The sequence below is a fragment of the Micromonospora sp. NPDC047644 genome (assembly GCF_040704315.1).
In the GTDB taxonomy this organism is placed as follows: domain Bacteria; phylum Actinomycetota; class Actinomycetes; order Mycobacteriales; family Micromonosporaceae; genus Micromonospora.
Window position 1 is genome coordinate 1 of record NZ_JBEYSY010000012.1, and the last position, 57,671, is coordinate 57,671.

General features: G+C 71.7%; 47 protein-coding genes (1 of these 47 running past the window's edge). 14 read left to right on the top strand and 33 right to left on the bottom strand.

The genetic code is table 11. The features are described from left to right. Positions 1-125: 125 nt before the first annotated feature. From AB0877_RS20330 to AB0877_RS20365, 8 genes are all read right to left on the bottom strand, one after another. Positions 126-1,052, bottom strand: coding sequence for a hypothetical protein (locus AB0877_RS20330; protein WP_366610628.1), 927 nt, complete (start codon positions 1,050-1,052; stop codon positions 126-128). Between the two features lie 432 nt (positions 1,053-1,484). Further along, positions 1,485-3,608 carry a DEAD/DEAH box helicase gene (locus AB0877_RS20335; RefSeq protein WP_366610630.1) on the bottom strand — a complete coding sequence of 708 codons (2,124 nt, stop codon included), beginning with the start codon at positions 3,606-3,608 and terminating at the stop codon, positions 1,485-1,487. A gap of 97 nt (positions 3,609-3,705) precedes the next feature. Then, positions 3,706-4,809, bottom strand: coding sequence for a branched-chain amino acid ABC transporter permease (locus AB0877_RS20340; protein WP_366610632.1), 1,104 nt, complete (start codon positions 4,807-4,809; stop codon positions 3,706-3,708). Then, entirely contained in the window at positions 4,806-5,696 is an 891-nt protein-coding gene (locus AB0877_RS20345; protein WP_366610633.1) for a branched-chain amino acid ABC transporter permease, read from the bottom strand. Before AB0877_RS20345 ends, AB0877_RS20340 begins: the two co-directional genes overlap by 4 nt. Continuing rightward, positions 5,696-6,478, bottom strand: a complete 783-nt coding sequence (locus tag AB0877_RS20350) for an ABC transporter ATP-binding protein (RefSeq protein WP_366610969.1) — start codon at positions 6,476-6,478, stop codon at positions 5,696-5,698. The genes AB0877_RS20345 and AB0877_RS20350 overlap by 1 nt, the downstream gene beginning before the upstream one ends. Beyond that, entirely contained in the window at positions 6,478-7,221 is a 744-nt protein-coding gene (locus tag AB0877_RS20355) for an ABC transporter ATP-binding protein (RefSeq protein WP_366610635.1), read from the bottom strand. The genes AB0877_RS20350 and AB0877_RS20355 overlap by 1 nt, the downstream gene beginning before the upstream one ends. Before the next feature lie 2 nt (positions 7,222-7,223). Further along, positions 7,224-8,423, bottom strand: coding sequence for a substrate-binding domain-containing protein (locus tag AB0877_RS20360; protein WP_366610637.1), 1,200 nt, complete (start codon positions 8,421-8,423; stop codon positions 7,224-7,226). A gap of 930 nt (positions 8,424-9,353) precedes the next feature. Continuing rightward, entirely contained in the window at positions 9,354-10,466 is a 1,113-nt protein-coding gene (locus AB0877_RS20365; RefSeq protein ID WP_366610638.1) for a glycerophosphodiester phosphodiesterase, read from the bottom strand. A 139-nt stretch (positions 10,467-10,605) separates the two neighbouring features. On the opposite strand from AB0877_RS20365, the gene AB0877_RS20370 reads away from it, so the two are divergent. Both AB0877_RS20370 and AB0877_RS20375 read left to right on the top strand, forming a co-directional pair. Continuing rightward, on the top strand, positions 10,606-11,940 hold the full coding sequence (locus tag AB0877_RS20370) for a potassium transporter TrkG (RefSeq protein ID WP_366610639.1): 1,335 nt from the start codon (positions 10,606-10,608) through the stop codon (positions 11,938-11,940). 68 nt (positions 11,941-12,008) lie between these two features. Further along, positions 12,009-12,677 (top strand): TrkA family potassium uptake protein, encoded by a 669-nt coding sequence (locus AB0877_RS20375; RefSeq protein ID WP_366610641.1) that lies wholly within the window; start codon positions 12,009-12,011, stop codon positions 12,675-12,677. A gap of 61 nt (positions 12,678-12,738) precedes the next feature. Here the strand turns inward: AB0877_RS20375 and AB0877_RS20380 are convergent, their stop codons facing one another. From AB0877_RS20380 to AB0877_RS20410, 7 genes are all read right to left on the bottom strand, one after another. Next, positions 12,739-14,391, bottom strand: a complete 1,653-nt coding sequence (locus AB0877_RS20380) for a serine/threonine-protein kinase (protein ID WP_366610643.1) — start codon at positions 14,389-14,391, stop codon at positions 12,739-12,741. Between the two features lie 71 nt (positions 14,392-14,462). Continuing rightward, positions 14,463-16,025 (bottom strand): fused MFS/spermidine synthase, encoded by a 1,563-nt coding sequence (locus AB0877_RS20385; RefSeq protein WP_366610644.1) that lies wholly within the window; start codon positions 16,023-16,025, stop codon positions 14,463-14,465. Positions 16,026-16,061: 36 nt separating this feature from the next. Next, the gene (locus AB0877_RS20390) at positions 16,062-17,078 is read right to left on the bottom strand and encodes a hypothetical protein (protein WP_366610646.1); all 1,017 of its coding nucleotides are present in this window, start codon (positions 17,076-17,078) and stop codon (positions 16,062-16,064) included. 181 nt (positions 17,079-17,259) lie between these two features. Beyond that, positions 17,260-18,069, bottom strand: a complete 810-nt coding sequence (locus AB0877_RS20395; RefSeq protein WP_366610647.1) for an inositol monophosphatase — start codon at positions 18,067-18,069, stop codon at positions 17,260-17,262. Next, complete coding sequence (locus AB0877_RS20400; protein WP_366610649.1) at positions 18,062-18,514, bottom strand: response regulator; 453 nt, start codon at positions 18,512-18,514, stop codon at positions 18,062-18,064. The genes AB0877_RS20395 and AB0877_RS20400 overlap by 8 nt, the downstream gene beginning before the upstream one ends. After that, positions 18,511-20,235 carry an ATP-binding protein gene (locus AB0877_RS20405; protein WP_366610651.1) on the bottom strand — a complete coding sequence of 575 codons (1,725 nt, stop codon included), beginning with the start codon at positions 20,233-20,235 and terminating at the stop codon, positions 18,511-18,513. Before AB0877_RS20405 ends, AB0877_RS20400 begins: the two co-directional genes overlap by 4 nt. Continuing rightward, the gene (locus AB0877_RS20410; protein WP_366610653.1) at positions 20,232-21,431 is read right to left on the bottom strand and encodes a fused response regulator/phosphatase; all 1,200 of its coding nucleotides are present in this window, start codon (positions 21,429-21,431) and stop codon (positions 20,232-20,234) included. Before AB0877_RS20410 ends, AB0877_RS20405 begins: the two co-directional genes overlap by 4 nt. Positions 21,432-21,824: 393 nt before the next feature. Here AB0877_RS20410 and AB0877_RS20415 point away from each other — a divergent pair, with 393 nt between their 5' ends. Beyond that, positions 21,825-24,143: a M28 family peptidase gene (locus AB0877_RS20415; RefSeq protein WP_366610971.1), complete on the top strand. Its 2,319-nt coding sequence runs from the start codon at positions 21,825-21,827 to the stop codon at positions 24,141-24,143. 50 nt (positions 24,144-24,193) lie between these two features. On the opposite strand, the gene AB0877_RS20420 is transcribed toward AB0877_RS20415, so the two are convergent. Further along, the gene (locus tag AB0877_RS20420) at positions 24,194-24,682 is read right to left on the bottom strand and encodes a hypothetical protein (protein WP_366610654.1); all 489 of its coding nucleotides are present in this window, start codon (positions 24,680-24,682) and stop codon (positions 24,194-24,196) included. 280 nt (positions 24,683-24,962) lie between these two features. Between AB0877_RS20420 and AB0877_RS20425 the strand changes: the two genes are divergently transcribed. Further along, positions 24,963-27,113, top strand: a complete 2,151-nt coding sequence (locus AB0877_RS20425) for a tetratricopeptide repeat protein (protein WP_366610656.1) — start codon at positions 24,963-24,965, stop codon at positions 27,111-27,113. A gap of 58 nt (positions 27,114-27,171) precedes the next feature. On the opposite strand, the gene AB0877_RS20430 is transcribed toward AB0877_RS20425, so the two are convergent. Then, complete coding sequence (locus AB0877_RS20430; protein WP_366610657.1) at positions 27,172-28,113, bottom strand: threonine/serine dehydratase; 942 nt, start codon at positions 28,111-28,113, stop codon at positions 27,172-27,174. 16 nt (positions 28,114-28,129) lie between these two features. Then, positions 28,130-28,930: a proline hydroxylase gene (locus AB0877_RS20435; protein WP_366610659.1), complete on the bottom strand. Its 801-nt coding sequence runs from the start codon at positions 28,928-28,930 to the stop codon at positions 28,130-28,132. A 194-nt stretch (positions 28,931-29,124) separates the two neighbouring features. Here AB0877_RS20435 and AB0877_RS20440 point away from each other — a divergent pair, with 194 nt between their 5' ends. Beyond that, complete coding sequence (locus AB0877_RS20440; protein ID WP_366610660.1) at positions 29,125-29,373, top strand: hypothetical protein; 249 nt, start codon at positions 29,125-29,127, stop codon at positions 29,371-29,373. A gap of 24 nt (positions 29,374-29,397) precedes the next feature. Here AB0877_RS20440 and AB0877_RS20445 read toward each other — a convergent pair whose 3' ends face one another. The 3 genes from AB0877_RS20445 to AB0877_RS20455 form a co-directional block, all read right to left on the bottom strand. Continuing rightward, positions 29,398-29,880 carry an SRPBCC family protein gene (locus AB0877_RS20445; protein WP_366610662.1) on the bottom strand — a complete coding sequence of 161 codons (483 nt, stop codon included), beginning with the start codon at positions 29,878-29,880 and terminating at the stop codon, positions 29,398-29,400. Next, a complete protein-coding gene (locus AB0877_RS20450) occupies positions 29,877-30,197 on the bottom strand; it encodes a metalloregulator ArsR/SmtB family transcription factor (protein WP_366610663.1) in 321 nt (106 codons plus the stop codon). The genes AB0877_RS20445 and AB0877_RS20450 overlap by 4 nt, the downstream gene beginning before the upstream one ends. An 854-nt stretch (positions 30,198-31,051) precedes the next feature. Beyond that, entirely contained in the window at positions 31,052-31,225 is a 174-nt protein-coding gene (locus tag AB0877_RS20455; RefSeq protein WP_366610665.1) for a hypothetical protein, read from the bottom strand. Positions 31,226-31,932: 707 nt separating this feature from the next. On the opposite strand from AB0877_RS20455, the gene AB0877_RS20460 reads away from it, so the two are divergent. Further along, entirely contained in the window at positions 31,933-32,157 is a 225-nt protein-coding gene (locus tag AB0877_RS20460) for a winged helix-turn-helix domain-containing protein (RefSeq protein WP_366610667.1), read from the top strand. Between the two features lie 214 nt (positions 32,158-32,371). Here the strand turns inward: AB0877_RS20460 and AB0877_RS20465 are convergent, their stop codons facing one another. From AB0877_RS20465 to AB0877_RS20475, 3 genes are all read right to left on the bottom strand, one after another. Continuing rightward, complete coding sequence (locus AB0877_RS20465; protein WP_007465523.1) at positions 32,372-32,626, bottom strand: Smr/MutS family protein; 255 nt, start codon at positions 32,624-32,626, stop codon at positions 32,372-32,374. Positions 32,627-32,798: 172 nt separating this feature from the next. After that, the gene (locus tag AB0877_RS20470; RefSeq protein ID WP_355005736.1) at positions 32,799-33,167 is read right to left on the bottom strand and encodes a tetratricopeptide repeat protein; all 369 of its coding nucleotides are present in this window, start codon (positions 33,165-33,167) and stop codon (positions 32,799-32,801) included. Between the two features lie 130 nt (positions 33,168-33,297). Then, positions 33,298-34,068, bottom strand: a complete 771-nt coding sequence (locus AB0877_RS20475) for an ROK family protein (RefSeq protein ID WP_124860484.1) — start codon at positions 34,066-34,068, stop codon at positions 33,298-33,300. A 62-nt stretch (positions 34,069-34,130) separates the two neighbouring features. On the opposite strand from AB0877_RS20475, the gene AB0877_RS20480 reads away from it, so the two are divergent. The 3 genes from AB0877_RS20480 to AB0877_RS20490 all read left to right on the top strand — a co-directional run bounded on the left by AB0877_RS20480 (position 34,131) and on the right by AB0877_RS20490 (position 37,349). Next, positions 34,131-35,768 (top strand): ABC-F family ATP-binding cassette domain-containing protein, encoded by a 1,638-nt coding sequence (locus tag AB0877_RS20480; RefSeq protein ID WP_366610668.1) that lies wholly within the window; start codon positions 34,131-34,133, stop codon positions 35,766-35,768. Between the two features lie 38 nt (positions 35,769-35,806). Continuing rightward, entirely contained in the window at positions 35,807-36,115 is a 309-nt protein-coding gene (locus AB0877_RS20485) for a hypothetical protein (RefSeq protein WP_357196436.1), read from the top strand. A gap of 508 nt (positions 36,116-36,623) precedes the next feature. After that, positions 36,624-37,349: a methyltransferase domain-containing protein gene (locus tag AB0877_RS20490; protein WP_366610670.1), complete on the top strand. Its 726-nt coding sequence runs from the start codon at positions 36,624-36,626 to the stop codon at positions 37,347-37,349. Positions 37,350-37,422: 73 nt separating this feature from the next. Here AB0877_RS20490 and AB0877_RS20495 read toward each other — a convergent pair whose 3' ends face one another. After that, entirely contained in the window at positions 37,423-38,529 is a 1,107-nt protein-coding gene (locus tag AB0877_RS20495; RefSeq protein ID WP_366610672.1) for a LacI family DNA-binding transcriptional regulator, read from the bottom strand. A gap of 90 nt (positions 38,530-38,619) precedes the next feature. Then, entirely contained in the window at positions 38,620-40,116 is a 1,497-nt protein-coding gene (locus tag AB0877_RS20500) for an amino acid permease (RefSeq protein WP_366610674.1), read from the bottom strand. A 201-nt stretch (positions 40,117-40,317) separates the two neighbouring features. Here AB0877_RS20500 and AB0877_RS20505 point away from each other — a divergent pair, with 201 nt between their 5' ends. Both AB0877_RS20505 and AB0877_RS20510 read left to right on the top strand, forming a co-directional pair. Then, positions 40,318-41,973 (top strand): family 10 glycosylhydrolase, encoded by a 1,656-nt coding sequence (locus tag AB0877_RS20505; RefSeq protein ID WP_366610676.1) that lies wholly within the window; start codon positions 40,318-40,320, stop codon positions 41,971-41,973. A gap of 179 nt (positions 41,974-42,152) precedes the next feature. Then, on the top strand, positions 42,153-42,689 hold the full coding sequence (locus AB0877_RS20510; RefSeq protein WP_366610678.1) for a phospholipase: 537 nt from the start codon (positions 42,153-42,155) through the stop codon (positions 42,687-42,689). 294 nt (positions 42,690-42,983) lie between these two features. Here AB0877_RS20510 and AB0877_RS20515 read toward each other — a convergent pair whose 3' ends face one another. Beyond that, on the bottom strand, positions 42,984-45,824 hold the full coding sequence (locus tag AB0877_RS20515) for an NB-ARC domain-containing protein (protein ID WP_366610679.1): 2,841 nt from the start codon (positions 45,822-45,824) through the stop codon (positions 42,984-42,986). A gap of 152 nt (positions 45,825-45,976) precedes the next feature. Continuing rightward, on the bottom strand, positions 45,977-46,192 hold the full coding sequence (locus tag AB0877_RS20520; RefSeq protein ID WP_366610681.1) for a zinc ribbon domain-containing protein: 216 nt from the start codon (positions 46,190-46,192) through the stop codon (positions 45,977-45,979). Between the two features lie 37 nt (positions 46,193-46,229). Between AB0877_RS20520 and AB0877_RS20525 the strand changes: the two genes are divergently transcribed. From AB0877_RS20525 to AB0877_RS20535, 3 genes are all read left to right on the top strand, one after another. Then, entirely contained in the window at positions 46,230-47,759 is a 1,530-nt protein-coding gene (locus AB0877_RS20525) for a lytic murein transglycosylase (protein ID WP_366610682.1), read from the top strand. 72 nt (positions 47,760-47,831) lie between these two features. Then, positions 47,832-48,848: a GNAT family N-acetyltransferase gene (locus AB0877_RS20530; RefSeq protein ID WP_366610972.1), complete on the top strand. Its 1,017-nt coding sequence runs from the start codon at positions 47,832-47,834 to the stop codon at positions 48,846-48,848. A 92-nt stretch (positions 48,849-48,940) separates the two neighbouring features. Next, positions 48,941-52,219: a lamin tail domain-containing protein gene (locus AB0877_RS20535; RefSeq protein WP_366610684.1), complete on the top strand. Its 3,279-nt coding sequence runs from the start codon at positions 48,941-48,943 to the stop codon at positions 52,217-52,219. A 68-nt stretch (positions 52,220-52,287) separates the two neighbouring features. On the opposite strand, the gene AB0877_RS20540 is transcribed toward AB0877_RS20535, so the two are convergent. From AB0877_RS20540 to AB0877_RS20560, 5 genes are all read right to left on the bottom strand, one after another. Then, positions 52,288-52,869, bottom strand: coding sequence for a helix-turn-helix domain-containing protein (locus AB0877_RS20540; RefSeq protein WP_366610686.1), 582 nt, complete (start codon positions 52,867-52,869; stop codon positions 52,288-52,290). A gap of 466 nt (positions 52,870-53,335) precedes the next feature. Further along, positions 53,336-54,319 (bottom strand): porphobilinogen synthase, encoded by a 984-nt coding sequence (hemB, locus tag AB0877_RS20545; RefSeq protein WP_366610688.1) that lies wholly within the window; start codon positions 54,317-54,319, stop codon positions 53,336-53,338. A gap of 20 nt (positions 54,320-54,339) precedes the next feature. Then, positions 54,340-55,920 carry a uroporphyrinogen-III synthase gene (locus AB0877_RS20550; RefSeq protein WP_366610689.1) on the bottom strand — a complete coding sequence of 527 codons (1,581 nt, stop codon included), beginning with the start codon at positions 55,918-55,920 and terminating at the stop codon, positions 54,340-54,342. Continuing rightward, complete coding sequence (gene hemC / locus AB0877_RS20555; protein WP_366610690.1) at positions 55,917-56,885, bottom strand: hydroxymethylbilane synthase; 969 nt, start codon at positions 56,883-56,885, stop codon at positions 55,917-55,919. The genes AB0877_RS20550 and hemC overlap by 4 nt, the downstream gene beginning before the upstream one ends. Continuing rightward, positions 56,882-57,671, bottom strand: partial view of a glutamyl-tRNA reductase gene (locus AB0877_RS20560; RefSeq protein WP_366610691.1) — the 3' portion only. 608 nt of this gene lie beyond the right edge of the window; only the last 790 of its 1,398 coding nucleotides appear in the window; its start codon lies off the right edge, out of view; it ends in the stop codon at positions 56,882-56,884. The genes hemC and AB0877_RS20560 overlap by 4 nt, the downstream gene beginning before the upstream one ends.

Consider the following 57,671-nt stretch of genomic DNA (forward strand, 5'->3'; position numbering starts at 1 on the left):
AGCCGTTCACGAAACAAGGCAGGCGCGGGGCTGAAGATCGAGCGGGTGTGGACGACCGAGGGGGTCCACCCGTACGACGAGCTCTCCTGGGAGTGGGCCGGGGGGGTGGGCCCCGGGGGGCAGGGCTAGGGGACGGTCAGGGTGAACTCGGCCGTTCGGACTTCCGCGTCCACCTGGAAGTCGAGGTAGAGGCGGTAGCGACCCGGGCCCGGGGTGGTCAACCAGAACTTGATCTGACCGTCCACCAACTCGGTCTCCGGGTGCACGTGCAGATAGCCGAGGTCGCCCTCGCGCAACGCCACCAGGTGCCCGTACGCCCCGAGGTACCGCTCCAACTTCGCTGCGCCATCAGCGCCGTCCACCCGGAAGGTCAGCGGCACTGTCGCCCCGGCCTGCGCGGTGCCCTGGTAGCCGACGGTGAAGCCGTCCACGGTCGTCGAGGTGGCCGGCCCCGGCAGGGGACGGGGTCGGTAGTCGCCGGGGGCCACCAGGTCCGCGCCGAGGGTCACGGCGGTCTGCGCGCCGCTGTCCGCGACCACCGTGAAATCGGCGTACGCGCGCCAGAGGCCGGGCTGCGCGAGGGTCAACGGCACCGACCACGTGCCGTCCGCCGCCATGCTCGGGTGCAGGTGCTGGTAACCGGTCAGGTCCCGCCGGACGACGATCAGGTGCATCGGCTTGTCGTGCACGATGGCGAACCGGGTGATCGGCCGGCGCTGCGCGTCGCGCACCTGGAAGCGGAGCTGACCGGGGCGACCCGCCGCGAACTCGGTGGCCAGGGGCGCCAGGGTGAACCCGGCCGAGCTGACCGCGAGACCGCCCGGCTCGACGGCCGCGCCCTGATCGGCGGCGGTGGCACTGCCGTGGTTGTGCGGCGCGACGCCCGGTGGGTCGGTGTGCTCGGCGGCCAACGACGGGCTGCCGGTGGCGGCACCGTTGGCGTTCAGCCGGCCGAGGCCGAAGCCGAGCAGCACCGCCAGCACCAGCCCGCCGACCACCAACGCCAGCCGGAGGGTGCTCCGGTCCGGCTCGGCGGAGCCCTGGTCAGCCACGACCGACGCCCAGCGCCTGGCTGGCCTCGCCGCCAGCGGTCCTGCCCGCGACGGTGCGCGCACGGGTGAAGGGCTGCCGGTCGGTCATGCCGACCACGGTACCGCCGCGCCCCGCCGGGTCAGGCCGACGCCCGGACAGCGTGGCGACCGTCGCACTCGACACCGCCCGGGAACTTTCCCACCCCGAGCGGCGCGGATCGCGCCGCAGCGCCCGGCAACACCCCGACCACGGCACCGACCACGGCGCGGACCGCGCCACATCGCCCGGCAACGCCCCGAGCACGGCACCGACCACACCACAGCGCCCGGCAACGCCCCGAACAGGCACCGACCACGGCGCGGATCACGCCGCAGCGCCCGGCGGGCACGGACCACGGCGCAGACCGGACCATCGCCGAGGACTGGCCTCGCGACCGACGTGCGGGCTGCGGGTCAGCCGGCTACGGCGAGGGCGAGCGGGAGCACGTCGGTCGCGCCGGCGCGACGCAGGGCCCGGGCCACCAGCGTCATCGTCCAGCCCGAGTCGATCAGGTCGTCGACGAGCAGCACCGGGCCGTCCAGCCCGGCCAGGGCGTCGGACAGGTCGGCCGGCACGGTGAAGGCGTCGTGCAGCGCGCGTACCCGTTGGGCGCTGTTGCCGCGCGGCCCGGCGGGGCCGTCGGGACCGGCCGCGGTGACCTCACCGAGCAGCGGCAGCCGGCCCACTGTGGCGATCCGCTCGGCCAGCGAGCCGAGCAGCCGGGGCCGCCGCCGGGAACCGACCGCGACCACCGCCACCGGCCGGCGGGGCCACGGGTCGTCGCCGTGCGCCCACGCCTTCAGCACCTCCACGACCGCGCCGGCCACGTCGTCGGGCACCGGAGCATCCGGCGCGTCCGGGCCGACGAGGGCACGCAGCCGGCCACCCCAACCCAGGTCGGAGAGGCGCCCGACGGCCCGGCCCGGCAGCGCCTGCTCCGCGGGGGCGATGCGGCCCTTGAGGGGTACGCCCACCGCGTCGAGCCCGGTCGGCCAGAGCTTCTTCGGGGCGATCTCCACGCCGGGTCGACCCAGGAAGGTCTGCGCGGCGGCGAGCGCTGCCGTCGACACGTCCGCGGCGAAGAGTGGGTCGGCGCACCTGTCGCATCGGCCGCAGTCGACCGCCTCGGTGTCGTCCAGGCGTTCCCGTAGGTACCGCATCCGGCAGTCGGACGTCGTCGCGTACTCCCGCATGGCCTGTTGCTCGACGGTGCGCGCCTCGGCGACGCGGCGCAACCGGGCCTCGTCGTAGACCCACGGCTCGCCGGTGGCGAGCCAACCACCGCGCACCCGGCGGACCGCGCCGTCCACGTCGAGCACCTTGAGCATCAGCTCCAACCGGGCCCGGCGCAGGTCGACGAGGGGTTCGAGGGCCTGGGTGGAGAGCGGGCGGTCGGTGTGCAGGGCGGCCAGCACGGCCCGGACCTGCTGCTCCGGTGGGAACGCCAGCGAGGCGAAGTACCGCCAGATCGCGGCGTCCTCGACGCCGGGCAGCAGCAGCACCTCGGCATGCTCGACGGCGCGACCCGCGCGGCCGACCTGCTGGTAGTACGCGATCGGCGAGGGCGGCGCGCCGAGGTGGACGACGAAGCCCAGGTCGGGTTTGTCGAAGCCCATGCCGAGGGCGCTGGTGGCGACCAACGCCTTGATCTTGTTGTCGAGCAGGTCCTGTTCGGCGGCGCGCCGGTCGGCGTCGTCGGACTGCCCGCTGTACGAGGCGACCGGGTAGCCCCGGGAGCGCAGGAACTCGGCGGTCTCCCCCGCTGCCGCCACGGTCAGCGTGTAGACGATGCCCGAGCCGGGCAGCTGGTCCAGGTGGTCGGCGAGCCAGGCCAGCCGGTGCGCCGGGCTGGGCAGGTCGAGCACCCCGAGGCGCAGCGACTCGCGGTCCAGGGTGCCGCGCAGGATGAGGGCGTCGCCCAGCTGCTCGGCGACGTCCTGGGTGACCCGGGCGTTGGCGGTGGCGGTGGTCGCCAGCACGGGGGTGCGCTCGGGCAGCTCGGCGAGGAACGTCCGCAGCCGCCGGTAGTCCGGTCGGAAGTCGTGCCCCCAGTCGGAGACGCAGTGCGCCTCGTCGACGACCAGCAGGCCGGTGGTGGCGGCCAACTTCGGCAGCACGCCGTCGCGGAAATCCGGGTTGTTGAGCCGTTCCGGGCTGATCAGCAGCACGTCCACCGCGCCGGTCTGGATCTCGGCGGTGATCTCGTCCCACTCGTCGAGGTTCGCCGAGTTGATCGTGCGGGCCCGGATGCCGGCGCGCGCGGCGGCCTCGACCTGGTTGCGCATCAACGCCAGCAGCGGCGAGACGATGACCGTCGGGCCGTGCTCCCCCCGTTCCCGCAGCAGGGCGGTGGCCACGAAGTAGACAGCCGACTTGCCCCAACCGGTGCGCTGGACGCAGAGCACGCGCCGCCGGTCGACGACCAGCGCCTCGATCGCGCGCCACTGATCCTCGCGCAGCCGGGCGTGGTCACCGGCCAGCCGGCGCAGCACCGCCTCGGCCCGTTCACGTACCGCTGCCCGCTCTGCTGTCTCCACCCGGCATTTCTACCAGCGCCGCCCGTCACACCCCTGTTGATCAAGAGGTTTGCGTCACCATCCGGTCGGATTCTGACGCAAACCCCTTGATCAACGCTTAACGGCGGGGGCGGAGGGCTTTGGTCAGGTGGGAGAGGCGGGGGGCGAGGCTCGTTAGGCCGCCGGGGAAGAAGTAGACGGCCAGGATGAATACGGTGCCCAGGACGAACAGGGGCTGGCTCAGTGGGCGGCTGAGCACGGCCGGCAGGTTGTCTACCGCGTCGCTCGTGCCGAAGGCGGTGAGCCGGTGGTCCAGGTACATGTAGAGGACACCACCGAGCACCGGACCCCAGCGGGTGCCCGGCCCGCCGAGCACCACCATGACCAGCAGCGACAGGGTCAGCTCGGAGGACGTGATGTGCGGCGACGCGCCGCCGACGATCAGGACGTAGACCACCCCGCCCGCCGACGCCAACCCGCCGGCCAGGGTGAACGCCACCAGCTTGTAGCGGTACGGGTCCAGCCCGAGCACGCCGATCCGCCGCTCGTCGTCGCGCAGCCCGGCGAGCACCCGACCGGTCGGTGAGCCGCTCACCCGGTGCACCACGAAGACCACCAGCGTCAGGTACGCCAGCGCCAACCAGTACAGGTTGACCGTGTTCGTCACCCCGACCAGGCCGGCGGGCAGCCCGGACACGTCCAGCGGCAGGCCCTCCTCACCACCGGTGAGCCCGCCGAAGTCCCGGGCCACCAGGATCGCGCCCACCTGGGCGAAGGCCAACGTGACCATGGCGAACGCGATGCCCACGGTACGCAGCGCCACCGCGCCGAGCAGAGCGGCGAGGATGGTGCCGCCGGTGACGGTCAGCAGCGCCGCCTGCCACAGCGGCAGACCGGCCCGGGTGACCAGGATGTCGGTGCCGTAGACACCGGCGGCGAAGTACAGCGCGTGCCCGAAGGAGAGCATCCCGGTCCGGCCGAAGAGCAGGTCGTACCCGGCCGCCAGCCCACCGAAGATCAGGCAGATGGCGAGAATCTGCAGGGTGCCGGGTGAGTTGACCGGCCCCTCGAAGATCCCCGGCAGGGAGATCGTCGAGTACGGCAGGATCGCCAGCACGACAAGCGCCACCAGCGGCAGGAACGGGCGGACCCGGTGCCACCGCCCCCGCTGCGGGGTCAACTCGTCGGGCACCTGCGCGGGAGGAGCGTCGATCACCGTCATGCCGTTGCCACCTTTCCGGCGATGCCCTGCGGGCGCAGCAGCAGCACCACGGCCAGCAGCCCGACCACGCAGATGTCGCCCAGCCCGGATGTGCCGTAGTAGTTGACGAACTGCTGCACCAGCCCGACCACGACCGCCGCGTACGCGGAGCCGACGACCGAGCCCATTCCGCCGATCACCACCACGATGAACGCGAAGATCAGCAGCGAGCCGCCCTGCCCGGGCGAGACGGTGCCGAAGTAGACCCCGCCGAGCGCACCGGCGAGCGCCGCAGCCGCCCCACCGATCGCGAACACCAGCGTGAACGCCTTGCGGACGTCGATGCCCAGCGCGGTCACCATCTCCCGGTTCTCCACCCCGGCCCGGATCACCAGGCCGTACCGGGTCCACCGCAGGAACGCCAGGATCGCGCCGAGCACCAGCACCGCCGCGATGATCAGCAGCAGACCACCGTTGGGCACCTGCGCGCCGAGGATCCCGGTCACCTGCCGGGTCCAGTCCGGGCGCGGGAACGGCCGGGCATCCGCACCCCAGGTGGCCTGGAGCAACGCCACCCCGGCCAGCGACAACCCGACGGTGACCAGCACCTGCTCGATGGTGCGGGAGTACAGCGGGCGGATCAGCACCAGCTCGACCAGGATCGCGACCAGTGTGCCGGCGGCCACCCCGAAGGCGACAGCGACCACGAAGCCGAACCCGTCCGGGCCGGCGCCCGGCAGGTTGCCCGCCGCCCACCAGGTGCCGTACGCGCCCACGCCGAGGAACAGCCCGTGCGCGAAGTTGAGCACGTCGGCCAGACCGAAGACCAGGGACAGGCCGGAGGCGACCAGGAAGTACAGCGCCGCCAGGCCGAGCCCGGTCAACGCCAACAGGATCACGGTGCCCATCAGTGCTGGTCCTCCCTCGCGACTGCGGGGCTCGCAAGCTCACTCCTCGCGCTCGGCGCGGACACCTCCGCCGAGCCGACACCGAGCAGCGACTTCGTCAACGCGGTCTCCAACAGCAACTCGTGGGCGTCGCCGGTCCAGGCCACCTTGCCGGCGGCCAGCACGACCGCGTCGCGGGCCAGTCGGCGTACGACGGCGAGGTTCTGCTCGACCAGCAGCACCGGCACCGACTCCGCGACCCGTTCCAACACCTCGGCCACCTCGGTCACCACCTTCGGCGCCAACCCCTTGGTCGGCTCGTCGACGAGCAGCAGCCGGTTGTCGTTCAGCAGCACCCGACCGATGGCGAGCATCTGCTGCTGCCCGCCGGAGAGCGAACCGGCCCGTTGCCGTCCGCGCCGGTCCAGCTCGGGAAAGAGCGCGAAGACCTTGTCGTACGCCGGGGTGGTGCCGCGCCGCTCGGCGAGCCGCAGGTTCTCCGCGACGGTGAGCCCGGCGAACACGCAGCGGTCCTCGGGCACGTAGCCGAGCCCACCGCGGACCAGCCGGTGCGTCGGCCGGGTCAGCAGACTCTGCGCGCCCATCCGGATGGTGCCGCGGACCTCCCCGGCGGGCGGGGTGAGGCCGACGATCGCGCGCAGCGTGGTGGTCTTGCCGACGCCGTTGCGACCGAGCAGCACCGTCACACCGGTCGGGGCGACGGTGAAGGACACCCCCTGGAGGATGTGCAGCCCGGAGATCCGGACCGACAGGTCCTCCACACTGAGGATCGGTTCACTTATCACAGCGACTCCCCCAGGTATGCCTCTTGCACCGTGGGGTTGGCCATCACCGTCTCCGGGGTGTCGCAGGCCAGCAGTGCACCGTGGTGCATGACGGCGATGCGGTCGGCCAGTTCCAGGATGACGTCCATGTGGTGTTCGACCATCAGCACCGCCCGGCCACTGTCGCCGGTCAACGACTTGATGACGGCGACCAGCTCCGGCACGTCCTCGGCGCTGACCCCGGCCATCGGCTCGTCCAGCAGCATCACCCGCGGTTCACCGGCGAGCAGCAGGGCGATCTCCAGCTTCCGCTTTTCGCCGTGGGCCAGGGTGCGGGCGAGGGCCGTACCCCGGTGGGCGAGGCCGACCCGGTCGAGCGCCGCGTCGGCGGCGACGGCGACCTCCCGGTCGGCCGCCGCCCGCCGCCACAGTGCCATCGAGCCCCCGCGGTGCGCCTGCACGGCGAGCCGGACGTTCTCCCGCACGCTCAGCGAGCCGAAGATCGAGGACGCCTGGAAGGTACGGCCCAGGCCGAGGCGGGCCCGCCGGTGCGGCGGAAGCGCCCCGATGTCCTGCCCATCGAGAACGACCCGGCCCTCGGTGGCCCGGCGCAGGCCGGTGATCAGGTTGAACAGTGAGGTCTTACCGGCGCCGTTCGGCCCGATGACGCCCAGGAACTCCCCGGGCGCCAGGTCGAGGTAGACGCTGTCGACGATGGCGACCTCACCGATCCGCCAGGTCAGACCGCGGGTGGCGAGCATGGTCAGCCCTTCATGGCCACGGCCGGCGGCGCGGTCTCGTCACCGGTGAGGCTCTTCTGCGCGGTCGCCGTGAACGCGGTGCCGCTGCCGGCCAGCTTGGCCTGGAACATCGGCTGGAGCAGCGCGTGGTCGGCGGCCCGGATGGTCATCTTGCCCTTGACCCCGTCGAAGCTCCACCCCTCCAGGGCGGTGACCATCTTGTCGACGTCGTCCCCACCCTCCTGCGCGGCCCGAACCACCATCTGCGCGGCGGCGAAGCCGTCCGGGTGGAACAGGTCGATGGTGTTGACCTTGGCCTTCAACGCCTTGCTGGCCTCGGTGTCGCTGGCACCGTCGAAGTAGTGCGACAGGAAGGAGATCTTCGCGCCGGCCGCACCGAAGGTCGGCCACGAGGCGCGGATGTCCAGGCCGGTGACGACAGTGGTGGACGAGAGGACGCCCTGCTGGTCGAGGGTCTGCCACATGGCCGGGGCGGTCGTGCCCGCCCACGCCACGAAGAGCAGGTCCGGCTTGGCGGCCTTGATCTGGCTGGCGAACGGGGTGAACTCGGTGGCACTGGCCGGGGCCCGGACGCTGCTCACCGTCGCGCCCGCGCTGCCGATGACGGCCTTGACGGCGGCCTCGTTGGCGTCACCGAACGCGCCGTCCTGGGCGAAGACCACCACCTTCTTGCCGGTGGGGTCGCCGATGAAGGACTTGGCGGTCACCACGTCCTGGTACGACTGCCGACCGGAGCGGAAGGTGTACTTGTTCGCGCCGGTCACCGCGTCCGTGGCGGCCGGGCCGGAGATGAACAGCACCTTGTTCTGCGCCGCGATCGGCGCCACCTGGAGCGCCACACCGGAGGCGGTGGAGCCAGCGATGATCTTCGTGCCCTTGCCGATCAGGTCCTTCGCCGCGGAGACCGCCTTGGCCGGATCGCCCGCGTCGTCGACCTCGGTCAGCTCGATCTTCCGGTCACCGACCTTGCCGGTGCCCTGGGTGGCGAAGTCCAGCCCCGCCTTGAACCCCTCGATGTACTGCTTGCCGTAACTGGCCAGGGCTCCCGACTGGGAGTACACCAGGCCGACCTTGACCGGCGCGGCACTGTCGCCGCCGCCGGTGGCGGTGTCCTGCGGGCTGCCACAGGCCGTGGCGGCCAACGCCGCGGCCATCATCGTGGCGGCGGAGAGGAACGCCCGCCGCGTCGTCCGGACCGTCATTGCGACTCCACATGAGGACTCAGAGGGAGAGAACTTCTTCGTGACGGCTCACGCTAGAAGTGACGTCACCCACGAGCTATGTGGCGGAAACACACAAGTAACAGGAATGAGGTGGCCGGAGGTTACAACGGGCCCCACTAGCAGTCGGGAGCCCCTGCCCTCGATGGCCCGAACCGCCACGGACCACCCGAGCCGTGTGTCGTCCCGCGCCATTCGCCCGGTTCGGTCAGCCGCAGGGCCCGTGGTGGGCAGCCGCACGCGAGCGGCGCCGCCGATCGTCGAGCAGGCTGTCACAAGAGACCCGATGACGTACGCGCTGAGCGTCCTCCTCGGACACCGTCGTCTCCGCCCGATCGACGTCGACGAGGAACCAGCGCTCAGCCCGACCGGTAACGCCGCCCGAGCGCGCCCCCGCAGGCCGAGCGGGCGAAGATCGCCGCAGTTGCCACCTCGCCGATCATGCACTTGTGGTGGGCAACAAAACGCCCCCGAACTACCAAGCCCGGCACCACACTCCATGATCGCCCGCGCCGCGCTGTCCCTGCTCCGCGATCTTGCACTTCCTGTCCCGACATAAGCTGCATTCCGCCCATGTCGACAACCGAAACCGCAAGATCGGCGCGATCTTCCCGCTCCACCTGCGGTGCTCGACCAGGGAGCCCCTTGTTCAGGGCCAGCGCGGGCGGACTGGGGCGGACGGGGGCGGGTGCGATTCGTTTGCGGCATCAGCTCCATAGCGTCGGGAGGTGATGCCCGCACCCCGCAGGCGGCACCTTCAGGCGGGCGGGCACGGAGCTGGCCCGTCGCCCGGGTGGCGGACGACGGGCCAGCGTGTGGGCCGGGCGTGTCGGCCCGGTGGTCGACCCGGAGCGGATCAGCTCCGGGCCGAGGTCAGCTCGGTGGGGAACTCCCGGGGAGGCGCGGAGTGGATCAGCGGCCGGCGAGGGCCGCGACTGCGGTGTCCGGGTGGTCGCTGAAGACCCCGTCGAGACCCAGGCCGAGGAAGAGCTCGTACTCGGCGGTGATGTCGCCGCGTGCGTTCGGGTCGGCGCCGATCCGGAAGTCCGCCGGGAGGAACTGGTTCTCGGCCCGGAACGTCCAGGAGTGCACGAGCAGGCGCTCCCGGTGCGCGTCGCGTACGACGTTGGTGGGGGCGAGCAGGGCGCCGGCAGCGTTCCGGGGAACGATCAGGTTCTTGTTCGCGCCGATGCCGTCGGCGTACCCGGCGATCCACCTCAGCCCGGCCGGCGTGACCAGATCCTGGTAGGTGCGGGCGTCGCCGGCGGCGGTGAAGTCGTACGGGCGACCGGTCGCGTCGAGCAGTTGGACCAGCTTCACGTCGGTGAGCCGGCTCAGGCGTCGCAGGTTGGCCGTCTCGAACGACTGGATGAAGACCGGCGAGTTCTTCCGGTCCAACTTGTTCTGCCGCAGCACCCGCAGCAGCGGCTCCTCCAAGGGCAGTTCGATCGATGCGAAGTAGCTCGGGTGCTTGGTCTCCGGGTAGATTCCGATGGTGCGGCCCCGTGCCCGCCCCTCGGTCCGGGCCAGGTCGATGACTTCCTGGAGGGTGGGCACCTCGAAGCGGCCGTCGAAGGTGGTGTTCGCCACGCGTACCTGCGGCAGCCGCTCCTTGGCCCGCAGCATCTTCAGCTCGGCGAGGGTGAAGTCCTCGGTGAACCACCCGGTCACCGCGACACCGTCGATGGTCTTCGTCGCCTTACGGGCCGCGAACTCCGTGCGGGTCGACACGTCGGTGGTGCCGGAGATCTCGTTCTCGTGCCGGGCGACCAGCACGCCGTCGGAGGTGGAGACCAGGTCCGGCTCGATGTAGTCGGCGCCCATCCGGATCGCCAACCGGTATGCCTCCAGCGTGTGCTCCGGCCGGTAGCCGCTGGCACCACGGTGACCGATCACTATTGGTCGGTCGTTGGCCCGGGAGCGGTCCGCGTCGGCCGTTGGTTCGGCCGCGGCCACTGTCGGCAGCGCCACGGCGGCGGCGAGCAGAGCGCTGGCCACGCCGAGGGTCGAGAGGGTACGTCGCAACGCCGTCTCCTGTCATCGATGGTCCGGGTAAGCAGACCGCCCGTGATTTGCCAGGAGTTGGTCGATGGCTGGCCGGCAGATGAATCTCCGGAATGCCCGTTCCCACTCCAGGGAAGCGGGAGGACAGGAAGATTGTCTGGTGCACCGGTTCTTCCGCAATCCCGTGCGGCTGGTGCCGTTCGCGTTCCTGGTGCCGATCCTGCTCGGTACCGGGTTGCTCATGGCGCGCTGGGCGACCGCCGAACACGTACGCCCACCCGTGGTCACAGCGCTCTTCACCGCCACCTCGGCCGTGTCGGTCACCGGCATGGCCATCACCGACACGCCGAACTACTGGTCCGGCTGGGGCCTGCTGGTGATCACTCTGCTCACCCAGCTCGGCGGCCTCGGCATCCTCACCGTCGCCGCGTTGGTCATCCTGGTGGTCTCCAGTCAGCTCGGACTGCGCAACCGGTTGCTGGTGCAGGCCGAGACGGCGGAGTTCGGCCTCGGTGACGTGGGCCGGTTGCTCCGCCGGATCGCGCTGACCGTCTTCGCCTGCGAGGCGGTGATGACAGCGCTGGTCACCGGTCGACTCTGGCTGACCTACGACTACTCGTTCTCCGAAGCCCTCTGGTCGGGTGTCTTCCACGCCGTGCAGGCGTTCAACAACGGTGGCTTCGCGCTCTACACCGATGGCCTGCTGGCCTTCAGCCGCGACCCGTGGGTGTCGCTGCCCCTGGCGATCGGCGCGATCATCGGCGGTCTGGGCTTTCCCGCCCTCTTCGAGGCGGTCCGCGAATGGCGGCAGCCGATCCGCTGGGCGGTGGCGACGAAGCTGACCATCTGGGGCAGCGCGGTGCTGCTGCTGCTCGGCTTCGGTGGCCTGCTCGCCGCAGAGTGGACCAACGCGAGCACGATCGGCCAGTACGACGTACCCGGGAAGATCCTCGCGTCGTTCACCCAGATCGCGCTGAGCCGGACCGGCGGCTTCAGCGTCCTGGACATCACCGCTCTCCAGGAGGAGAGCTATCCCCTGCTGATCGTGCTGATGTTCATCGGCGGCGGCAGCGCCAGCACGGCCGGTGGCATCAAGGTCTCCACGTTCTTCCTGCTGGCGTTCACCATCTGGGCGGAGCTGCGCGGTGAGCCCGACGTGACGATCGGGCACCGGCGGGTGGCCACCGCGAGCCAGCGGCAGGCGATCACCGTGGCGCTGCTCAGCGTCGCGTTGGTGATGGCCGGAACCATGCTGTTGCTGCTGCTCACCGAGGGCGTCCGCTTCGTCGCGGCCCTGTTCGAGATCACCTCGGCGTTCAGCACCACCGGTCTGACCATCGGTCTGGCCGCCGAACTGCCGGCCGGCGGCCAACTGGCGCTGACCGTGCTGATGTTCATCGGCCGCGTCGGGACGCTCACCCTCGGGTCGGCGATCGCCCTGAACACCCGACGCCGGCTCTACCGCTACCCCCAGGAGCAACCCATTGTCGGCTAGGGCGTGGTCCGGAGGTGTCGGCCAGCTCGCACAACGGCGACACGCCATTGGAAGCAGGGAGGGCCGAGGTGTCGGCTAGACGGGCGGACAGCCGCGGCATCGTGGTGATCGGGCTGGGTCGATTCGGTTGCCACCTGGCCGGGTCGCTGACCCGGATGGACCGCGAGGTGTTGGCGATCGACCGTAGCCCGGAGAAGGTGCAGCGGTGGTCGGCGCAGCTCGACCGGGTGGTTCAGGCCGACGCGACCGAGGAGGGGGCGCTGCGGCAGCTGGGCATCACCACCTTCGGGCGGGCGGTGGTGGCCATCGGGGCTTCGGTGGAGGCGAGTGTGCTCACCGTGTTGGCGCTGGTCGAGCTGGGCGTACCCGAGATCTGGGCGCGGGCCACCTCGCAGAAGCACGCGAAGATCCTGGCGTCGGTGGGCGCGCACCACGTGATCTTCCCGGAGGCGGAGACCGGGGACCGGGTCGCGCACCTGATCGTCAGCCGCTTGCTCGACTTCATCGAGTTCGACGACGATTTCGCCATCGCCACCGTCCGGGTGCCGGAGTCCCTGGTCGGGCGCACCCTGCTCGACCTGAGACCGGAGGAGCGCTTCGGGGTACGCGTGGTCGGCGCCAAGCTGCCCGGCGAACGCTTCCGGTACACCTCCGACGACACCACGCTCCCCCAAGGCGGGGTGCTCATCGTGGAAGGTGGGATCGACCAGGTGCAGCGGTTCGCGGGGATGCGCTGACCAGCCACGCCCCTATCGTGGCCTGCTCATTTCCGGTGACCACGCGGCCCCTTGGTCACCTTCACACTTTTCCCGGACCACCACCGGCGGCCTTCGCGGGCTTCGCGGGCTTCGGCGGGGCCTTCGCAGGCTTCGGCGGCTTGGCCTTCGACGCGCCGCCACCCGCGCCGGAGCCGCCGCGTGCCGTCGTCTTCTTCGGCGGGGCCTTCACCGTGGCGGCCTTGGCCGGCGGGGCCGTGGACGGCACGCTGCCGGCGACGCCGGAAACCCGAACCCCGCAGGCCGCCTCGCCGAGTCGGAACTCGACAGGCAACTGGTTCGCCCCGCTGTACTTGCCCGTGAGGGTCACCTTCTCGACCGCACCGGGGGCCAGCGTGGTGCGCTGGGCCGCCGGTCGGATCAGCACCGTGCTCCCCTGCTGCTGCACCGGCGCGGGCTCCGCCTTCGTCACCTTCTGCTGCCCGGGGAAGGTGAAGCTCATCGCCCAGTCCCGCAGCTCACGGCCACCGGTGTTGGTCAGGGTCAGCTCGGCGGAGAAGTCGGTGCCGGAGTCGGTGCGCAACGCGTACGCCACCTCGCAGGGCGCCGCCGTCGGCAGACCCATCCGAGCCTCGGTCGTCGGCCTGTCCCCTCCGCTGGCCGGGCTGCGCGAGGTGAACCCCCACATCGCCCCGGTGACCGCGATCAGCCCGACGGCGGCCACGCCGGCCTCCACCCGCCTACGCCGGGTCACCCGCTGCTGCGTCCGCCGGTTGCGGGTCCGCGACAGCGGCAACGCGTCGGTCGCCGCCGACCAGGGCAGGATGGTGGTACGCGCACTGCCGAGCATCGCCGCGTCCAGCGGCCCGGCGGCCGGGGAGACCGGCACCGCCGCGAGCATGCCGGCCGCCTCGGCGAGCGTCCGGGTCAGCTCGGCGGTGACCGGCCGGTCCGCGGGTCGCTTGGCCAGGCAGCGTCCGACCAGTTCGGCCACCCCGTCGGGCAGCCCCGGGACGGTGGGCATCGGCTCCGGATCGTTGTACATGTGGGCGCGCAGCATCTGGGTGGTCGTACTGGCCTGCCACGGCAGTCGACCGGAGAGCATCCGGTAGAGCAGCAGCCCGACGGCGTACACGTCGGTGGCCGGGGAGACCTGGCCGTTGTCCAGCCGCTCCGGGGCGAGGTACGCGGGAGTGCCCAACAGCGCGCCGTCCGGGCCCTTCTCGCTCTCCCCGACGAGCGCGGAGATGCCGAAGTCGACCACCTTGACACCGGTCGAGGTGAGCATGACGTTGCCCGGGGTGACGTCACGGTGCACCACTCCGCGAGCGTGCGCGGTGGCCAGCGCGGAGCTGACCTCGGCGCCGATGGTCACCGCCTCCCGCCACGGCAGTTGGCTCTCCCGACCCAGCCGGCTGGCCAGCGAAGCGCCGTCGACCAGCTCCATCACCACGTACGGCACGGTAAGGCCGACCTGCTCGGACTCGCCGTAGTCGTACACGTTGGTGATGTTGGGGTGGCAGAGCCGCGCGGCGGCCTGCGCCTCGATCCGGATGCGGTGGCGGAAGGCCCGGTCGCTGGCCAGCCGGGAAGCCAACACCTTCACCGCGACCTGGCGACCGAGCACCTCGTCGTAGCCACGCCAGACCACCGACATGCCGCCCGCGCCGAGTTGCTCGATCAGCCGGTACCGCTCATCGAGCAACTGCGCGCCGTTCCGGTCCCCACCGCCCATGGTGAGCGATGTTGCCCAGGAACGGCCCGCCTACACCTGGAGTATCGGAATCGGTCAGGATTGTCACCCGATCAGGCGGTGGCCAGCAGTTGGTCCACCGGGGCGTAGTCGTCGGTCAACACCATCGCCGGACCGACGAAGTCCGTCAGCGCCGCACCGGACAGCAGGCTGACCTTCGGGTCCACCTCGGCCAGCCGGGCCCGGACGGCCTCCAGCGGCAACGGCGCGTCGGAGCCGACGATGAGGAAGTTGGAGCCCTGCTCCTCGGCGAGCGCCTCCGGGGGCGCGATCACCGCGACGTGCCCGAACTCGGCGGCCACCGTGGCCAACTCGGCGCGGATGAACCGCAGCGGCGGGTAGTCGATGACGTTCTGCACGTAGACGCCGCCGGGGCGGGTCACCCGCCGGACGTCGGCGGCCATCTCCCGGGTGGCCAGGTGCCAGGGCACCACCAGGTGCCCGAACGCGTCGCCGACCACCAGGTCACGGCTGTCGGTCGGCTCGCCGGCAACCAGCATCCGGGCGTCACCCACCACCGCCCGCAGGTCCGGCCCCGACCGTACGCCCAGCTCCTGCTCACCCAGCTCGACCAGCCCGCCGTCGATCTCGAACACCAGGTTGTCGGTGCCCGGTCGGGTCGCGGTCAGGTAGCGCGGCACCGTGAACCCGCCGCCGCCCAGGTGCAGCGCGTCCAGGCGCTGACCGGCCGGCGCGGCGACGTCACCGACCGCGCCGATCCACTTCGTGTACGCGTACTCCAGGTGCTTCGGGTCGGCGAGGTCCACGTACGAGTGCTGGGCGGAGTTGAGCAGCAGCGTCCGCCCGCTGGGCCGAGCGGGGTCCGCGGTGACCCGGGCGCAGTGGTACGCCGTCTCGATGTCGCACGGGTTGGGCGCCACGGTGCTCAGCCCCGCCCCGGCCAGACCGAGCACGGCCAGCGCGGCGCGGACCCGGGCCGGACCGGGCAGCTCGGTGGGCTCCTGCCGGCGCAGATACCAGCCGAGACCGAGACCGACCAGCCCGAGCGAGATCGCCAGGGCGAGCAGGATGACGGTGCTGCGCAGCGCGGCGACCAGCACGAACCCGGTGCCCAGGGTGGCGGTGATGCCGCCCAGGGTGCCGATCCCGGAGAGCCGGCCGACCACCTGGCCGGTGCGGCGCAGGTCGGCGAGCTGGAGTTTCACGACCAGCGGGGTGACCGCCGCCAACAGTGCGGCCGGCACGAACACCGCCAACGCGACCAGCAGCAGGATGCCGCTGGCCGCACCACCGCGCAGCACCTCACCGGCGTACCGGACGACGGGCAGGGTGACCGCGGTGGCGATGCCGGCCAACACCAACGCCGGCGCCAGCAGGCCCCGCGGGTTGCGCCGGTCGGCCAGCCAGCCGCCGGACCACGCCCCGTAGGCGATCGCGGCCAACGCGATGCCGATCACGGAGCTGGTCACCTGAAGGGTCACCCCGACGTACGGGCCGACCAGGCGCAGCGCGACGGTCTCCAGCACCAACACGGCACCGCTGGAGAAGAAGACCAGAAAGGCGGCCAGGCCGTTGGGCAACGCCCGGCCGGTGGTCGGCACGGGCTGGGCCGGTGGTGCGGGGAGGGCCGCTACGTCGGACGGTGGGGAGCTCATCGTCGCGATGGTACGCAGCGAAGCTGGTGCTTCGGGTCAGTACATCGAGAGATGAACATGGTTCGTGTGGGTCGCCGCCGGAGAGCCGCTTCCACTGTATGAGCGCCACCCGGTGCCGGGGTGCCAGATCTGCCGGTACCAGATCACGTAGAGCACGCCCAGCCGGTCGGCGTTGCGCACGTGCCAGGCGGCCAGGCTGTCCCCGTACGCCTTGTCGCCGCCGGTCGCGTTCTTGTCCTCGAAGCCGTTCGTGGCGGCCGAGAAGTCGCAGGCCCGGCCCTTCGGATGCTCGCCGCCGCCGCCACTGCGCTTGCAGGAGACGTGCCGCTTGTAGCCGGCCGCCTGGGTCTGCTTGAGCGCGTTGAGGGTGCGCGGAGTGATGCACCCGGAGGTGGTCGGGTCCTTCACCGAGCAGGATTCCGACGGCCAGGACCCGTCGGAGTTACGCGGTGCCGGCTTCGCCGAGGTGGAGCTGCCACCACTGAAACCGTTGCTGCCGCCGGAGCTGACCTCGGCGAGCGCCTCCTCGGCTTCCTTCTTCTTCTTCGCCATCACGGCGAGTTGCTTCTGCTGCTCGCGGACCTCGGCGTCCATGGCCACCTTGGCCTGCTGCGCCTGCTGCCGGGCCTCGGTGAGGTCACGCAGCCGCTTGCCGTCCCGCTGGGCCATCAGGTCGAGGTCGCTGGCGCGTTGCAGGAACGCCTCCGGCGTGGCGGTGTTGAGCAGCATCGACGCCGCGTTCAAGCGACCGAAGCGGTACGACTGCGCGGCCACCTCACCCACCTGGGCGGTGAGCCCGACCAGCCGACCCTCGAGGGCCGTCAGCTCGCCGGCCAGCGCGGTCTGGCGACGCTTGGAGTTGTCCAGTTTGGCCTTGGCCTCGATGTGGCCCTTGGCGGTCAGCTCCAGCGCGTCCCGCAGCTTCTTGCTGCCACCCTCGTCCGGCTCCGCGTACGCGGGCACCGCGGCACCACCGAGCACCAGCGCGACGGCGGCGAGCACGGCGAACAGTGCGCGGCGACCGAGCCGCGGGCTGACCCTGAACCTGGGCACGAAAGCGTCCTTCCGTCGACCGCCGGCCCCCGATGTGACGCTCCACGGAGACGCCGGTCGGCGGTCCGCTGGCGGAGACCGCCGGTCACGATACCGGATCGTGGGCGGGTGACCAGCCTGCTGACCCTCAGGCTGTCTCGATGTCGACGCAGCGTTCCGGCGCGGTCGCGCAGCGCGCGGATCAGGGGCGCAGGAGCGCCTCGTGCACGTCGGCCCAGACCTGCTCGTTGGCGGCGACGAGCAGACCGCGGCCGTCGTCGGCGGGGTGGTAGTCGACGCCGTCGAATCGGCGGGCGACGCCTCCGGCGGCACGGACCAGCAGCGTGCCCGGGCCGTGGTCCCAGGGCAGGGTGCGCCAGAAGAGGACGAACTGCTGCTCGCCGGTGAGGATGTCCAGGTACTCCCGACCGGCGCAGTGCTGGCCGGGTAGCAGCTCACCGAGCCGCCGCCCGCCGGCGCGGACCCGGTCGCGGGTCTCCGGCGGCAGGAAACGGGTCATCGCCGCGCCGCGGAGTTCGCCGAGCGGCGGCACCGAGCCGACGCCGTCCACCGGTCGACCGTTGAGCAGGGTGCCCTCGTCCGCCCGGCCGGCCGCGAGAGTGCCGGCCAGCGGGTCGAGGATCCAGCCGGCGGCCGGTCGCCCGTCGGTCAGCAGCGACACCATCAGTGCGAACGGCCGGCGACCGGCGGCGAAGTTGGCGGTCCCGTCGACCGGGTCGACCAGCCAGACGTCCCCGCTGTCGCGCAGGTGCCGCAGCAGACCCGGATCGTCGGCGACACCTTCCTCGCCGACCACCGTCGAGCCCGGCCGCAGCCGGCGCAGCCCCGCCGAGAGCAGCTCCTCGGCCCGGCGGTCGGCGACGGTGACCACCTCACCGGGCGCCTTCTCCGACACGTCGTCGTCGTCGAGCTTGCGGAACAGCGGCAGCACGACCTGGTCGGCGGCCTCCCAGAGCAGGCCGCCGACGTCGTCCAGCAGGGTGTCAGCCACGCGGCGGCAACTTGACCACGCTGACGAAGAACTCGTCGATCTGACGGACCACCGAGATGAAGCGCTCGAAGTCCACCGGCTTGGTCACGTAGGCGTTGGCGTGCAGTTGGTAGCTACGCAGAATGTCCTCGTCGGCCTGCGAGGTGGTGAGCACCACCACCGGGATCCGGCGCAGGTCCTGGTCCTTCTTGATCTCTTCCAGCACCTCCCGGCCGTCCCGCCGGGGGAGGTTGAGGTCGAGCAGGATCAGGTCGGGCGCCGTCGCGTCGGCGTACTGACCTTCCCGGCGCAGGTAGGCGAGCGCCTCGGCCCCGTCGGAGACGACGGTCAACCGGTTACGCAGCTTGTGCTCCTCGAACGCCTCCTGGGTCATCAGCACGTCACCCGGGTCGTCCTCGACGAGCAGGACCTCGATCGGGCTCTTGCCATCCGCCGGCGCGGTCATCCCACCGTCTCCCTCATGTCACCCGTTCTACCGCTTTCCAGCGTCCGGTCGGCCCGGTCCGGCTGGTCCGGGCCGTCGGCCGGCTCCGCCAGCGCTGCCGGAGCCTCGGTCGGGGGCGTCGCGTCACCATCGGTCGGCTCCCCCGCGGAGTCGACGGCGGCAGCCGCCGCGACGTCCTCGGGAAGTGCCGGCAGGGTGAATCGGATCGCGGTGCCCTCCGGCACGTCGGTGTCCACCCAGACGCGGCCACCGTGGTACTCGACGATCTTCTTGACGATCGCCAACCCGATGCCGGTGCCCGGGTACGCGTCCTTGGAGTGCAGCCGCTGGAAGATCACAAAGATCTTGTCGGCGAACTCCGGCTCGATCCCGATGCCGTTGTCCTGGCAGGTGATCTCCCACTCGGCACCCACCAGGCGCGCCGAGACGTGCACCTTCGACGGCACGTCCGGGCGGCGAAACTTGATCGAGTTGCTGACCAGGTTGGCCAGCAGGTTGGTGAGCAGCGGTTCCTCACCGGAGATCGTCGGCAGCCCGCTCCAGGTCAACTCGGCGTCCGCGTACTGCCGGGCGGCCTCGGTCTGGCCGGCCACGTCGCCCATCACCTTGTTGAGGTCGACCTCGACGAAGCCGGTGGTGAGCCGCCCGATCCGGGAGAACGCGAGCAGGTCGTTGATCAGGCGCTGCATCCGTTGCGCGCCGTCCACCGCGAAGGCGATGTACTGGTCGGCCCGCTCGTCGAGCTGCCCGGCGTAACGGCGCTGGAGCAGCTGGCAGAAGCTGGCGACCTTCCGCAGCGGCTCCTGCAGGTCGTGCGAGGCCACGTACGCGAACTGCTCCAGATCCCGGTTGGAGCGGGTCAACTCCTCGGCCTGCTTCTGAAGCTGACTGTTCACCCACTCGATGCGCTCGCGGGCGGCCCGCACCTCGGCCAGGTCGGCGGCGATCTTCTGCCGCATCGCGTCCACGTCCTCGCCGAGTTGGATGAACTCCGGCGGGCCGACGGTGGCGATGCGGTGCTGGTAGTCGCCTTCGGCGACCTCGCGAACCTGGGTGGCGAGGCCGGTCAGCGGCCGGACCACCATCCGGTCCAGCGAGAGCAGCAGCACCGTACCGGCGATGACCACCACCAGGGCGGCCACGATCAGCAGGACGACCAGCACGTTGCTGCTGGTACGCACGTTGGCGGCGGTCTGCTCCCGGGCGGACAGGACCTCCTCCTGGAGATCGTTCACCGCCGAACGCACCCCGTCGAACTGTTGCCGGGCGGATTCGGTGACCAACGCCTGGCCGGCGCTGGTGCCGCTCTGCTCGGTGGTGGTGATCACCGGCTCCGCGACCGACCGACGCCACTGCGTGACACGCTCCTCGACGGTGCGCAGCTCCTGGCTGATCTCCGGATAGTCGTCGAGAAGCTTCCGCATCGAGGCGGTGACGCTCTGCTCCTGGGCGAGCCCTTCCCGGTAGGGGTTCAGGTCGTCCTGGTCGCCGCTGACCGCGTACCCGCGGATCGCCGTCTCCTGGTCGAGCAGCGCGTTGAGCAGTTCCTGGGACTGCACCCGCAACGGGCCGGTCTCGTTCAGCACCGCGTCGATCTGGGTGCGGTTGCGGGCGGCCATCGCCGCTTCCGCGCCGGCCAGCCCGATCAGCAGAAAGCCCACGACGGTGAGCAGGGTGATTACCCGGCGGCGGAGACTCCAGCCACCGATGACCGGCCTCACCGGCCACCGCCCCGGCTGACCAGCAGCATGGCCACGTCGTCGGCGAGCGGACCACCGTTGAGCCGCTCGGCCCGCCCGACCAGCCACGCCGGCAGCTCGGGCAGCGACACCGTACGGTTCGCCGGCTCGTCCAGCAGGCCACTGAGGCCCGGCACGTCGAGCCGTTCGTTGCCGGCGCCCACCCGCCCCTCGATCAGGCCGTCGGTGTACATCAACAGGGACCAGTCATCGGTGTCGAACTCCAGGTCGTAGGCGATCGGCCGGCGGGGCCGTACGCCCAGCAGCAGGCCGCCGGGCGCGGGCACCGGGGCGACCCGGCCGCCGGAGAGCAGCAGCGGTGGCGGGTGCCCGGCCAGTCGGACGGTGGCCCGGTTGGCGTCCAGGTCCAGTCGGATGGTGGCCACCGTCGCGAAGATCTCCTGGAGGCGGCGCTCACTCATCAGCACCTGCTCCAGGGCGGGCAGCACCTCGTCGTCCGGCACCCGGGCGAGCACCAGGGCCCGCCAGGCCACCCGCAGCTCGACCCCGAGCGCGGCCTCGTCCACCCCGTGCCCACAGACGTCGCCGACGATCAGGTCGAGGCGGTCGGGGTGGGTCTGCACCACGTCGAAGAAGTCCCCGCCGATCAGGGCGGCGTGCCGGCCCGGCCGGTAGAAGGTGTGCACCGCCACCTGGTCGGTGTTCATCAGCGGTTGGGGCAGCAGACCGCGTTCGAGTCGGGCCGACTCGGCCTGGCGCAGCTCGACCTCGCGCAGCCGGCGGGCGTTCTCGTCGGCGCGCTTACGCTCCACGGCGTAGCGCAGCGCCCGGGTCAGCAGCACCCCGTCGACCTGACCCTTGACCAGGTAGTCCTGGGCGCCCTCGGCGACCGCCACGACGCCCAGGTGCTCGTCGGTGCGGCCGGTCAGCACGCAGACCGCGGCACCGCTGGACATCTCCAACACCTGGCGCAGCCCGTCCAGGCCCTGGGCGTCGGGCAGACCCAGGTCGAGCAGGACGCAGTCCACGTCGGTGATCCGCTGCCGCGCCTCCCGCAGGCTGGTGGCGACCAGCAGGTCGATCATCGAGTTCGTCTCGGCCAGCAGCTCACCGACCAGGAAGGCGTCGCCCTCGTCGTCCTCCACCAGCAGCACGCGCAGCCGCTCACCCGGCGGCAGGTTGGCGTGCCGCGCCAGGCCGCCGTGCGGGTACGGCACAACTGGGGAACCGGCCGAGCCGGCCCCCCGGTGCGGCCGGGTCACCGCCGCGAGACGCGGGAGTTCGCTGGTGATGTCGGGCTCCTTCCGAGTGCCCCGCTGATCCTGTATTAGACAACGGTCCCACACAACACGATGCCTCCGGCGCGGGCGGGGATGGGGCGCATCACTTGCTCGGCCATGGACAAACCGGGCGGCTGATGGACGCCTGACGTACCGGCCATCCCCCTGCGCGACCGCCGACGGGCAGGATGATCCCACCCCAGGCCCCACCACCCCCGAGGAGTTCCCGTGGGAGCATCCACCACCCCGGCCACGACGGGCACGCCACCCCGTCCGGTCCCGGGCGTACCCCCTGCCGACCGTGCGTTGACCCGACCGCGCCGGCGGCTCGTGGCCGCCGCGGCGGCTCTGGTCGCGCTGGCCGCGGTCGGCGCCGGCAGTCTGCTCGACCTGCGCACCCCCGCCCCGAAGTCGGCCGACGCCCCGGCGGACGCGTTCAGCGCCGGCCGGGCGTACGAGGACGTCCAGGTGATCGCCGCCCGGTCGCACGTCGCCGGCAGCCCGGCCAACGAGCAGGTCCGCGCGCACCTTGAGCAGCAGTTGCGGGGGCTGGGCCTGGAGACCGAGGTGCAGGACACCGTGGCGCCGGAGGCCGGCCAGCTCAGCGGGGCGGCGGGAGGGGCGACGCTGGCCCGGGTCCGCAACGTGGTGGCTCGGATGCCGGGCACCGACTCGACGGGCCGGGTCTTCCTGGTCGCCCACTACGACTCGGTGCAGACCGGGCCGGGCGGCAACGACGACGCGGCCGGCACGTCGACGATCCTGGAGGTGGCCCGCGCGCTGACCACCGGCCCCCGGCCGCGCAACGACATCGTCTTCGTGCTGACCGACGCCGAGGAGGCGTGCCTCTGCGGCGCGTCCGCGTTCGCCGCCAGCCACCCGCTGGCCGCCGACGGCGGCGTGGTGCTCAACCTGGAGGCGCGGGGCTCGACCGGGCCGGTGATCATGTTCGAAACCTCCCGGAACAACGCGAAGCTGGTGGACATCTTCGGCCGGGCCGCCCCACACCCGGTCGGCACCTCGTTCGCTGTGGAGATCTACCGCGCGCTGCCCAACGACACCGACTTCACCGCCTTTCTCGATCAGAAGTTCGTCGGGCTGAACTCGGCGTACATCGACGGAGGCGCGATCTACCACACGCCGTTGGACACCCCGGCCGCCATGGACCGGGGCAGCCTCCAGCAGCACGGGGACAACGCCTTGGGCCTCGCCCGGGAGTTCGGCGGCACGGACCTGACCGACCTGCGCTCCGGGCACGACGCCACCTACTTTCCCGTCCCCGGCGGGCTGGTCCGCTACCCCGGCTGGCTCACCCTGCCGCTGGCCCTGCTCGCGGTGGCACTGGTGGCCGCCCTGGGCTGGCTGATCCGCCGCAGCGGCCGGGCCAGCACCGGCCGGCTGGCCGCCGGCTTCGCGCTGGCCCTGGTGCCGATCCTCGCCGCGCCGGTCGCCGCCCAACTGCTCTGGCTGGCGATCACCACGATCCGACCGGGGTACGCGGAGCTGCTCGACCCGTACCGGCCGATCTGGTACCGGTTGGCCGTCCTGGCGCTCGCCACCGCCATCCTGTTCACCTGGTACGCGCTGACCCGCCGCCGGATCGGCCCGGCCGCGCTGGCCGTCGGCGGGCTGGCCTGGCTGGCGGTGCTCGGGGTGCTGCTCGCCGTGGCGGTGCCGGGTGGGGCGTACCTCACCACACTGCCGGCGCTGGCCGGCGCCCTCGGCGGGCTCGTCGCGCTGCGTACCCGGCAGAGCGGACCGTGGCCGGTGGTGGCGGTGACGGCCGCCGCGGCAGTGGGTGTGGTCATCCTGCTGCCCACCGTGGTGCTGCTCTTCCCCGCGCTGGGGATGGCCATGGGCGGGGTGGCCGCGCTGGTCGCGGTGCTGCTCGGCCTGGTGGCCCTGCCGGTGGTCGACCTGCTGCACCCGCAGGCCGGCGGCCAGCGTGGTCTGCCGGCGCTGCGGGCCCGGCGGCTCGCGGTGCTGCCGGCCGGCGCCGCCGCCGTGGCGGCGGTGGTGCTCGCCGGGGTCGGCCTGGGCGTCGACCGCTTCGACGCCGCCCACCCCGCTCCCACCCACCTGATGTACGCCCTGGACGCCGGCACCGGCCAGGCCCGTTGGCTCAGCCACGAGAGCGACCCGCAGCCGTGGACGGACGGCTATGTGGACGGGGTCACCGACGTCGGCGACGACTTCCCCGGGCTCGGCGACGGTGAGTTGCGGGCCGGGCCGGCGCAGTCGGCGAACCTGCCCGCACCGAAGCTGGAGGTGGTGGCCGACGCCACCACGGGCGGCGAGCGCACGCTGCGGCTGCGGCTCACCCCGCAGCGGGTGTCCCGGCTCGCGACCCTGCACGTCGACACGTCGACCGCCACCGTGCTGCGCGCCGACGTGGCGGGGCGGTCGGTGCCGGTGGAGCCCCGCGCCGGGAAGTGGGGCTTCGGGCTGGTGTTCCACGCCCCGCCGGCGGAGGGCATCGAGGTCGTGTTGACCCTGCGCCCGATCACCGGGCAGGTGTCGCTCCGGGCGATGGATGCCAGTGACGGGTTGGACGCGTTGCCCGGCTTCCGCCCCCGGCCGCCGGCCGTCGGCGTCGTCGGGTCGCACAGCTCGGAGATGCTGGCGGTCGCCCGGACCTATCCCCTCTGACTGTCGGAGGTGGTCCGGCGAGCGGTTCGTCGCCGGACCACCTGCTCCGGTCAGCCCACCGGTTCGGGCTGGCCGGCACCGATACGGTGCCAGCGATTCCCGTCGTGGTCGGTGAAGGTGAGGTCCACCAGAACGGTGTCGGCCGGGCGGAGCCGATGCTCCGCCGCGACGGTGACGAAGAGGTCGTGCACGTCGCGGCCGGGAATCCGGAGGACCTGTTTCGCCGCGGCGAGCCCGACCGGTGGGGCGTCCGGGTCGTCGGGCGGGGCGAGCCGGGCCAGCACCACCACGTCCAGCACCGGAGCATCGCTCTCGTTGGCCACCACGACCCGCAGCACCGAGGTGCCACGAATCTCGGCCACCGCCGAGACCAGCCGAGCCTGGGTGGCCCGGATCCGCAGATCGTCGTCGCGACGGGCACGGATTTCCCGCCGCAATCCGAGGTAGACGAAGAGCACGCTGGCAATGGAGCCGACCGCGCCGAACCAGTCCGGCACGGAACCCCAGTCGACGACATCCTGGATTGGCGACCAGTTCATAGGTCCATCGTGGATGCCCATGTCGAGTGTCGCGCACGGCGGATCGGCCGGAATCAGCGGCGAACTGGAATTCCGGCGCTGATTTTGGTCAGCCGGGCGGCCTGAACGGAGAGTGTGCAACCCAGTACGGGGATGGATACGCTTGCGGTCGACATGGCGCGGATGGCAATCCCTCCGACTGTCCATCAGATGGACAGGATCTTCCGCCTCCGCCCCATTGTGAATTCGCCACCGAAGGGGGACCGCATTGACTGCGGACGTTCCACCCGAGGATGCCGGCGTGCCTCGGCCTGCGTACGACCGGCCGAGTCGGGTCTCCGTCGATCCACCGCTCGGGCGACTGGACAGCCCTTTGCACGGGCGCGACGACCTGATCGGCGAGATCATGCGGCCAGGGGAAGCTGCCGAGGGTCGACCCGCGGTGCACATCCTGTGCGGCATGGGCGGCTCCGGCAAGAGCCACGTCGCGCTGGAGATCGCCCGCCGGGCCCGCGCCGACGGCCGTACCGTCTGGTGGGTGCAGGCGGGGCGGCTCAACTCCGGGATGCGGGAGGTGGTCAGCCAACTCGGCGCGTCGGAGACCCAGGTCGACCAGGCCTGGGCCGGCATGATCAGCGCCACCGACCTGGTGTGGCGCTACCTCAACCAGGCCGCACAGCCCTGGCTGTTGATCTTCGACAGTGCGGACGAGCCCGCCAGCCTGGGCCCCACCGACGGCGTGCTGGCCGACGGCACCGGCTGGCTGCGCAGCCCGGAGGCCGAATACGGCATGGTCGTCGTGACCAGCCGGGACGGCAACCGGGCCACCTGGGGCACCTGGTCGGTACTGCACCAGGTGCGCCCGCTCGACGCCGAGGCCGGCGCGAAGGTGCTCATCGACCGGGCCGGCGCCCAGGCCGGCGGCCTGGCCGACGCCCGGGAACTCGCCCGGGAACTGGGCGGTCTGCCTCTCGCCCTGCGCGCCGCCGGCAACTACCTGCGGTCGGTCAACGCCAGCCCGGTCTGGCGCGGCTCATCCACGATCACCACGTTCGCCGACTACCGCAGCGCCGTGCAGCGTCGGTTCCGCTCACCACGCGATGCCACCGACGTCGACCTCGACGAGTCCCTCGGCCTGGAGATCGTCCGCGAGGTCGATGACATCTCACTGGATCTGCTGGCCCGCCGCCAACTCCAACAGAGCCGACCACTGCTCAACGTGCTGGCCTGCCTGAGCATCTCCCCGGTGCCCTACGAGGTGGTGCTCAAGCCGGCCATCCTGGCCGAGTCGCCGCTCTTCAAGGGGCTCACCGGCCGGCAGCGGGTGAAGGTGCTGGAGGGCATCGGCAACCTGGCCCTGGTCGACTTCGACGTGCACGAGGAGGTCACCGACCCCGCGTTCGCGCACGTGCTGTCGCTGCACCCACTGGTGCACGCGATGTTCCGCGACCGCGACGAGGTGCGTGAGCAGATCGCCGAATACCACGGGCTGGTCATGAAGCTGCTGCTCGCCGCCACCGAAGGGCAGAACCCGGACGACTCGGCGGCCTGGACCAACTGGGACGTGCTGGTGCCGCACCTGGTCGAGGCCGTGCGCGGATACCTCGTGCCGCAGAAACACAAGCACGACCCCGAGACGGTACGCCGCGCGCTGGAGCTGACCCGACTCACCGCCCGCTACCTCATCGCGGTCGGCCTACCCGGTTCGGCCTTCGACATCCTCGACCCGATCGTGCGCGGTTGCGCCGCGTACGACCACGACCTGGACCGACCGCAGGTGCTGGCGCTGCGCCACGAACTGGGCCGCACCTGGCTGGAGCGCAACCAGCCGGAGATGGCCGACCGGGTGCTCCGCGAGGTGATCGCCGACCGCACCAGGGTGCTGGGCAGCGACGACGCCGACACCCTCGCCAGCCGGCACAAGCTCACCAAGGCGATCATGGCGCAGCGGCAGTGGCCGGAGGCCGAGCTGGAGCTGCGGCAGATCGTCGCCGCCGAGGATCAGGTACGCGGCCCGGAACACTGGGACACCATGATCGTGCGGCACAGCCTGGCGTTGGCGGTGCTGGCCCAGCAACGGGCGCCCGAGGCCGAGGAGATGCTGCACGCCATCCTGGAGGTCCGCTACCGGTTGTGGCCGCTCAACCAGCCGGAGACCTGGCAGGCCCGGCACACGCTGGCCCGCTGCATGCAGGCGCAGGACCGGTTCGCCGAGGCGGAAGCCGAGCTGCGCGCCACCCTGGCCACCGTGGAACCCCGGCACGCCGACCGCAGCGAGGTGCTCGCCATCCGATCCACCCTGGCCCTGGTGCTGCTGCTCGAGGAGCAGGTCGACGCGGCGATCGAGGTGTACGAGCAGTTGCTGGCCGACCGTCGGCGACTCCTGGGCGACACCCACCTGGACACCCTCCAGGTGGAGCACGCGCTGCGCCGGCTGCGCGACGGCGGCTGACCGGTCACTGCGGCGCGGCCGATCAGTGCGGCGCGGCCGATCAGTGCGGCGCGGCCGATCAGTGCGGCGCGGCCGGGCCCAGGTCGCTCGGGTCGGTGTTGCCACCACAGATGACCACTGCCACCCGCTCCCCCGGCTGCGGCACGTACGCGCCGCCGACCAGCGCGGCCAGCGCCGCGGCGCCACCCAACTCGGCGGCGACCCGCAGCTCCGACCAGAGCAGCCGGCGCGCCCGCACCAGGTCCTCGTCGCGGACCAGCACGGACACCACCTCGGTCCGGCGGGCGGTGTCGAAGGCGATCTCGCCGATCCGCCGGGCACCCAACGAATCGGTGGCGATGCCACCCACCTCGATGTCGACCGGACGACCCGCCTTCAGGGCCGAGTGCAGGGTGGGGATCTGCTCCGGCTCGACCGCCACGACGCGTACCGAGCCACCGAACCAACTGGCGATGCCGGACACCAACCCGCCGCCGCCCACCGCCACCAGCACCGTGTCGATGCCGTCCACCTGCCGCTCCAGCTCCCGGCCGACGGTGCCCTGACCCGCCACCACCTCGGGCTGGTCGTACGCGTGCACCACCAGCGCGCCGGTCTCCGCAGCCCGCTGCGTGCTCGCGGCCAGGGCCTCGGCGTAGTGCTGGCCGACCTGGCGCACCTGTGCGCCCAGCCCGGCCAACCGCTGCACCTTCACCGGCGAGGCGGTGACCGGCACGAAGACCTCCGCCGGCACGCCCAACGACCGGGCCGCGTACGCGACGGCGAGGCCATGGTTGCCACCTGACGCGGCGATCACTCCGGCCGAGGGCAGGGCGCCCTGGAGCATCCGGTTGAACGCGCCACGCGGCTTGAACGAGCCGGTGTGCTGATGCAGCTCCAACTTGAGACTGAGCTGCCCCGGCACACCCAGATCGGCGCCGTCGACGGCGATGACCGGGGTTTCCCGGACCCGCCCCTCGACAAGGGTCGCGGCCGCCTCGACGTCGCTTCTGTCCACCATGGGGAAACGCCCTTCACTACGACCAGAGGGCCAGTCGACCATCGTCGGTGAGCCCGACGAAGCATCCTATGGAAATCCGTCGGCCATCCGACGCCTGACGCACCGTGTGATAGAGCCGCGGATCAAACAGAAAGCCCTCCCCGAGCGTGGGGCGCAACGTCAACGACTGCGCGGCGGCGGCCACCGTCTCCTGGAAGCCGTAGCCGCCGGGGATCCGCAGCGACTCGTCGTCGGGCTGCCAGCGCCGCCGCCAGAGCACCGTCTCACCACCGGCCGGTGGCACCCGGATGTAGATGTTGAACGCCAACTGGGCCACCACCTCGCTGTCGAGCAGCCGGCCCGCGTACTCCCGTACCGCGTCGTCGAAGTGCACCTGGAGCCCCGCGTTGATCTCGCGGACGATGCCCACGTGCATCTCCCGACCCTGCCGCCGCGCGGGCGCCACATCCGGCCAGGCACCGCGGAACGCGGCCAGACACAGATCCCGGGGCGAGTCCGACACGCCCAGCGTCGACCAGCTCTTCTCGGCAGCGCTGGCCGCGTCCCAGTAGTCCTCGCGGAGCTCTCCGGCGGACCGGTGGTCGTTGATGGCCGGACCGAACTTGGCGACGACGGGAAAGACCCGGCTCTCGTCGTAGCGGTCCATGGGCGCATGGGCGAGGGCGGCGGTGATCGCCTGGCAGCGGGCCGCGGAGAGCAACCCCGGCACCCGAACGGCGGCGAGCCGCCCCGCGATGAGCCCGGCGACATCCGCTCGGGTGATCGATTCTGCTTCGACGGCGACGAACAAGGGATCGGTCCTGCTTGAATGCTGCACGGCGGTCCTCCCGTAACGAAGATCCCTCACCGGACTTGTCGCGCCCCCCGACCCGCGCACCGTGCAATGTACAAACCGCAGGCAAGGCCAGGTGTACGCAGTTCCGGGCGACGTGGCGCGGCCACCGCTACCATCGGCGCAACCGGGAAAAGTGACACCGAACCGTACGGCGGAAGCTTTCCACCTTTCGGTTAATGGTGACGATTCTCGGCGTGACGCATGATGCGACTAGTTCGAACGCTGACAAGGAGTTCGAGATGGCAGGCGCCGGCCCGACGGATCTTGACGTGCACGTCGACCGCCTGGAAATGGCGCGTCGAATAGCCCGGGAAATGATCGAGTCCGATCATCAGGCCCTGGAGCTCGCCGTCCGACAGCGCCCGCAGTGCTGGTCCCGACGCCCGGCCGGCCACGGCTCTCGGGCCGACGCCACAGCCTTCTGAAGACTCCCTTCCAGCCGAGTGGCCCTAGCTGTCGGTGCCGAAGAAGGACTCGTAACGACTGAGGTACAGCGGCCAGCCGGTGTCGGTGTCGACGCCATCCCGAATCGACTCCCAGCCGGGGCCGTGCCGGTCGATGTTCCGGTGCTCAAGCTCGACCCGGGTCCGGGACGAGGTCTCGGCCACGAATCGGATCTCCACCTCGCTGGTGAGGGCCAGGTTCGTCTCGATCTGCCAGGTCGGGTCGATGTCCCAGCTGAAGACGATCCGGGTCGGCGGCTCGTACGCGAGGATGCGCGCCCACCGGCACTCGCTGCCGTCGGCCCCGACGTCGTAGATGTGCCCGCCGACCCTGGGCTCGAACACGGTAGCGGTGACCGGGACGTCGAGCAGGGTGTGCTCGGGTGGCTTGAAGTCGCCGAACCGTTCGGCGAACACGGTGAAGGCCCGCTCGACCGGTGCGTTGACGACGATCTGGCGGCGTACCACCGCTGTGGCTGCTTGCGTCATGAACTCTCCTCCGTCTCTTCGACGACGTCCTGATATCCGTTGAGCGCTCGACGCCAGAAGGTGTCGAGCTGGTCCCGCAGCGCGCTCAACCCCACCGGACTCAACCGGTAGACCCGGCGGGTTCCCATCGCCTGGTCGATGACGAGGCCGGCACTCTTGAGCACCTTGAGGTGCTGCGACACGGCTGGCCGGCTGATCGGCAGCTCGTCCGCCAACTCCCCGACGGCACAGGGCCGTTCGGCCAGGCGCTGGACGATGGCGAGCCGGCTGGGATCGCCGAGCGCCTCCCAGCCCGAATGCGCTCCGTAAGTTACCACGAACGTAAGCTACGACTTACCGACACGCTCGTCAAGCAGGTCCGCATTGGTCGTATCGATCTTGTGCGTGAGGCTCCGGGAGTGGCGAACGAAGATCGGACGCAGGAACTGCACGCTCGCGGAGCGGGTCAGGTGAAGGACCTCGCCCGAGCGCGGCTTCCGCCGTGTCGGCCGCGGTGTGGGTATCCGGTCCGACGGCTCGTCCACCACGCTGCTCTCCCCTTGGTCATCACTGCGGGAAAGGGCCCCCGGTGGTGCCCACCCGTCGAGATCTTGGACAGTTTCCGTCACGTGATGACGGAAACTGTCCAAGATCTGCGGCAGGCCGAGGTCGGCCGGGCGGCGCGGCCTGGTTCCGCTACCTGAACGAGGCCGCCGAGGGGTTCCGCACAGTCGAGTCCTTTGAGGACGCGGACACGATGGTGCGCACCCTTCCACGACGCCGTCAGCCGCCCGGTCGCACACCCGGTCCGTCGGCGGCCGGCTCGACTGCGCCATCGTCTCCCCTGACGCGGCGCACTACATCGCCCCCACCTACAAAGACGCCCGTCACCTATATATGCGGCCCGGCCCCCAACCGGTGGGAGCCGGGCCGCTTACTGCCCCGGTGTTACCGGTACGTCGCGACGACCTGCGCGATGCGGCTGAGAAGGGGACGCCCGAAGGCCGACGCGCCGTCGACGGTGACAACCGCAAGGCCGCCCGGCGACCGCGAAGCTAGATTGAATCTAGCTTCGGAGCGATCTACCTAAAGCCCTCGGTGGCTACGGGCGCGCGCCACAACTGGTAGCGCGGTGCTTCCACTGGCCGTGTGTGAACTCCTCATCGCCAGCCTCTGACCGCCGCCGCTCACCTCAGACCAGCCGCTGGATGCGGACCTTCGGACGCTCGTTCCGCAGGTGGCCGTGTTTGTGCTGGCGAATCTGCTCGTCCCATACGTCCTGGTCGTAATCGGGGTCCGGCGGGATCCACTTGTGGGAGCCGTCGCTGTAGTGGAACTTCTCGTCACCCGCACGAAGGATGCTCATCGGGTCCAACCCAGGAAGCGATAGTGCAGATGGCCGGCCGGAACCTGGACCAGATCCTGGGCGGCGTCAACCAACTGGGCGGCCAGGTAGAGGGCCAGCGACACCGGGGCTCTGTGGTATTCCGCTTGCAACTCTCGACGGCGGGTATGGCAGGGCCAGTCGGCACCACAGCCAGCGCAGATCCAGGTTGGGGTGATCGCGAGGTGGCTCGTCATTGCATTTCGTCCTGCCTCGGCCAATGGCGGCGACTGATCGGGATCCGGTGACGGCTTCCGCACGGCAGGTCGGAACCGCAGCGACAGATGCGTCGCCAGTGCCGCCAGGACCAGACTGGTCGGTGTCGGCGCGCCAGGGTGAGCGCCACTGCGATGACGTACTCGTCGTAGGACACGCGCTGGTTGTGCGCCGCCCTTCGCTGCCGATCGTCGAGATCCCCAGTTGCACGGGCGAAGCCTCCGGTTGAGGCAGCATCGTTCGGTCTGGTCACTGCGCCTCCCAACGACGCCTGGGGTTCCGTGGGCACCCGGCCAGCCGTGTCCGGAGACAGGGCACCCACGGCAAGGACGACCCGGCCGCCAAGCTGGGTAGCCCCACGAGCCAACTTAGGACGCAATGTACGCAGGGTCAACAGCTACGACACATAGCGTTGTAAGTCGAGCCGAAGATGTGGTTCTCTTGCACCAGCCGCCAAGCTGGGAGCACCATCTATGTCTGAAGCTGCCTACCTACAGGTCGCCCGAGATATCCGCGAGCAGATCAGCTCCGGCACGTTGAAGCCGGGCGACAAGCTGCCGTCCTTCGCCGCGCTGTGCGAGCAGTACGACGTCAGCAACACGGTGATCCGCGCCTCGATGCTTCTACTCAAAGCCGAGGGCTTGATCGACGGGCGGCAGGGCAAGGGCGTGTACGTCGCCAACCCGCTCCCCCGATAAAGCGCCTCCATCCACGCTCACCGCGGCGAGCCGGACCGCGCCAGCGCCCTCGGGCGCACAGCGCTCACGGTAGATTCACTCGCCTTCCAGGAAGTCGCGGTTTCCCATCACCCCGGACCCCGCGATTTCCTGAACGGCGAGTGGATCATCTGGCTTCGCACTCGCTCAGCGGACTTGGCAGCGCCCTGCTACGCAGGTCAGCCGAACGCGCGGCCTACTTCCAGCGGAAGTGGACGAAGAGGCGGCCGAAGTTCTTCGAGTCCTTCTCCACCCGGTGGTAGAGCTGCTTGACGTCCTTCTGGTCGAGGAACCGCAGCACCCGCTTCTTGAGCTGGCCGGACCCCTTGCCGGGGATGATCTCGACGAGGGTCGCCTTCTTCGCCACCGCCTCGTCCATGATCCCGCGCAATGCCCGGTCGATGTCCTGGCCCTTGTTGAAGATCTCGTGCAGGTCCAGCTTGAGCTTCATGCCGCAGCCCCCGGCCGGTCAGGTCCCATGTCCGCCATCCTAGGGCGTGTGTCGAAGCCCCTGGCCGGCCTGCGGCGGGCCCAGACGACGCCCTGGGCACGTCCGCCAGGTCGCCCCACGACGACGAAGGGGCGGCCCCGAAGGACCGCCCCTGCCACGTCAACCCGCACGCTCAGCGCCGGCCGCCGACTCGGGTCTCCACCCGTTCCAGCGCGGTCCGGTAGTCGTCGTTGGCCGCGTACATCGCGGCGGCGATCCGCAGGTGCCGCAGCGCGTCGGTGTGCCGGTTGAGCCGCTCCAGCGTCCGACCGAGCACGTGGTGCGCGTAGTGGTCGCTCGGGTCCCGTTCGACCAGCTCACGCAGGTGCTCCTCGGCCCGGTTGAGCTGGGCCGACTGGAAGTACGCCCGGGCCAGCAGTTGCCGGACCGCAGCGTTGCCGGGTTCGGCGTCGATGATCGGCTCCAGCAGTCGGGCCGCACCGCTGGGGTCACCGGTCTCGAAGAACATGGTCGCCCGCCGGTAGTCCGCCAGAAGATCCATCTGCCACCTCCTCGGGTCGCACCGTCACCTGTTCCGACGCTGGCACAACACCGAACGTTTGGCGACTGTTCCCGGGGTCGAGATCGGGTCACTTCCGGCCGCCGATGGCCGCCGAAGAGGCGTCGAACGGTCAGGTGCGGGCGTTGCGCCGTCCGGCGGAAAGTTCCCAGGCGCGCACACCGCCGACGATTCCGGCGGTGTTCGGCACCACCACCACGTCGTCGCCCATCCGGGCCAGCTGCTCGGGCCGGATCAGCCGGGAGTTGCCCCCACCCAGGTAGAGCCGGTCCCAGCGGAACACCGGGCGGAGCCCGTCCACCACCTGCCGGATCCGACGGGACCAGAAGGCGTCGCCGAGCCGCCGCCGTTCCGGCTCGCCGACGTACGTGTCGTAGGTGGTGCCCCAGCGCACCGGCGCGTGCGACAGCTCCAGGTGCGGTGCGAGCACCCCGCCGTCGAAGAGCGCGCTGCCCAGCCCCGTCCCCAGGGTCAGCACCAGCTCGCAGCCGGTGCCGGCGACCACTCCGGCACCGTGCACCTCGGCGTCGTTGAGCACCAGCGCCGGCACGCCGAACGCGTCGGCCAGCGCGCCGCGCGCGTCCCAGCCGGACCACTCGGCCAGCAGGTCCGGGTCGACCCGACTGCGGGGGCCGCTGCGGGTCACGTAGTGCGGCGTGCTGACGACCACTCCGTGCCGGATCATCCCGGGTACGCCGACCGTGAGCCGGTCCGCCGTTGGCAGGCGCCCGCCGAGATCCAGCAGGGTCCGGACAAACAACGCGGGCGGCAACGGGTACGGGGTGGGCACCCGCAACGGCCGGGCCCGCATCGTTCCCGCCTCGTCGAGCACGGACGCCTTGATGCCCCCGCCGCCGCAGTCGATCGCCAGTGTGGTCACCACGTCGTTGAGTCTGCCCGCTGGGGAGCGGTGATATGCAGGCGGCCGGATAGGCTGCCGTCCTGATGAGCGCCACGATGATCGTCAAGGACCTGGCCGCCGGGCACGGCGACCGCTCACTCTTCTCCGGGTTGGACCTGGTGGTCGCCCCCGGCGACGTGATCGGCCTGGTCGGGCCGAACGGGGCCGGCAAGTCGACGCTGCTGCGTACCCTCGCCGGGTTGTTGCCGGTCGAGGCCGGCAGCGTGCGACTCAGCCCGCCCACCGCGAGCGTCGGACACCTGCCGCAGGAGCCGGAACGGCGACCGGGCGAGACGGTACGCGACTTCCTGGCCCGCAGGACCGGGGTGACCGCGGCGCAGGCGGCGTTGGACGCGGCGACCGAGGCGCTGACCGCCGGGGCGGCGGGCGCCGACGACGCGTACGGCGACGCCCTGGAGCGTTGGCTCGCTCTCGGCGGCGCGGACCTCGACGAACGCGCCGAGCAGGTGAGCGCCGACCTGGGGCTCGCCGTCGATCTGGACCACCCGACGACCGGGCTCTCCGGCGGTCAGGCGGCCCGGGCCGGGCTCGCGTCGCTGCTGCTCAGCCGGTACGACGTGTTCCTGCTCGACGAGCCGACCAACGACCTGGACCTGGCCGGCCTCGAACGGCTGGAGGAGTTCGTCACCGGGCTGCGCGCCGGCACGGTGCTGGTCAGCCACGACCGGGAGTTCCTCACCCGCACGGTGACCCGGGTGTTGGAGCTGGACCTGCCACAGCAGCAGGTCAACCACTACGGCGGCGGCTACGCGGCGTACCTGGAGGAGCGCGAGGTGGCCCGCCGGCACGCCCGCGCGGACTTCGAGGAGTACGCGGAGACCAAGGCCGGGCTGGAAGCTCGGGCCCGGACCCAGCGTGGCTGGATGGAGAAGGGCGTCAAGAACGCCCGCCGCAAGGCCACCGACAACGACAAGATCGGCCGCAAGTTGCGAGCCGAGTCGAGCGAGAAGCAGGCCGCCAAGGCCAAGCAGACCGATCGGCTGATCGAACGGCTCGAGGTGGTCGAGGAGCCCCGCAAGGAGTGGGAGCTGCGGATGGAGATCGCCGCCGCTCCCCGCGCCGGCGCCGTCGTGGCCACGCTGCGAGGAGCCGTGGTACGCCGTGGCGGCTTCACCCTCGGCCCGGTGGACCTCCAGATCGACTGGGCGGACCGGGTCGCGGTGACCGGGGCGAACGGCTCGGGCAAGTCCACCCTGCTGGCCGCGCTGCTGGGCCGGCTGCCGCTGGACGAGGGCACCGCCTCGCTCGGGCCTGGCGTGGTGATCGGCGAGGTGGACCAGGCCCGCGGGCTGTTCCTCGGCGACATGCCGCTGATCGACGCGTTCGAGGCCGCCGTACCCCACCTGTCGCCGGCGGACGCGCGGACCCTGCTGGCCAAGTTCGGCCTGCGGGCGGCGCACGTGCCCCGACCGGCGGCCACCCTCTCCCCCGGTGAGCGGACCCGGGCGGCGCTGGCCCTACTCCAGGGCCGTGGGGTCAACCTGCTGGTGCTGGACGAGCCCACCAACCACCTGGACCTGCCGGCCATCGAGCAGCTCGAATCGGCGCTGGCCAGCTATCCCGGAACGCTGCTGCTGGTCACCCACGACCGGCGGATGCTGGCCGCCATCGAGACCAACCGGCGACTGCGGGTCGACGCCGGGCGGATCGCCGAGGATTGATCCGTGCCTGCGGGCCGGCGCGGGGTGAGAATGACGCCATGCTCAAGTGGGAGTACGCCCTGCTGGTCCGCCGCCGCCAGGCCGCGACCACCGACCTCGGCTGGGAGGTCGTGTTCGTCTGGTACGGCCCGGACGGCTCGATGGTCGACGTGACGCCGTACGGCGACACCTCGCTGGCCCACCTGAACCGGGCCGGCGACCAGGGCTGGGAGTTGGTCGCCATGAGCGAGGACCCGTCCCTGCCCGGCAACCACGAACTGCACCGCTACCACCTGAAACGGCCGAAGCCCGCCGACCCGCCACCCCGCCAACGGATGCGCGGCGGCCGGCGCACCATCTCCGGCTGACCCGACCCGCTCCGGGCCGAGGCGGCCCCTCCCCGGTCGCTGACGAGGCGACCGGCCATCCGTGCGTTGGTGTGAGCCGCCTGGACCGCTCGGCGGCTCAGCCGATGCCGGCGCGAAGCCGGGTGCCGGCGCGAAGCCGGGTGCCGGCGCGAAGCCGGGTGCCGGCGCGAAGCCGGGTGCCGGCGCGCTTTCGGTGTCGGCCATTCAGCCGGTGCCGCCGCGAGGCCAACGGCGGCGCGAAACCGTGCCAGCACGAAGCCCTTGCCGGCCGTTCAGCCGATGCCGGCGCGGGGCCAATGCCGGCGTGAAGCGCATGCCTCGGTTGACCGTGATGTCACAGAGTCATCGTGATGACTGTGTGACATCAGGATGACTGCGCATCTGCCCAGGACCCGCGACACGAGCGTGGGCGTCGGCGCGGGCGGACCTCGCCTCGAATGGCGGCGAGGTGGACGAGCGGGGCATAACGGGCGGGATTGCGGGTATCGCGCGGCGGGAGGTGGCCCGAATGGTCGCTTTGGCACAGACTCCGCCCTCGGCCGACCGGCTGCGGGCGATCGACGATTTCCTCGCCCAGACATGGGCGGATCAGGTCCAGCATGATGACCGGTTGCGGAGCCTGGCGGTCGAGGTGCGGTTCGACCGGGGGGTGGCGCATCTGAGCGGTGATGTGGCCGAGCCCGCCCAGCTACGGCTGGTGCGGGAGCTGGTGGGACGGCTGGCCGGTGTCTACGGCGTCTGGTGCCGGGTCGGCATCGGCGGGCGGGCGCCGGTGGTGGTGGACCTCGGTTGTGGGCCGACTAAGCAGTGGTCGAGCAACCTGGGGCTGGACATCTACCCGGCGCCAGGGGTGGATGCGGTGGCGGACCTGTCCGGCTCGCTGCCGCTCGCCGACAACTCGGTGGACGTCCTCTTCGCTGTGCACATCCTGGAGCACCTGATCGACTTCCTGCCGCTGGTCGACGAGTGTCACCGGGTGCTCCGCCCCGGTGGGGTGCTGCACGTGATGAGCCCCTGGTGGGGGCATGTGAACGCGGTAGCCGACCCGACCCACGTCCGGCTGATGGATGTGCAGACGTTCAAGGGGATCTGCCAGCTGCGGCCCCCGGGCACGCCGCGCTGGTACCCGCTGCACGCGGGCTGCGACGGCGCCTCGATCTTCGCCGATTTGACGCCCCTTCCCCCGGACGCCGACCCGGCACCGCAGTCCCACCTGGCCCGCTTCTTCGACTGATCACCCACCCATCCTTCGTTGATCATGAAGTTATTGTCATGAATGACGGCGTGTCCCCGCAATAACTTCATGATCAACGCGGGCGACGCGGGCTGCGGGGGCGGGGCGGGCGACGCGGGCGACGCGGGCGACGCGGGCGACGCGGGCGACGCGGGCTGGGTGGGCTGGGTGGGCTGGGTGGGTGGGTCTGGGTGGACTCGCGGAGTTTCAGGCAGTGGGGGGCGCGGAGTTCCCGGGCGGGGGCGGTGGGGTCACCGTTCAGGCGGTCGGCGAGGAGTTGGACGGCCAGCCGGGCGATCTGCTCCTTCGCCGGGGCGACGGTGCTCAGGGTCGGGGTGGCGAAACCGCCGTCCTCGATGTCGTCGAAGCCGGCCACCGCCACGTCCTCGGGCACCCGCAGACCGGCCTCGTGCAGCGCCCGCAGGGCACCGAGGGCCAGCGTGTCGCTGAAGCAGAAGACGGCGTCGGGGCGTACACCGGAGGTGAGTAGGCCGCGCATCGCGGCCGCGCCGTCCGCGCGGTGCCAGGCCGGCGCGGACGCCACCAGGGAATGGTCGAGGCCGGCGGCGCGCAGCGCGTCGCGGTAGCCGGCCAGGCGCAGCCGGGCGCTGGCACCCCCGTCGGTGCGCTGCGGGCCGACGGCCGCGATGCGGCGGCGACCCAACTGGATCAGGTGGCTCGTGATCTCCCGGGCCGCTGCCACGTTGTCGATCACCACGCGATCCGCCGGGCAATGGTCGGTCCGCTCGCCGAGCAGCACCATCGGGGTGCCGTCCAGACCGGCCAGGTCCGCCGCGGTGAGCGCCGACGGACTGAGGATGAGCCCGTCGATCAGGTGGTCGGTGATACCGGGGGCGAGCGCCCGCTCCTGGCCGCGCCGGCCGCCGGTCTGGTCGACGAGCACCGTCCAGCCGTGCTCGGCGGCGGCGCTGATCACGTGACGGGCCAACTCGGCGAAGTACGGGATGTCCAGTTCCGGAACCGCGAGCGCGATCACGCCGGTGCGGCCCTTGCGGAGGTGACGGGCGGAGAGGTTCGGCCGGTAGTTGAGTTCGACGATCGCCTGCTCGACCCGGGCCCGGGTGTCCGGTCGCACGTGCACGTGGCCGTTCACGACGTTGGAGACGGTCTTGACGGAGACGCCGGCCCGTTCCGCCACGTCCTTGAGTCTGTGTCGCACGCCGCAACCTCCCCGAGGTGACCCAGCGCACCATAGCTGCGCGGGCCGCGCGCAAGGGCCCCGCCGACGGGGCCCTTGCGCACCTTCGGGTCAGGCGGTCGGCTCGCGGGGGGTCGGAGCGACGGCGGGCTCGTGCTGGGCCAACCGGTTGCGGCGGTAGCCGTAGCCGAAGTAGATCAGCGCGCCGAGCAGCATCCAGGCCAGGAACCGCAGCCAGGTCTCCACGGACAGGTTGAGCATCAGGTAGAAGCAGGCCAGCGCCGAGACGATCGGCAGCACCGGTGAGAACGGCACCCGGAACGGCCGCTCCAGGTCGGGGCGCTTGCGGCGCAGGATCGGCACCGCCACCGACACGAGAACGAACGCGCAGAGCGCGCCGATGCTGACCAGGTCGGCCAGCGCGGACAGCGGCAGGAAGCCGGCCAGCAGTGCGACCGCCACCGTCATGATCGCCGAGATCCGGTACGGGGTGCCCCAGCGCGGGTGCACCTTCGCGATCGAGGGCGGGATCAGACCGTCCCGGGCGATGGCGAAGCCGATCCGGCCCATCGCCACCAGGTCGACGAGGATGACGCTGGTCAGGCCCGCGACCGCGGCGATGGAGACCAGCACGGCGGCCCAACCCGCGCCGACCGACTCGAAGGCCGACGCGATCGGGGCGCCCCGGTCGATCTCGGTGTACGGCACCATCCCGACCACCACCAGCGAGACGCCGATGTAGAGCACCGTCGAGATCAGCAGGGTGCCGAGCAGACCCAGGGTGAGGTCCCGCTTGGGCTTGCGCGTCTCCTCGCCCAGGTTGGCCACGGCCTCGAAGCCGGTGTACGCGAAGAAGACCACGGCGGCGGCGCTGAGCACCCCGACGAAGCCGAAGACGGACGGCTCAAGCCCGAAGAGCGCCTGGGTGACCGGCTGCTTGATGCCGTCGTCGCCGCTCCCGGCGGGCTCGGCCGGCGGGATGAACGGGGTGAGGTTGGCGGCCTTGACGAAGAACAGGCCGGCGACCACCACGAAGACGCAGATGGCCACCTTGACCAGCACCAGCAGGTTGGTGATCCGGGCGGATTCCCGGATGCCGACGATCGCCACGATGCCGAGGATCAGCACGATGGCGATGGCGCCCACGTTGACGGTGCTGCCCTCCTCGCCGAACCACCGGGTCGGCAGGTCGAGCAGTTCGGCGAGGTATCCGGACCAGCCTCGGGCCACCACGGCGGCGCCGAGCGCGAACTCCAGCAGGAGATCCCAGCCGATGATCCAGGCGACGATCTCGCCCATCGTGGCGTACGCGTAGGTGTAGGCGCTGCCGGCGGTCGGCACGCTGGAGGCCAGCTCGGCGTAGCAGAGGGCGGCGAGCAGGGCCACCACGCCGGCGATGGCGAAGGAGATCACCACGCCCGGCCCGGCGCTGTCGCGTGCCTCGATGCCGGTGAGCGTGAAGATGCCGGTGCCGATCACGATGCCGATGCCGAAGCCGGTGAGGTCGATCGCGCCGAGCCGTCGCTTCAGCCCCAACTGGCCGTCGCTGCCGTCCGCCTCACCCTGGGCTATCACGTCCTTGATTGGTTTTGTGCGCAGCACGGACACCCGGTCACCCCTCCCACCGTGCGACCACCCCGTGGCGGCCGGTGACCGGCGTTGCTACCCAGCGGAGCGATTGGTCAACCACGAACTCTTGCGGCGATGGCCAGATTGTGAAAATTTCCTACCAGCAACGCGGACATCGACGGCGAATCTTGCCGCGCACCGCGCGAAGCATCCGGGAGCCCCAACGAAGGGACACACCGCATGAAAGCCACCCGACTCGGAGCCGCCGGGCTGGTCACAGCCCTGCTCGGCACGTTCGTCACCGCCACCCCCGCGAGTGCCGCCCCCAGCGCGGTCGACACCACCACCACCTGCGCCACCGACCCGGCCACCCCGAAACGGCAGTTCCGGGCCATGTGGATCTCGTCGGTGGTCAACATCGACTGGCCCAGCAAGGCGTCCCAGACCAGCCCCGACCGGATCGCCGCGCAGCAGGCCGAGTACCGCGAGCTGCTCGACCTCGCCGGGCGGCTGCACCACAACGCCGTCGTGGTGCAGGTCCGGCCCACCGCCGACGCGCTCTGGCCCTCGCCGTACGAGCCCTGGTCGGAGTACCTGACCGGGGTACGCGGCCAGGACCCGGGCTGGGACCCGTTGGCCTTCCTGGTCGACGAGTCGCACAAGCGGAACCTGGAGTTCCACGCCTGGTTCAACCCGTACCGCGTCTCCATGCCGGCCCCCGGCGGCGCCGGCGCGGACCTCGCCCAGCTCGCCCCCGGCCACCCGGCCCAGCAGCACCCCGACTGGACCTTCGCCTACCCACCGGCTGGCGTGGCCGGCAGCCGGCTCTACTACAACCCCGGAATCCCCGAGGTACGCGAGTTCGTCCAGACCGCCATGATGGACGCCGTCAAGCGGTACGACATCGACGGCGTCCACTTCGACGACTACTTCTACCCCTATCCCAGCGGCACGTACCAGGTGCCGGACGACGCGACCTTCGCGGCCCACAACCGGGGCTTCACCGACCGGGCCGACTGGCGGCGGGACAACATCAACCTGCTGATCCAGGAGATGAACGGCAAGATCAAGGCGGCGAAGCCGTGGGTGAAGTTCGGCGTCAGCCCGTTCGGCATCTGGCGAAACAAGACCGCCGACCCGCTCGGTTCGGACACCACCGGCAGCCAGTCGTACGACATCATCTCCGCCGACACCCGCAAGTGGATCAAGCAGGAGTGGATCGACTACGTGGTGCCGCAGCTCTACTGGTACATCGGCCAGTACCCGGCCGCCGACTACGCGCGCCTCGTGCCGTGGTGGGCCGAGACGGTGCGCGGCACCCGCGTGCAGCTCTACATCGGCCAGGCCGACTACAAGAGCGGAGACCCGGCGTACGGGCCGTACTGGCAGAACCCGCGTGAGCTGTCCGACCACCTGACGCTCAACCGGTCGTACCCGGAGGTGCAGGGCAACGTGCACTTCTCCGCGGTGCAGGTACGGGCCAACCGGCTCGGCGCCACCGACATCTACGCCGCCGAGCACTACTCCCGCCCGGCGCTGGTGCCGGCCATGCCCCACCTGCCGGCGCGACCGCTGCTCTTCCCGGTGGTCAGCAAGGCGACGCGGCAGGCCGACGGGGTCCGGCTCACCTGGCGGCAGCCCGCCGACGGCGTCGGCCCGCTCGGCACCGCCACCTCGTACGCGATCTACCGGTTCGACGGCACCACGCTGCCCGGCCGGTGCGCCACGGCCGACGCCAGGCACCTGGTCGACACCGTCCGGGCCACGCCCGGCACCGTCCAGTCCTGGGTGGACACGTCGGCCGAGCCCGGTCGGCGCTACACCTACCAGTTGACCGCACTGGACCGGTCGGCCAACGAGAGCGCCGCCAGCCCGCCGGCATTCGTCCTGCGCTGACCGTCTCTCCGAATGCCCCGGACGCCCCGCGTGTCCGGGGCATTCGTCTGTTTCAACGCATGTCACCAATAGTTGGCGATGCGCATACCACCCAGTTGATCAGCTGATCGACACTCATCGACATCCGGTAACCCGCCGGTAACTTCCGTCCCACCCGCTCACCCCCGCGGAGGTAACCCGTGCCCCGACGTCTCGCCACCCTGCTCGCCTCGGGCGCATCAGCGCTGCTCGCCACCCTCGCCATCGCCTCACCCGCCGCCGCCGTCACCCCCGCCCAGAAGCTCTCCGTGCTGTCCAGTTGGACCCAGACCAGCGCGTCCAGCTACAACTCGTGGAACAGCGCCCGGGTCAACCGGGCACCCTGGGCCGACTACAACTTCAACTGGTCCACCGACTACTGCTCGTCCAGCCCGGACAACCCGCTCGGCTTCACCTTCAACCTAGGCTGCTACCGGCACGACTTCGGCTACCGCAACTACAAGGCGGTCGGCCAGTTCTCCGCCAACAAGTCCCGCCTCGACAGCGCCTTCTACGAGGACCTGAAGCGCGTCTGCACCACGTACAACTCGGTCGTCCGACCGGCCTGCTACAGCCTGGCCTGGACCTACTACCAGGCGGTCAGCATCTTCGGCTCGGTGGCGGCCGTCCAGCAGGCCGACATCGACCGCGCCGCCCGAATGAAGGCCCAAGCCGAAGCCAACGCCCAAACCCACTAACCCCCACCCCCACCCTCACCCCACGCCCCGTTCCCCCCGCCCCGTGCCCCGCCCCCCGCGCCCCGCCCCGCCCTGCCCCGCCCCGCCCTGCCCTGCCCTGCCACGCGATCTTGCACTTTCGGTTGTCGATTTGCCGCTTTAGCACCGGTATTTCGCAACAGAAAGTGCAAGATCGGCGGGCGGGGCGCGGGGCCGGGGCGGGGCGCGGGGCACGGGACGGGGCGGCGTGGGGCGGGCGCGCGGGGCCGGGGCGGGGCGGGGCGCGGGGCAGGGGCGGGGCGGGGCTGGGCGGGGTTAGGCGCGTTCGGTTCGGGTGGCGGGGTGGCGGTCGGGGTCGGCGGGACGGCGGGGGGCTGGTTGGGACAGGCCGGTGCTGAAGCGGGTCGAGTCCGCCGCCAGGTCCGGGTGTTCCACGTCGAGTGCCAGCGCTGCGGCCTCGTCCAGCCCCAGCTCCGCACCCTCGCCGTACGCGTCGTCGAAGGCCGTGTCGCCCAGCACCGCGCGCAACTCCCCCTGCTGCTCGGCCCAGTAACCGCCGAAGATGCCGGGGGTGGCCCGCATGCTCGCCCGGGTGGCCTGCGCCGCCCCGAACAGGCGGGCGGCGGTCAACCGCTCCCCGCCGATCGCGCAACGCACCGCTACCGCGTTCAAGGTGTCGCACGCCCGCCCGTGATAGCCGTGACCCATCCGGGAGCGCAGCGCCACCAGCAGATGCTCGTGTGCGGCGATCACGTCGCCGCGGGCCAGCGCGACCATGCCGAGCAGCATGTCCACCGAACGCCGGCCCCGCTCCACGGGCCGGGCGGCCTCCACCGGACGCACCGCGCCCAGCAGCTCCGCGGCCTCCTCCAGGGCACCCCGTCGCCAGAGCAGCTCGGCCAGGCTGAAGACCGCGAACAGAGCCTCGCCGACCACGTCCTGCCCGTGCGCCCAGTCGATGACCTCCCGGCACACCCGTTCGGCCTCGACGAACTGCCCCATGTCGACCAGCGGCGCGGCCCTGCCGGCGAGCACCCGTGCCAGCAACCCGGCATCGCCGGCCTGCCGGGCCGCAGCCTCCGCCCGCTGGGAGTAGCGCAGTTCCTCGGCGAACTCGCCGTCGGCGCTGGCATGCAGCGAATGCATGTGGTACGCCGCCGCCAGCTCCGCCTCGGGGATCCGCTCTCCCGTCTCCGCGATCCGTCCGTACAGCCGGAACAGCCACAGCCGCCCCTCGCGGGCCAGGCCCCGCTCCAGCCACCACTGGTCCAGCCCACCCGCCAGGCCGAGACCGGCACGGGCGCTGCCACCGGTGGCGCACCACCGCAGCGCGGCGCGCAGCTCCCCGGCCAGTGGATCGAGGGCGTACAGCGACAGCGTCACCGGCCGGCCGTCCTGGCCCAGGTGGGCCCGGTCCAACGCGTGAGCCGACCAGGCCACGTGCCGATCCCGGGCGGCCTGCTCCTCGCCCGCCTCGGCCAGCCGTCGCGCCGCGTACGCCCGGATGGGGTCGAGCATCCGGTAGGTGCTGCCGGCGGCACGCGGCTCGGCCAACACCATCGACTTGTCCACCAGGACCGAGAGCGGGTCCAGCGGATCGTCACCCAGCAGCCACTCCACCGTTGCCAGATCCACCGGGCCGGCGAAGACCGCCAGCCACCGCAGCAGACGGGCGGCCCGGGGCCCCAGCGTCCGGTAGGACCAGGTGACGGTGGCCTGCATGGTCAGATGCCGTTCGGTGGCCGAGCGCTGCACCGCCCGGCTCGCCGGGGTGGGCGGCGACGCCCCGGCCGCCGCGGCGACCAGGTCGACGGTGTCCTGCTGGTTGCCGGACCAGCCCCGTTCCACCGGTGGCGGATCCGGGTCCTCCCGGCCGGCGTCCAAGGTGCCGAGGACGTCGTCCAGGCGCTCGGCGAGCTGACCGACCGAGAGCACCCGCAGCCGGGCGGCGGCCAGCTCGATGGCGAGCGGCAGGCCGTCCAACCGCTGCACGACCCGACGCAGGTCGGCGGACTCGGCCGGGTCCGGCTGCCGACCACCACGCGCCGCCGCCGTACGGTCCAGCAGCAGCGCCACCGCGTCACTCTCCGCGCCGTCCGCGCGCGGGTCGACCGAGAGCGGCGGAATCCGCCACACCACCTCGCCGGGCAGGCTGAACGACTCGCGGCTGGTGGCCAGCACCCGTACGCCGCTGCCACCGGACAGTAGCCGCGCGATCACCTCGGCGCAGGCGGCCGGTTGGGTGTCACAGGTGTCCAGCACGACCAGCATCCGACGGCCGGCCGCGTACTCGACGAGGGTGTCCAGCATCGGCCGACCGGGCTCGGGACGCAGGCCGAGCACGGCGGCGATGGCGAACGCCACCAACCCCGGGTCGGTCACCGAGGCGATGTCGACGAACCAGACCCCGTCCGGGTACGCCTCGACAACTCCGCTGGCCAACTCCACCGCGAGCCGGGTCTTGCCAGCGCCGCCAGCGCCCAGCACGGTGACCAGGCGGTTCTGCCGCACCAGCAGGCTCAGCTCGATGCGCTCGGCCTGCCGGCCGACGAACGAGGTGACCTGGGTGGGCAGGTTGTGCGCCACCGCGTCGGCGGTGCGGGGCCGGGGGAACTGTCGCTCCAGACCCGGTGCGACCAGTTGGAACAGCCGTTCGCGGTCGTCGAAGCCGCGTAGCCGGTGCAGCCCCAGGTCGAGCAGGGTCGCACCCGGCGGCATCGGCTCGGCCCGACGGGCGGTGGACGCCGTGCAGAGCACCTGCCCGCCGTGCGCGGCGGCCGCCACCCGGGCGGCCCGGTGCACCTCGGGGCTGGCGTACTCGCCGTCGCGTGGCTCGGCATAGCCGGTGTGCAGGCCCATCCGCACCCGGGGCGCGGCCTCGGGGGTGGGCCAGTCGTGGCTGGACAGTGCCCGCTGAGCGGTCAGGCACGCGGTCATCGCCGCGGAAGCTTCCTCGAAGGCCAGGAAGAACGAATCGCCCTCGGTCAGCAGCTCCGCGCCACCGGTGCTGGCCAGCGTGCGGCGCAGCAGCCGCCGATGCTCGGCGAGCACCGGGCGGTAGTCCGGGCCGAGCAGCTGAGCCAGCCGTGTGGAGCCCTCGATATCGGTGAATACGAAGGTCACCCAACCGCTCGGGAGCTGGATCCGTGGCGACATGCGAGGAACCTCCGCCCGTGACGTCGGGTTCATGCTGCCTGAGTCCGAACGATCACACATCGTGAGAACGGCCGGGCAAGTGCCGCCTCAACGTGCCACTCGGACCCGCTCCCGGCAAGGCTGGCCCACCAGGCGGCGGCGAATTGACCCGATCAGCAGCCGCAGCCGCCGCCGCAGCAGCCACCCCCACCACCAGCGGCGGGTGCCGGGGCACCACCACTGCGACCGGTGACCGCGACCGCGGAAAGAAGCTTGACCGTGTCGGCGTGTCCCTGAGGGCAGCTGGCCGGCTCACCGGCCGCCGCCATCGAACGGTTGACCTCGAAGGTGTCGCCGCAGGCGCGGCAGCGGAACTCGTACCGGGGCATGCCACCCAGGGTACGTGGATCTGACGGTTCGCGGAGCATGGGTGATACTCGACAGGTGGTGGACGGCGAGGACGACACGCGTGTGCAACCGTTACGACCGGCCGCGCCGCTGGACGGGCCGCTCGAAGGCTCCGGGGCCGCGCCCGACCTGGCGCGCAAGGTGCCCCGGCCTCGCCGCCCCTGGCTGAGCGGGCGTTCCGCCGACGCGCCGAGCACGCCAGCGACCACCACGCCGCCAGCCGCCACGCCGGTCCCGCCAGCGGAGAAGTCCTCCGCAGCCGAATCCGCCGGGTCCGAACCGGACCCGCGCGCCACCGGCCCGAAGGTCCCGGCCGAATCTGTCCCGACCGCAGGCCCCGCAGCCGGCCCCCCGGCCGCGGCAGCCAAGGCCGAGACCGGCAAGGCCGAGACGGGTAAGACCGACACCGCGAAAGCCGACACCGCGAAGGCCGACGCGGCAGAGGCGGACGGCAGCGCCAGTGGCCCGGCCTCGTCGAAGGCGGCCGGCGTGTCGAGCGCCGACGCGCCCGCCGACGACGCGACGACCGGTGCCGCGGATCCGGCGAAGACCTCTGTGGATGAGATCCCGGTCGTGCCGGTGTCCAACCCGGCCCGCCGACGGCGGGTGCAGTTCGCGCACGCGGTACGGCTGCCGCCCCGTCGGGCAGCAGCCGCAGCGACCCAGGCCACCCGAGCCTGGGCGCGCCGGCCGAGTGGTCGGCTGACCCTGCCCGGTGTCTTCCTGCTGGCGCTGGTGGCGGCGACGGCTGCGGCGGGCGCACTGCTCGTACCGGCCACGATCCGCGCACCACGCCCGGTCGCGGTCGACGCCTCGGCCGCGCCGAGCGGGGTGGCAGCGCCCGGGATGCCGTCCGGCCTGCCGACCAGTCCGCTGCCGACCGGGCCGCTACCGACCGGGCCGCTGCCGACCCTGCCGCTGCCCTCCGGTGGGTTGCCCGGCAACGGGCTGCCGACCGGGTCGGTGATCGGTGGTCGACCGTCGGACGCCCTGGCCGGCTGGGCGCAGCAGGTCGGCGTCAAGGTCGGTGTCCCGGCGGTAGCCATGCAGGCGTACGGCTACGCCGAGCTGGTGCTCGCCCAGACCAACCGCAGCTGTGCGCTGAGCTGGACCACGCTGGCCGCGATCGGAAAGGTCGAATCGGATCACGGGTCGACCAACGGCGCGCGGTTGGGGCAGGACGGCAAGGCGGTACCCAACATCTTCGGGCTGCCGCTGGACGGCAAGGACGGCCGAATGCGGATCATCGACACCGACCGTGGGGCGCTCGACGGGAACTCGACCCTCGACCGCGCCATCGGGCCGATGCAGTTCATTCCGACCACCTGGCAGGAGATCGGCGCGGACGCGGACAACGACGGCGTCAAGGACCCGCACGACCTGGACGACGCGGCGCTGGCGGCGGGGAACTACCTCTGCAAGGGCGGCCGGAACCTGAGCATCGCGGGCGACTGGTGGAACGCGATCCTCTCCTACAACGACGTACGGCGGTACGCCCAGGACGTCTACGACACCGCGAACCGGTACGGACGGGCCAGTCGCTCGTGAAGTGATCGTCTCGATACGTTGGAGAACTGGACACTTCCCCCGGGCCTCTGTTAGCGGCAAGCTAGACGGGTGATGGTGCGCGAGTGGGACCCCAGGACCGCGTCGTCCGCCGAGATCGCGTCGCTGTTGGCCACGCTGAACGCGGTCCTGGCGGCCGACCTGCCGCAGGATCCGCCCTGGCGGGAGGCTTCACTGCGGGAGTACCTCGCCGAGGTGATGCCCGGCGAGCGGCGGATCTCCTGGATCGCCCAGGCCGAGCCGACCGCCCCGGGCGACACGGGCGCTGTGATCGGCCAGGTGCACGTCCTCCTTCTGGGTGACATCGGTGTGCTCGAAGTGTTGGTGCACCCGTCCGCGCGGCGCACCGGCCTCGGCCGTGACCTGGTGCTGCGTGCTGCGCGCCGGGTCTACCAGGAGGGCTTCCGGTCGATCGGGGTCGAGGTTGTCGGCGACACACCGGCGGTCGGGTTCTACGAGTCGCTCGGCTTCACCCGGGAGTACGTGGAGACGCGCAGCGTGCTCGATCTGACGGCGGTGGACTGGGCCGAGCTGGCCGAGATGGCCACCGGCATCGGGGCGGGCTACCAGTTGGAGTTCTTCCCCGGCGGGCCGCCGGACGACCTGATCGAGGCGTACGCGCGGGCCAAGGCCGAGGTGCGCGACGTCGACGACGGTGAGCTGCGCCCCAGCTCCTACGACCCGGAGCGACTGCGCGACAGCCTCGACACGCTGCACCGGCGGGGCATGAAGCCGTACATCATGCTCGCCCGGCACGAGCAGAGCGGCGAGGTGGCCGGGCTGACCGAGGTGGTGGTGCCGGCGCAGCACCCGACCCGCGCCGACCAGTACGACACGATCGTGGCGCAGGATCACCGGGGCTACGGCATCGATCGGGCGATCAAGGCCCGGATGCTGCTGGAGTTGCGCTCCGCCGAGCCGGAGCTGATCGAGGTGCAGACCTGGAACGCGCAGGCCAACGAGGCGATGCTGAAGGTCAACGCTGAGCTGGGCTACCGCCCCGACCGGGACTGGTGCGAATACAGCGTCGACGTCGCAGAGCTGGTGCACCGCCTCGATCCACCGCGCTGAGGAATTCACGAAACTGTCCATTAGAGGATGGACGGTGGACAGTCGCGCACCTTAACGTGCGTTGACCCCCATCCGCCCATCGTGGAGGCCCTATGCGCCCGCGCCGCTCAATCGCCGCGCTCGCGACCGCCACCGCCGCCGTGACCGTCACGGCGCTCGGCGTCGCACCCACCGCGGCCAGCGCCGCGCCCACCGACCTGTTCATCTCGGAGTACGTCGAGGGTTCGTCGAACAACAAGGCGATCGAGCTGTTCAACGGCACGGGCACCGCCGTCGACCTGGCGGCCGGTGGCTACCAGTTGCAGCTCTACTTCAACGGTTCCACCACGGCCACCACGATCGCCCTGACCGGCAGCGTGGCGGCCGCTGACGCGTTCGTGTTCGCCAGCGCCTCGGCCGGAGCAGCCATCCTCGCCCAGGCTGATCAGACCACCGGGGCGAGCCTCTTCAACGGTGACGACGCGATAGTGCTGCGCCGGGGCGCCACGGTGCTCGACTCGATCGGCCAGGTGGGCGTCGACCCGGGCACCGAGTGGGGCGCCGGCGTGACCAGCACCGCAGACAACACCCTGCGGCGGCTGGCGAATGTGGCCGCCGGTGACACCGACCCGTCGGACGCCTTCGACCCCGCAGCGCAGTGGGCCGGCTTCCCCGTCGACACCTTCGACGGGTTGGGCGCGCACACCGTGGACGGCGGTGGCCCGGTCGACGTGCCCGCCACGCTGACCTGCGGCGGGCCTCTGGTCACCGCCGCCGGGACGGCCGCGAGCCGCGAGGTGACCGCCGCCGACGCCGACGACACGATCGTCGACCTGGCGGTGACCGCGATCAGCCCGAGCCCGACCTCCGGCTCGATCACCCGTACCGGCTTCACCCCCGCCGACGGGGTGGGCGGCACCGCCCGCGCCACGGTCGGCGTGAGCGCCGACCTCGCCGCCGGGGCGTACACCGTCACCCTCACCACGACCGACGCGGGCGGTGGCACCGCGAGCTGCGCGCTGGCGGTGCAGGTGACCCGGGAGCTGACCGTCGGCGAGGTGCAGGGTCCGACCACCGACACCGAGTCCGGTCCGAACGACCGGTCACCGCTCGCACCGGCGAGCGGCAACGGCACGAGCAGCAGCCTGTACGACGTACGCGGCGTGATCACCCAGTTGACCCTGGCCCGCACCTCGGCCGGAGCGGAGCAGCACGGCTTCTTCCTGCAGAGCCGCGTTGGTGACACCGACGGCGATCCGACCAGTTCCGACGGCATCTTCGTGTTCATGGGTACGTTCACCTCGCTGATCGGCGGTTACGTGCCCACGGTCGGCGACGAGGTCGTGCTGCGGGCCCGGGTGTCGGAGTACTACAACTTCACCCAGCTCTCCGGCGCGTCGCTGGTCCGCGTGATCCAGGGTGGGCTGGCCGTGGACACCGCGGTGGCGGTGGCCGACGCGGTGCCGCCGGCCGTGCTGACCGACGCGCAGCGCTTCTGGGAGCGGCACGAGGGCTCCCGGATGCGGGTACGTGCGGGCAGTGGCGCGGTGAGCGGCCGGGACGTCTTCTCCTCCACCGCCGACGCGGAGCTGTGGGTGGTCGACCGCGACGACCCGCTGCTGGACCGCGCCGACCCGTACTCCCGGCGGGTCTTCCGTGATTCGCACCCGCTGGACAACGACCCGACCCGCCGCTTCGACGACGGCAACGGCCAGCGGACGTTGCTCGGCAGCTTGGGCGTGAAGGCCACCGCCGGGGACAGCGCCGCGCTGCTCCCGCCGGCGCACACCTTCGACACGCTGCGGGCGGACGCGGTGGGCGGGGTCTACTACTCGTTCGAGAAGTACGGCGTCCAGGTCGAGCGGGCGGAGTTCGCCGCCGGGGCCGACCCGTCGGCGAACAACCCGCCCAAGCCGGCCGACCGGTCGCAGGAGGTGGCCGTGGCCACCTACAACGTGGAGAACCTGTACGACTACCGCGACGACCCGTTCGACGGCTGCGACTTCGCCGGCAACGCCGGCTGTGTGGGCGTCTCCCCGCCGTTCGACTACGTCCCGGCCAGCGAGGCGGAGTACCGCGAGCAACTGGCCGCTCTCGCCGATCAGATCGTCAAGGACCTGCACGCACCGGACCTGATCCTGGTGCAGGAGGCCGAGGACCAGGACATCTGCACGGTTTCGGGGGCGGCGCTGAGCTGCGGCGAGACCAACAACGCCGATGGCGCTCCGGACAGCATCCAGGAGTTGGCGCTCGCGGTGACGGCGGCCGGTGGGCCCGCGTACGCCGCCGCCTATGACCGGACCGGCGCGGACGCTCGCGGTATCACCGCAGCCTTCCTGTACCGCACGGACCGGGTGTCGCCGGCGGCCGCGACGGCGGCGGACCCCCTGCTGGGGGCGACACCGACGGTGCAGTACCGGGCTGCGGGGCTGCCGACCAACGCCGACGTGCAGAACCCGAAGGCCCTCAACGCGGTGCTGCCGGCGGACGTGGACACCTCCACCGGCAAGGACGGGAACAACGTCTTCACCCGTGCTCCCCAGCTGGGGAAGTTCACGGTGGCCGCCGCTCCCGGCTCGTCGGAGCGGTTCACCCTGTACGCGCTCAGCAACCACTACTCCTCCGGCCCGGACAGCCGGGTCGGGCAGCGGCGTGAGCAGGCGCGTTACGGCGCGGCGATCGTCACCGCGATCGAGGCGGCCGACCCGGGGGCCCGAGTGGTCTACGGCGGGGACCTGAACGTCTTCCCCCGCCCGGACGATCCCATCGCGACCGGAGAGCAGCCCACGCCGTCGGACCAGCTCGCTCCGCTCTACGAGGCGGGCCTGCGCAACCTCTGGGACGACCTCGTCGCGGACGTGCCGGCCTCGGCCTACTCGTACAGCTTCGAGGGGCAGGCGCAGACTCTCGACCATCTGTTCGTCAACGACGCGTTGCGCAACGACCTGGTGCAGGTGCGGGCGGCGCACATCAACGCCGACTGGCCGGCGGAGTTCGCCGGTGACGGGTCGCGAGGTTCCAGTGACCACGACCCGCAGGTGGCGCGGTTCCGGTCCCGGGCGTCGTTGACAGTCGCCGACTCGGCGGTGACGGAGGGCGATCAGGGCACCCGGCAGCTCACCTTCACCGCGACCGTGTCTCGACCGCTGTCCCAGTCGGTGCTGCTCTGCGCCGCGACCGTCGGCCTCACGGCGCAGGCGGGGTCGGACTTCGACCCGTATGCCGGCTGCAAGGTGTTGGCCGCCGGGCAGACATCGCTGGCGTTCCCGGTCTCGGTGCGCGGTGACCGCAAGCGGGAGGCGGACGAAAAGTTGACGTTGCTGGTGGCCGGTGTGCCCGGCCTGCGGCTGGCCGATCCGCTCGCGACCGGAACGATCACCAACGACGACTGATCGCGGATGCGGTCGACGACGGCCCGTCGAACCCCATCCGGGGGCGGCGGGCCGTCGCCCATCCCGCCTCAGCGGTACCGCCAGAGCTGTGGCGGCGGCGGATCACCGCGGTGCTTGGCCACCCGCACCTCCCATTGGCTGCGCCGCCGCATCGCGTCCCGGACCTCCCGATTGCGGTAGAACGTCTCGGGTGGGCGGGCCAGCCCGTAGATGTCCGCCCACCACTCCCCCGGCTCGGGGTCGAGGATGGTGTCCAGGTGCGACGGGTAGCGACGCCCGGCACCATCGCGTGTGTCTTCCCAGTCCCGCATCGGCTTCAGCACCCGGCCGAACTCGTCGACGACGGCCAGCCGACATCCGACGACCCCGACTGTCCGGCGGAGCAGCTCAATGCTCGGGACGGTCCGACCGGCCTCGATGCGGCCGATGGTCGCGTGGTGCACCCCAGCCCACCTGGCCAGCTCACGTTGGCTCAGGTCGGCCTGACGACGGACCGCCCGGAAGATGCCAACGACTGGCCATGGGGTGTCGGAGGGCTCGCTGAGGATGACTTTCCGCTGCGGGATGCGGGGGCCGGGGCCGGGGTCGTCGAGGATCCAACTGTCGACGCCGGGCGCTCCGGCCTCCAGGGGTGTCACTGAATCGTCCATGCCGCCACCGTCCCGGCTCACGCCGATCCTCGCAGTCCCGTCCGGCAGACCTGTGGACAACGACGGCACCTGTGGACAACCGGCGTTCGTCACCGCGCGGAGACGGTGCCGGTGCGATCGACCGCGACCGGCAGCTTGAGCGGTACCCCTCCACCCCCAAGGAGCAGGGAGCACTTCCGAAACATTGCCCCTTTGCTCTGCACCCTCATAGGCACCAGTCGCGGACCGTGACCGTCGCACCCGCGGGTGCAGAGCAAAGCTTGGCGCGCGGGGTTGTTACCGCCGAACGGCTATCCCAGCCGAGGGCCGTGCGGCCATGCGGCCATGCGGCCATGCGGCCATGGGGCCGGAACCTAGCCGTCGCATCGGCGGGTGCAGAGCAAAGGCTGGCGCGGAGGCGTCGCGGCCAAGGCTGGCCGATCCGGCCACGCGCCACGCGCCACGGGCCGGGTGCCGGGAGGTTGGCTCAGTAGCGCTGGCGGAGCAGACCAGCGGCCTCGACGGCCCAGTAGGTGAGGATGACCTGCGCACCGGCCCGCTTGATCGAGGTGAGCGTCTCCAGCATCACCCGCTCGCGGTCGATCCATCCGTTAGCGGCGGCCGCCTCGACCATCGCGTACTCCCCGGAGACCTGGTAGGCGGCGACCGGAACGTCCACCGCGGCCCGCACCGCCGACACCACGTCGAGGTAGGGCAGCGCCGGCTTGACCATCACCAGGTCGGCACCCTCGGCCACGTCCAACGCGACCTCGCGCAACGACTCCCGCAGATTGGCCGGGTCCTGCTGGTAGGTGCGCCGGTCGCCCTCCAGCGCCGACTCCACCGCCTCCCGGAACGGGCCGTAGAAGGCGGAGGCGTACTTCACCGCGTACGCCAGCACGGAGACGTCCTGGTAGCCGGCGGCGTCGAGGGCTCGGCGTACCACGCCGACCTGGCCGTCCATCATCCCGGACGGCCCGACCATGCCGACCCCGGCGGCGGCCTGGGCCACCGCCATTTCGGCGTACGCGGTCAGCGTCGAGTCGTTGTCGACCTCACCGTCTCCGGTGAGCAGCCCACAGTGCCCGTGCGAGGTGAACTCGTCGAGGCACAGGTCACTCATCACCACTGTGGCGTCGCCCACCTCGGCCACCACGTCGCGGATGGCGACGTTGAGGATGCCGTTCGGGTCGACGCCGCCGGAGCCGGTCGGGTCCCGCTGCTCCGGCACGCCGAAGAGCATGATCCCGCCGACACCGGCCTGGACCGCCTCGGCCGCCGCCTTGCGGAGCGAGTCCCGGGAGTGCTGGAGCACCCCCGGGAGCGACCCGATGGCGCGGGGCTCGGTCAGCCCCTCCTTGACGAACATCGGCAGGATCAGGTCGGCCGGGTCGACCCGGGTCTCGGACACCAGCCGGCGGACCGCCGGGTTGCGGCGCAGCCGGCGGGGTCGGATCTCGGGGTACGACATGGCAGGCCCTCCTCGAACGACTACCGGAAGCGCAGAGCGGTCGGACCCTGCACCTTCGAGCCACGGCGCTGCTTGGCCGGCATGGCGGCCAGCTTCTCCCGCAGTTCGACGGCGTAGGCGGCAAGCGCCTCCACCAGATCGGGCACCGAGGCGTGCGGCGGCTGGACGTCGACGCGCAGGCCGAACTCCGTCGCGGTCTCCGCCGTCTTGGGCCCAATGACGGCAACAACGGTGCGGGCGTGCGGCTTCCCGGCGATGCCGACCAGGTTGCGCACGGTCGAGGACGAGGTGAAGAGCACCGCGTCGAACCCGCCCGACTTGATCGCGTCGCGGATCTCGGCGGGCGGCGGAGCGGCCCGCACCGTCCGGTACGCGGTCACGTCGTCGACCTCCCAGCCGCGCTCGGTGAGCCCGGCGGCGAGCGTCTCGGTGGCGATGTCGGCGCGCGGCAGCAGCACCCGGCCCACCGGGTCGAGGATCTCGTCGTGCGGCGAGAACTCGGCCAGCAGGCCCTCCGAGGACTGCTCCCCGGCGGGGATCAGCTCCGGCTGGATGCCGAACGCGCGGACGGAGTCCGCGGTGGCCTCACCGATGCAGGCGATCTTGACGCCGCCGAAGTGCCGGGCGTCGAGGCCGTGCTCGGCGAACTTCTCCCAGACCGCGCGGACCGCGTTCACCGACGTGAAGATCACCCAGGCGTACCGGCCGTCGACCAGGCCCTTGACCGCCCGCTCCATCTGGGCCGGGGTACGCGGCGGTTCGACCGCGATGGTCGGCACCTCGCACGGGATGGCCCCGTACGCGCGCAGCCGGGCACTCATCGCACCGGCCTGCTCCTTGGTCCGGGGTACGAGCACCTTCCAGCCGTACAGCGGGCGGTTCTCCCACCAGCTCAGCTTGTCGCGCTGCCCCACGCCGACACCGACGGTGAGCACCACCCGGCCGGTGAAGCCGAGCGCGGCGGCCACGAAGCTGTCCACCGTCGACGTGGTCGTGTACTGGGTCTCGCCGGTGCCGTCGCCGGTCACCCCGACGCCGGTGGTGCCGTCGACCCCGGCGGCGAGCAGCCCGTCCCGGACGGCGGCGAGGTCACCGGCGTCCACGGCGAGCGCGAGCGATCCCCGGCCGACGGCCGTGGCCAGCGCCTCGAAGTCCAGCGCGCTGACGTCCTCGACGTCGGCTGCCGTACGCACACCCGGCAGCGGGACCCCGGCGTAGGTGGCCACACCCTCGGCCTGGCCGACGCCGGGCACCACCTCGAAGTGGGCGGCGGTGCGGGCCACCGCCTGCACCTCCTTCACCACCGAGTCGTGCCCGAACGGGTCGCCGGCGACCAGGTGCACCGCGTTCAGCCCGGAGCGGGCCGCGGAGATGAGCACCTTCGCCACGTCCCCCGGCGCGCCCTCGGCCGGGGTGAACTCGGCATCGTCAGAGGCCTCGGCGCGCACGACGGCGAGCAACGACTCCGGGACTCCCCGGTCGTAGATCACCTGGTCGGCGTCGACCAGGGCGTCGTGGGCCCGACGGGTCAGCAGGCCCGGGTCGCCGGGGCCAGCCCCGACGAACGCGATACGGCCGACGGGCTTACGGGTGCGGGTCATTCTGTGCTCCCAAATTGCTGGGTCCCCGGGCCGGTGTGTCCTTCGTGGCCGAGGATCGAGTCGGCGCCGAGGTCGAGGAGTTCGGCGGCGAGTGCCTTACCGATCTCCGCCGCGTCGGCGGGCGTTCCGGTGCGGGACAGCCGGAGGTCACGAGTGCCGTCCGGGCTGATCACCGCCCCGCGCAGGTAGATCTCATCGCCGGTCTCGCCTTCGGCGAGTTCGGCATAGGCGGCGACGGGTGCGCTGCACCCGGCCTCCAGGGTTGCCAGAAACGCACGTTCCGCGGTGACCGCGGCACGCGACGGTGCGTGGTCGAGCACGGCGAGCAGCTCGACCAGGTCCCGGTCGTCGACCCGGCACTCCACTGCCAACGCGCCCTGAGCGGGAGCGGGCAGCATGAGCATCGGATCCAGCGACTCGGTGATCACGTCGAGTCGGCCGAGTCGGGCCAGACCGGCCCGGGCCAGGACGACGGCGTCGAGATCGGCCTCGGGGCCGAGCACCCGCCCCAGGCGGGTGTCGACGTTGCCGCGGATCGGGGTGACCTCCAGTTGCAGGCCGAGGGCGTGCAACTGGGCGATCCGACGCAGCGCGCCCGTGCCCACTGTGGCCCCGGGCGGCAACTCGGCGAGCGTTCGGCCGTCGCGGGCCACCAACGCGTCGCGCGGGTCCTGCCGGGCCGGCACCGCCGCGATGTGCAGCCCACCGGCGGCGGCCGTGGGCAGATCCTTGTAGGAGTGCACCGCGAAGTCGATCGTCCCGGCGGTCAGCGCGTCGCGCAGCGCGGAGACGAACACCCCGACGCCCAGGCGGTGCACCGGCGCGTTGGAGCGGTCGCCCGCGGTGACCACCTCGACCAGCTCGACGGGGCGACCGGTGGCGACGGTCAGCGCCTCGGCGACCTGGCCGGACTGGGCCATCGCCAGGGCGCTGCCCCGGGTGCCGAGGCGCAGGGGGGCGGTCATCGCGCACCTCCGCTGGGTGGGGTCGGCTCGGCGGCGTCGGCTCCGGACAACAGGTCGGTGCCGGGGAGCGCCACGCCGAGGTCAGGGGTCAGCACGTCCGGGACGGTGTCCACCGGCGAGGTCTGCGGCACCTCGAGGTCGAACAGCTCGCGCAGCAGTGCCGCGTACTGGTCGCCACCGGGCTCGGCGGCCAACTGGCGGACCTTGACGGTGGGCTGGTGCAGCAGCCGCTGCACCACCCGGTGCACCGTGCGGGCCACCTCGGCCCGCAGGTCGTCGCCGAGGTCGGGGCGACGCTGGGCCAGTCGGCGCAGCTCGGCGGTGACCACGTCGTCGGCCCGACCGCGCAGCGCGGCCACCGTGGGTGCCACATCCGCGCCGCGCAGCCAGGTGAGGAAGCCCTCCACCTCGCCGAGGACGATGCGTTCGACGGCTGCGGCGTCGGCCGCCGCCGGACCGTCGGCCAGCAGCGCCGCCATCCGGTCGATGTCGATCACCTCGACGCCGGGCAGCTCGGCGACGCCCTCCTCGACATCGCGCGGAACGGCGAGGTCGAGCAGGACCAGCGGGCCCCGGGAGGCGTCGCGTTCGGCCAGCGCCGCGGTGACCACCGAGCGGGTGAGGACCGGTTCGGTGGACGCGGTGGCGGCCACTACGATGTCCACTGTGGAGAGGGTGTCGGCCAGCTCGGTCATCGGCGCGGCACTCGCCCCGTACGACTCGGCGAGCCGGACGGCCCGGTCGGTGCCCCGGTTGCTGACGGTGAGCGGCCCGGCGCCGAGCCGG

Coding starts and splice junctions, on each gene's coding strand:
- AB0877_RS20340 (WP_366610632.1), bottom strand. CDS start 4,809: ATGACGGTGATCGACGCTCCTCCCGCGCAGGTGCCCGACGAGTTGACC.
- AB0877_RS20345 (WP_366610633.1), bottom strand. CDS start 5,696: ATGGGCACCGTGATCCTGTTGGCGTTGACCGGGCTCGGCCTGGCGGCG.
- AB0877_RS20355 (WP_366610635.1), bottom strand. CDS start 7,221: ATGCTCGCCACCCGCGGTCTGACCTGGCGGATCGGTGAGGTCGCCATC.
- AB0877_RS20360 (WP_366610637.1), bottom strand. CDS start 8,423: ATGACGGTCCGGACGACGCGGCGGGCGTTCCTCTCCGCCGCCACGATG.
- AB0877_RS20380 (WP_366610643.1), bottom strand. CDS start 14,391: ATGGGCGGTGGGGACCGGAACGGCGCGCAGTTGCTCGATGAGCGGTAC.
- AB0877_RS20385 (WP_366610644.1), bottom strand. CDS start 16,025: ATGAGCTCCCCACCGTCCGACGTAGCGGCCCTCCCCGCACCACCGGCC.
- AB0877_RS20400 (WP_366610649.1), bottom strand. CDS start 18,514: ATGACCGCGCCGGCGGATGGCAAGAGCCCGATCGAGGTCCTGCTCGTC.
- AB0877_RS20420 (WP_366610654.1), bottom strand. CDS start 24,682: ATGAACTGGTCGCCAATCCAGGATGTCGTCGACTGGGGTTCCGTGCCG.
- AB0877_RS20430 (WP_366610657.1), bottom strand. CDS start 28,113: ATGGTGGACAGAAGCGACGTCGAGGCGGCCGCGACCCTTGTCGAGGGG.
- AB0877_RS20440 (WP_366610660.1), top strand. CDS start 29,125: ATGGTGACGATTCTCGGCGTGACGCATGATGCGACTAGTTCGAACGCT.
- AB0877_RS20445 (WP_366610662.1), bottom strand. CDS start 29,880: ATGACGCAAGCAGCCACAGCGGTGGTACGCCGCCAGATCGTCGTCAAC.
- AB0877_RS20455 (WP_366610665.1), bottom strand. CDS start 31,225: ATGAGCATCCTTCGTGCGGGTGACGAGAAGTTCCACTACAGCGACGGC.
- AB0877_RS20460 (WP_366610667.1), top strand. CDS start 31,933: ATGTCTGAAGCTGCCTACCTACAGGTCGCCCGAGATATCCGCGAGCAG.
- AB0877_RS20465 (WP_007465523.1), bottom strand. CDS start 32,626: ATGAAGCTCAAGCTGGACCTGCACGAGATCTTCAACAAGGGCCAGGAC.
- AB0877_RS20470 (WP_355005736.1), bottom strand. CDS start 33,167: ATGGATCTTCTGGCGGACTACCGGCGGGCGACCATGTTCTTCGAGACC.
- AB0877_RS20480 (WP_366610668.1), top strand. CDS start 34,131: ATGAGCGCCACGATGATCGTCAAGGACCTGGCCGCCGGGCACGGCGAC.
- AB0877_RS20485 (WP_357196436.1), top strand. CDS start 35,807: ATGCTCAAGTGGGAGTACGCCCTGCTGGTCCGCCGCCGCCAGGCCGCG.
- AB0877_RS20490 (WP_366610670.1), top strand. CDS start 36,624: ATGGTCGCTTTGGCACAGACTCCGCCCTCGGCCGACCGGCTGCGGGCG.
- AB0877_RS20505 (WP_366610676.1), top strand. CDS start 40,318: ATGAAAGCCACCCGACTCGGAGCCGCCGGGCTGGTCACAGCCCTGCTC.
- AB0877_RS20515 (WP_366610679.1), bottom strand. CDS start 45,824: ATGTCGCCACGGATCCAGCTCCCGAGCGGTTGGGTGACCTTCGTATTC.
- AB0877_RS20520 (WP_366610681.1), bottom strand. CDS start 46,192: ATGCCCCGGTACGAGTTCCGCTGCCGCGCCTGCGGCGACACCTTCGAG.
- AB0877_RS20525 (WP_366610682.1), top strand. CDS start 46,230: ATGGGTGATACTCGACAGGTGGTGGACGGCGAGGACGACACGCGTGTG.
- AB0877_RS20530 (WP_366610972.1), top strand. CDS start 47,832: ATGGTGCGCGAGTGGGACCCCAGGACCGCGTCGTCCGCCGAGATCGCG.
- AB0877_RS20535 (WP_366610684.1), top strand. CDS start 48,941: ATGCGCCCGCGCCGCTCAATCGCCGCGCTCGCGACCGCCACCGCCGCC.
- AB0877_RS20540 (WP_366610686.1), bottom strand. CDS start 52,869: ATGGACGATTCAGTGACACCCCTGGAGGCCGGAGCGCCCGGCGTCGAC.
- hemB (WP_366610688.1), bottom strand. CDS start 54,319: ATGTCGTACCCCGAGATCCGACCCCGCCGGCTGCGCCGCAACCCGGCG.
- AB0877_RS20550 (WP_366610689.1), bottom strand. CDS start 55,920: ATGACCCGCACCCGTAAGCCCGTCGGCCGTATCGCGTTCGTCGGGGCT.
- hemC (WP_366610690.1), bottom strand. CDS start 56,885: ATGACCGCCCCCCTGCGCCTCGGCACCCGGGGCAGCGCCCTGGCGATG.